Raw genomic sequence first — 57,671 nt, 5'->3', positions numbered from 1 at the left:
TGAGCCTGCTCGTATCTCGTGTGTGGTGCACTTTGGTGACGGCGATGTATCAGACGTCGAGCGCAAAGTTGACCTCGGTGGCAACATTCACGCCAAAGGCATGATGATCATGCAAGCATTTGTGTCTTCCGAACTCGACCTAGATGCCCCACTACCATATTCCGCGTCTATTGTGTTTGAGCAGTCTTATTGTGAAGTCGACGGTGATAGCGCTTCATTAGCAGAGTTATGTTCTTTAGTGAGTGCGCTATCTGGCTATCCAATTGACCAACAAATTGCGGTTACAGGTGCTGTCGACCAATTTGGCCGCGTTCAAGCTGTAGGTGGTTTAAATGAGAAAGTGGAAGGCTTCTATAACGTATGTAAACACCAAGGTTTAACAGGCAAGCAAGGCGTCATTTTGCCTAAAACCAATGTTCAGCACCTGGCATTGAATAAAGAGCTCGTTGAAAGCATCAAAAATGAAGAATTTCACATTTGGTCTGTGACTCACGTAGACGAAGTGATACCACTTCTATTGGGTCAACCTTTCAAAAGTGACACCGAAGATAGTGTGATCGGCAAGATTGCCGAACGTATTGAAAACTTTGAAAAACATGAAATACCAGAGTCATTTGTGACACGGATTAAAAACTGGTTTGTCTAGTCGTGGTCGGACTTGTCTAGCGTACACCTGTTCACTAAGATGGCCTAACGCAAATTTGGAGTAATAAATAATGCAAAACAGACGTGAATCTTATAGCCGTGAAGACCTTCTAGCCTCTAGCCGCGGAGAACTATTTGGCGAGGGCTACCCTCAACTTCCAGCACCAAACATGCTGATGATGGACCGCGTAGCAAAAATGTCCGAAACTGAAGGTGACTTTGGCAAAGGTTTGATCGTTGCTGAACTGGATATTACTCCTGATCTATGGTTCTTCGACTGCCACTTTATAGGTGACCCAGTAATGCCAGGTTGTCTTGGTTTGGATGCTATGTGGCAGCTTGTTGGTTTCTACCTTGGCTGGATTGGTGGTGAAGGCAAAGGTCGTGCACTAGGTGTAGGTGAGCTGAAGTTTACCGGTCAAGTACTACCTACGGCTAAGAAAGTAACCTACGAACTTCACATGAAGCGTGTTGTAAACCGCAAGCTAGTTATGGGCATTGCTGATGGTCGCGTATTGGTAGATGGTAAAGAGATCTACGTAGCGAAAGATCTTAAAGTAGGTCTATTTAAAGACACCTCTGCTTTCTAAGCTATTTTGTAAATAAACGACTTTCCGGAGTCGTTTATTTTTAGCACATAAATTTAGTTATAGTGCACTAGGTGCGCATTATAAAGGCCTCTCTTGAGGCCTTTGTTACTTCAATTTCGCTCCCGACTACTTGAAGAGTCCTGATTGTTTATCATCTCTCGCGTCACGCCAACCGCCAAGCCAATAAGACTTTGCATCCATTTGTTGATAGGGACAGGCTTCCATCGATCGCCCATTCAATCCAGCTTTGTAACCCTGTGATTGAGCTCGTTCTAGACGATCACGCTTTTGTCTCTTCATAGTACGGTCCTCGCTATACAAAATCGGTTTCCCGACTTTCTATCATTAAAGATTTATGGAGCTTTTGTGACTCCTCTTTAATAATTGCTCATTTTTGGCCCGATCTCAAGACACAAAAAATCCCAGTTCCACTATTGTGAAGCTGGGATTTTTGTCACTTGTGACTACTTGTTACGGCGTAACCCAAAGAATCCAAGCATAATCAAAGCCATCCAGCCGAGGCTACCGCCACTACGTTTAACTGGTGGTGCTTCTAGACCACGAGTTTGAATGTCGGCTGATGTTGCATTTGCGATCGGGATCAACTTAACTGCGACGAGCTTCTCTTTCTTTTGGCCGTTGCCACAATAGGAGTTATGACTGGTGGTGTCATAGCCGCCATCACATTTAAGCGCGGTTGCTGCAATCACACCATCATCGTTGATGTCAGCAGCATCGACAATACGGTATTGATTATTTTTCGTATTGTAGCTACCGCCATTGGTTAGATCGTCCAGTAACCATGGTTTGCCCTGGAAAACCGCCAAACGCTCAGCATCCGTTCCGGTAGTGTTATAAGGGTAAATAAAGCCGCGTTGGCGTCGTTTTTTACCAAAATACTCTGTTGATTGCTCAGCATCAACTGCACCAACAATTTCGTTGTAGTTGTTAATTGCACCAGGCTCACCACCTACACCACGAAAGAAGATACCGCTGTTGCCATTAAGTTCGTCAAAATAACGCGCAGATGGTGTAGAGAAACTGCCATTCGCATCATTGTTTAGGCTCACTTGACCCAAGAACATACGGTTTGCCGCCGCACCATTTTCTCGCTTATCACCGCGTCGCTTAGACGCACCCAAGAACACGAGGTTCTTGTTGATGTCAGTCGCGTATGAGTTGCTATAAATAAAGTCATCACCTGACTTGATTCGGGCGTTCTCTACAGTCACTGGAGACCACTGGCGTGATGTGTCGATCGCACTTGGATCAAATGTCGTTGAAGGAACAAATACCGTTGCTTGAAGGAAACTATTTGAGCCATCACCGGTTGTGTTGAGACCAACAAGGAATGGTTTTCCATTGCGCGGGTTATCCGAAGCGCTATCTTGCGCAGCAATAACAGCACCACGAGCACTGCCCTGTGACGCTTTTTTATCGTTGTTGGTTGGTACACCATTTTGCCAATCAGACACGATTGAAGCGCCCGCTACAAAATTGGTTGAGTCCCATACAGCAGTTTTAGTCGCAAAAGCAAAATTCTGGCAATCAGATCGCGATGCCGGATCTTCGATCAAGCAGTTATTCAGGTCACCATTCCAGTTCTTATTATCGTCGTTGTAGTCAAACGGAGCGACCGCAGCACTGCCTACGATGTACTCTTTGCCACCATAATTGAAACTGCTCCAACCCATAGTCCGACCCATTTGGTTGGTAATTCGCTGATCGCTGTTTGGTGACTCAACCAAGAGTGGCAGCAACATTTCCGTAGTATCGCCATTTTGCACAAAACCACGATGACGGTATGCCGTTGCTAAGTTGCCTTTCGCACCATCAGAAGCATTGATACGGTAGTAACCCGAGCTGGTGTTACCAATAGCCATACCTTGATCAGACGTCAGGCTATTGATAACGACGTTTTCTGAGTTGGTATCTGGTGTCGCTACACCGCCCGGTTTATAGTCCGAAGTTGGCGTTACGCCCATTCGCGTAGCAGTAGATGCTTGATCCGGATCAGATGAAGGCGTGGTTTCACTAAAGCCATGAGCATTAGAGAAGTAGTTGTCTTCACCGGCAATATTGTTCCAGCCCGTTTGCGACGAGTTATAAAACGCGTCACGCTCACGTAGTAGACCGCCAACGTCGCTAAAGCTGTACCACATTTTATCAGTCCAACCTGGATCACAGGTTTGATAACCTAATTCAGAACGGCAATAATCGCGGTTACGGTTCCAGTCGGTATAGAAGAATGACGAATCGTAGTTAAATGGGATCTCTTGACGATACGAATGGCCTTCAGAACCATTTCGAGAATCACCATACAAACGATACTCGCTACATGTTGTCCCTTCGGCAAAACACCCCATTGGATTGCTCGCATCAGCCTTTTCTATCGCACTACCATAAAACTCAGTGACCACACTTCCGTTGGCTTCAACAAATACACCGGTAGACTTGATACTTCCAGTAGGATCGACCTCAACCACTTTATATAAAGCAGCATGGCTCGATGTCGCTGCAAGTACACTTGCAGCAATCAATGAAAACTTAAAATTATTACGACTCATCAAAACTAACTTTCCTGTTGCATTGCTTCTAGCTCTTCCCATCGCTCAAAAGCAACGTCTAGCTCCTGCTCTTTTGCAGCTAAACTATCTAAAATGGGTTGTGTCTCTTCTACTGGCTTGGCGAAAAACGTAGGGTCATTCACCATTTCCTGTAGTTGTTCAATCTCTTGCTCCAGTTGCTCTAACAGAGCTGGTAGCGCTTCTAATTCCCTCTGTAGCTTATAGGACAGCTTCTTAGGTTTAGAGTTCACTGCTTGTGTCTTGTTATTTTGTTCAACTGGCTGTTTTTTATTCTCTTTTACTGGCTCGTACGCTTTACGTGCGTCCAACACCTGCTGTCTCTGCTGCTGAGCATCATGATAACCACCAACGAACTCTTCGATAACCCCATTTCCTTCAAAAATCCAGCTAGCGGTCACAGTATTATCAACAAACTGACGGTCATGGCTCACTAAAAGCAGTGTGCCTTGATAATTTCCTAGTAACTCTTCTAATAATTCTAAGGTTTCAATGTCCAAATCGTTGGTTGGTTCATCGAGTACCAGTAGGTTATTAGACTTCAGGAAAATACGAGCCAACAACAAGCGGTTCTTCTCACCACCCGACAGTGCTTTCACTGGGGTTCTCGCGCGTTTTGGTGCAAACAAAAAGTCTTGAAGATAACTTAGCGCATGACGCTCACGTCCGCCAACCATCACTTCCTGTTTACCATCGGCAAGGTTATCAATAACGCTCTTTTCTGGATCTAATGCTTCGCGGTACTGGTCAAAATAAGCGACTTCAAGCTTGGTACCACACTTAAGTTTACCTGATGTAGGTGTAAGCTCATCGAGTAACAGCTTGATCAACGTACTCTTACCACATCCATTAGGACCAATAAGCGCAATACGATCACCACGTTGGATATTGAAAGAAAAGTTATTGATGATGGTTTTGCCTTCAATCTCGTAGTTCAGATTGTCAGCTTCAAACACAATCTTGCCAGAACGCGCGGTGTCGTCGAGCTTGAGGTTCACTTTGCCTTGAACGTCTCTGCGGCCTTTACGTTCGTCTCGAAGTTTTTTCAGCGCACGGACACGACCTTCGTTGCGAGTTCTTCGTGCTTTGATGCCCTGTCTTATCCAAACTTCTTCTTGCGCGAGCTTTTTGTCGAACTCTGCATTTTGCATTTCTTCAACACGTAGCGCCTCTTCTTTTTCGACTAGGTATTTTTCGTAGTCGCCAGGGAAAGAGACAAGTTGGCCTCGATCTAGATCGACAATGCGTGTCGCCATAGAGCGAATAAAAGCGCGGTCGTGAGAAATAAAGATGATAGAACCACGGAAGTCTTTTAAGAACGTCTCCAACCACTCAATGGTTGTCACATCCAAATGGTTGGTTGGCTCATCGAGTAATAAGACATCAGGATCGCACACCAGCGCTCTAGCTAATGCCGCCTTTCGCTGCCAACCACCAGACAAATCGCTAAGTAGCGTAGCACCGTCAAGCTTGAGCGCACCAAGAATGTTCTTAATGCGGTCTTCAAAACGCCATGCGCCGGAAACTTCGAGGTTTTCTTGAACTTTGGCTAAGCGATTAATATGAGATTCACTTGGGTCTTGAGCCACCAGCTCAAGTAAAGCGTGATATTGCTTTAGCTGCTCACCGATCTCTGCCAAGCCTTCAGCGACATAGTCTTCGACCGTTCCAACTTGGTCGCGAGGAGGATCTTGTTCTAGACGAGATACTACAACATCTTGAGTAATTTGCAGTTTGCCATCATCCATAATGATGTCGCCTGCCAATACTTTCATTAACGTTGACTTGCCAGCACCGTTTCGACCAACCAGACACACGCGTTCATTCTCTTGAAGCGCAAAGTCCGTCTTATCTAGAAGCGGATGATCACCAAATGCAAGTTGTCCATTATGGATGGTAAGTAATGCCATTGACTGTTAACCATTGTTGAAGTTGTAAGATATCGAAGGGCCAGTTGATCTCAGATTCATCCACTTTGACTACTGGAATAGTGACGCCGTAACGAGAAAACAGCTCATCGTCGAAAGCAATATCGACAATCTCTACCTGTTCCCCGAGCCCTACTTGTTTGATTAGCTCAAGAGCCATCTCACAGAGATGGCAACCTTCAGTGCTGTATAATGTCAGTTCCTTTGTCATGATCCGTCTTAACTTTTGTGAGAGATAACCCAGCAGTTATGAATATGCTTGTTACGAGCAAAGTCGAGGGGCAAGGTCTTATCAGAAATGTTTTTCGCAGTTAAGCCGATCTCTTCCAACGCTTCCAAATCCATTTTGAAGTGGCGTTTGTTGTTTGAGAATACGATAGTACCTTCTGCACTTAGTAGACGTTTCAAATCACGCATTAAAGTGACATGGTCACGTTGTACGTCGAACGATTGCTCCATACGCTTAGAATTTGAAAACGTAGGAGGATCGATAAAGATAAGGTCGTAAATGCCGTTTGCTTTCGCAAGCCATTGTAAGCAATCTGCTTGAATGTATTGGTGCTGACGACCTACTTGACCATTCAGCTTCATGTTATCTTTCGCCCACTCTAAGTATGTATTAGACATATCAACCGTGGTCGTAGACTTTGCTCCACCAAGCGCAGCATGAACAGTCGCAGAACCTGTGTATGCAAACAGGTTCAAGAAATCTCTGCCTTGCGCCAATTCACCCAGTTTACGACGAGTGATTTTATGATCGAGGAACAGGCCAGTATCTAGGTAGTCATGCAAGTTTACGATCAACTGCGCGCCGTACTCATGAACTTTCATGGTTGACGACTTTTGAGCAAGCTTGTTGTATTGTGAGCTGCCTTTCTTCTTCTCGCGAGTTTTCAAAACAACGTTGTTGGTGTCAACACCAGTTACTTTGATCGAAGCACGGATAATATCTGTCAGGCGACGCTTTGCTGTCTCTTCTGGAATACTCTTCGGCGCCGCGTATTCTTGAATAACCAAAGAATCTTGATAAACATCAACCGCAACGTTGTACTCTGGTAAATCAGCATCGTAAATACGGTAGCAGTCTAATCCTTCTTTCTTAGCCCACTTGCCGATTTTGGCCATGTTTTTTTTCAGACGGTTTGAGAAATCTGGTGCAATCACTTGAAGGTCATTATTGCCAGCAATCTGTTCTGCACTGCGCGCTGAAATCGAGTAATTTTTTTGGTGACACTGTAACGCACCGTTATTCAACTTAAATTGCTTATCAGCACGCATGCGTAAGCAACTTAGTAAGTCATCTGAACTTGAGAAAATCGATGCCTGGCAGCCACCGAACTCGGTTTTAAGCTGATTACCAAATTCAGTATACAGTGCTATCAAACCTGGCTCGGTGCCTAGTCGCTCACCATAAGGTGGGTTACAAACAATCACGCCCTCACCAAACTCTGCTGGCTTAGTCACTTTGCTGGCATCGCCAAGCTCAAAGGTAATCAAGTCTTCAACGCCGGCACGCTTAGCATTCTCTTTTGCTGTGCGAAGGACTCTAGGGTCGTTGTCGAAGCCCCAAAACCTGCTGTCAGTCTTTTTGACACCGCGACGAGCTTGTACATTCGCTTCCGATTTCACTTCTGCCCAAACTTCTGGCTCGAAGTCTTCTAGGGCTTCAAAACACCAAGTCTTACGTTTGACGCCTGGTGCCATATTCGCAGCAAGCATAGCTGTTTCAATCAACAACGTACCCGAACCACACATCGGATCAAGCATGTTCTTACCTTGCTCCCACCCACTTCTAGCAACAATAGCAGCTGCGAGTGTTTCTCGAAGAGGAGCACGACCAGATTCAGTACGATAGCCGCGTTGATGCAAGCCAGAGCCCACCATATCCAGACCAATCAGAGCCTTATCACGATGCAAACGCACATGCACACGTACATCGGCTCCATCTTTACTGATGTTTGGTCTTGGTAAGTTCTTCTTATTAAAGCAATCCACTACCGCGTCTTTCACTTTCATTGCGCCATATTGGCTATTACGGATCTCTCGGTTCGTACCGTTGAAATCAACAATGAATTTCTTCGTGCTGTGGAAGTGGTTAACCCAGTTGATGGACGAAGCAGCCAGATAAAGGTCCATATCATCTTGGCAAGTGAATTCCGACAGTACTTTAACAAAGCGAGAAGCATAGCGGCTCCACAAACAAGCGCGATAAATCTGCTCATTAGTCGCTTTAAATTTCACCCCTGCTTGAACAGGCTTTACAGAAGTTAAGCCCATTTGTTCAAGCTCTTGAGCGAGAAGGTTTTCAAGTCCGTTAGAAGTGACGGCAAGATATTGGTTCATAGTGTTCATCTGGCTGTGAAAAATGGTGTTGATTATACCTGACATTACTGCCTGTCACTAAACAAACCTTCAATAACCCGCGTTCAAAGTGTTTGTTCGCACAAGGTTTAACCGGTGTAAGCGCCTAACAGATACCGGCACCCTACATTAGCTTGTACTTAATTAATTCACCATAAACCAACGGCTTTCGCGATAGTGAATACTTATTCGCGGCACGATTGGTATATACCAAAGCCCATATTTTCGTGTAACTTAGTTACAGAAAGTACCTAAATGGGGAACTCATTAGTTAATTAGCCCCTATTAAGGGAAATAAAAACGTTACTTTTAGTGGTAAAAAAAAGCGAAATATTTGCTCTGCAACAAGATAGATACGGCAAAACATCGCCGCTTGGATGGTTAAAGAGCTCGCTTGAGGAGTAAAACTGAAGGGGACTTGTAGGTTTTTGGTAAATAGCAGACAAAAAAAATCGGCCAACCAGGCCGATAAATTCTACGAGAAATGAAGGAAACACATATTATTGTTGTTTAAAGCTGCCACTGCTTTTTCTTATAAGGCGCGTTAACGCGCTCTAAGTGCCCCGCTCTAACCTACAAGAGCGATAGGCTGGTTTAATGCGATAAACTGCTGTGCACACGTCATACGGTCGTGCATCACTTTAATGCTTTGGCCAAACGTGACTTGCTTGCTGGCTGTCAAACTGAATGACTCTAAGTCGACTAACGCACACAAACTGGCACTCTCTCCCACTTCCAGAACGATGAAGAAACCTTCTGAATTTGAGTTTACCAATCGAACCAGTTCCCCTTCCTCTGGCTGATAAGAGCCATCTTGGTGGTCGAAGAACCAGCTTTTTGGTTGTACGGGTTTATGAAAGCGCTTGGCTGCCACGCAATACAGCGTTAGTTCAGCCTGTCTAGGCTCTGAGAGCTCAAGTACACTAATTTGGTCTTTAAAGGTTTGAAACGCGGATGCGTCATCGACAGTGAAGTTGTTCTGACCCATCGCGCAGTCGACAAGGAGTTTACGGGAAAGATTGGTTTTAAAAACCATATCGTCTCCCAAGTCCAGCATAAGAGAGTTCTCACTCTCGTCCATATACCAGATCCATGTATCGCTGGGTTTAAGCATCGTTCCGTCTCTATATTTAAAGAATAATCAGACTGTTAGGTAAAACGCTTAATTACCTGTTGGTCAGTTGTTACTAATTCTAAAAACGAATAAACAAAAAAAAAAGGGGAAAACTAATTTCCCCTTTCTCGATTAAAATCTAGTCACTTTGGTAGATGAAAGCGTTTATAGATTCTTAACGATGTCTTTAACAAGTTTTGGACCGTGGTAAATAAAGCCAGAGTAAACTTGCACCAGCGAAGCACCGGCCATCAGTTTCTCTTTTGCAGACACGTACGAGTCAATACCACCAACACCAATGATTGGAAGCTTACCATCAAGGTTTTTCGCTAGAAGGCGCACTACTTCTGTACTGCGAGACTGTACTGGACGGCCGCTCAAGCCACCAGCCTCATTGGCGTGCTTCATACCTTCTACGACAGAGCGATCCAATGTTGTATTGGTGGCGATCACACCGTCAATTTGGTTCTTGATCAATGAATCGCAGATTTGGCTAATCTCGTCATCACTTAGATCCGGCGCGATCTTCAGTGCAAGAGGTACATATTTACCATGCTTTTCAGCCAATTCTGACTGTTTTGTTTTCAGCTCAGCAAGGAGTTCATCCAGTGCTTCACCGTATTGCAAACTACGAAGCCCAGGAGTGTTAGGAGATGAGATGTTTACAGCAATGTAGCCCGCGTGCTCGTAAACCTTCTCCATACAGATAATATAGTCTTCAGCACCCTTCTCGATTGGCGTATCTTTATTTTTACCAATGTTGATACCGATGATTCCGTCATATTTTGCTTTCTTAACGTTCTCTACCAGATTATCAACGCCCAAGTTATTGAAACCCATTCGGTTGATAATACCTTCAGCTTCTACCAAGCGGAACAGGCGTGGTTTGTCATTACCTGACTGTGGGCGTGGTGTTACCGTACCAACTTCAACAAAACCAAAGCCCATAGCGCCGAATGCTTCGATACATTCGCCGTTTTTGTCTAAGCCTGCAGCTAGACCCACAGGGTTTTTAAACGTCAAACCCATGCATTCTACTGGTCGATTTGGTAATTGTTGGCGATAAGCGAGATCAAGTGGTGTGCCGGTGAAGCGCTTGAAGTTTTGAATAGCGAGATCGTGAGCCTTTTCGGCATCAAGTTGGAAAAAGCCAGTTCTGGCAAGACGGTAAAGCATTGTGCCTCCGATAGAAAACCCGTGTAAACGGGGCGGTATTATTTACTGATTCGCCTAAACATGCAATCAAGATTTGTCTTTATCGAAAAAAAGCAAACGTTTCGCATAAGATTCAATCAAATTTACGTTACACCGTCACCAAATTTGATGCTTGATACAAAAAAGCGCCCCTAAGAGCGCTTATCTTTTGATATCAGGCAGTTAACCTATAGATTATTTGCACAGTTCAGGTTTAACAAACTGAGTTCGCGCAGTGCTACCGAGAACTTAGCGAACTCGTGTACATTCCCCACTTTGAACTCATTGAGAATATTTTCCCACCGTTGAAGGCTATGTGTATTGGTATCCATCCAGTTATCAAGTGACAGTATCACGTCTTCTGAATCTCCCCCACAACCACATCGCAATACTTGAGCAGTCAACAAACGCTGCTGCCAATCAAGATCTTCACGGAATGCCGCTCTTGCCAATGCTTGCCAGTTATTATCAACTGCTTGGCCGTTGATTTGATTCAAGAACCAATGCAGTGATAATCGATCACCTAAGTGGAAGTAAAGTTTCGACGCTCGTTCAACTTCAAAGCTCGCTTCAGCTGCAATTTCAGCGATATCTACTGCAGAAAGTAAGCTAGATAAACGCGACACATAGTTCGCAAGTTCGCTACCTACCCCTTGCTCAACCCATACTTGCGCTAATTCATGATGCTCTTCAACTTCTTCGGCCACCAAACATTTCTCAAGAGTTTGCTCAACCTTAATAACGTCTTCACGATAACGGGCAACCAACTCTTCTACCGACTGCTTACCCGGACGGTTACGCAGAATCCAGCGAGCCAATCTACGCAGCGTTCTGCGAACAATAAACAACAATTCATACTGTGCTTCAGAGCTCGCGACATTATCTAACTTTCTAATTTGCTCAAAAGTATAAGCAAAGCCGTAGATTTCTCGAGACGCCGCGTACGCATTCGCAATATCGACCACGGTTGCACCTGTTTCTTCTTGCAATCGAGTCACAAAGTTACAGCCCATCTCGTTAACCATCTGATTTGCAAGCATAGTTGAGATAATTTCTGCGCGCAGTGGATGATTTGGCATACTTTCTAAGTAGTTACGGCGTAACTCTGATGGAAAGTACTGAGTCAGTTGTTGTTGATGATATGGGTCATTCGCGATGTCATCTGTCACCAACTCCTCTTTCAGCACCATCTTACCGTAAGCCACCAGCACGGAAAGCTCAGGACGAGTCATACCAATCCCTTGTTTCTCACGCTCTAGCAGATCTTCATCCGATGGAATGTATTCTAGAGCACGATCCAAATGCCCCGCCTTCTCTAGCGTATGGATAAAGCGGATCTGCTCTTTTACCAGAGAGACACCTTGGAATTCTGTCACCGAAATCGATTCAGATTGGCAGTAAGCATCATCCAACACAATCTCGCCAACTTCATCTTCCATAGATTCCAAGATTTGGTTGCGCTGCTTGACCGTTAGATCGCCATTTGAAACAAGACCATTCAAGAAGATCTTAATGTTGACCTCATTATCCGAGCAATCAACACCGCCAACATTATCGACAAAGTCGGTATTTACACGACCACCCGCCAGTGCGTATTCAATACGACCCAGCTGTGTCATACCTAAGTTACCGCCTTCGCCAACAACTTTAGCTCTAAGCTCGCTACCATTGATACGCAGCACATCATTCGCGCGGTCGCCCACATCGGTGTGCGTTTCAGAACTCGCCTTCACATAAGTACCAATACCACCATTCCATAGCAGATCCACTTCCATGCCCAGAATCATCTTAATAAGATCATTAGGTGCAACAGACGCTTTCTTAGTACCAAGCATTTTTTGGATTTCTGGGGTCAATTTGATCGATTTAGCGCGGCGAGCAAAGACACCACCACCTTTAGAGATCAACTTAGGATCGTAGTCTTCCCAACTAGAGCGTGGAAGATCAAACAGTCGCTTGCGCTCATCCCAACTCTTCGCAGAAGACACCGGATTTGGGTCAATAAAGATGTGCATGTGGTTAAAGGCGGCTTTTAGCTTGATATGTTTGGAAAGCAGCATCCCGTTACCAAATACATCCCCTGCCATGTCACCAACACCAATGGCCGTAAAGTCTTCGTTTTGGCAATCGATGCCCATTTCACGGAAATGGCGTTTCACCGACTCCCAACCACCTTTTGCGGTAATACCCATGGCTTTGTGGTCATAGCCATTTGAACCACCGGAAGCAAATGCATCCCCTAGCCAGAAGTTATACTCATCTGATACTGAGTTCGCTAAATCTGAGAAGGTTGCAGTACCTTTGTCGGCAGCAACAACTAAGTATGGGTCGTCCTCATCGTGTCTTACTACACTCTTAGGTGGAACCACTTCCCCTTCAATGATGTTGTCCGACACATCCAATAGTGCTCGAATGAACTGTTTATAGCAGCGCTGGCCTTCAGCAAAGATCTCGTCTCGGCTAGAGAGTTGTGGCTGACGCTTACAAACGAAGCCGCCTTTTGCACCAACTGGAACAATGACAGTGTTTTTAACTTGTTGCGCTTTCACCAAACCAAGAATCTCGGTTCTGAAGTCTTCTTGACGATCTGACCAGCGAAGACCACCACGAGCAACTTTGCCACCACGAAGATGCACACCTTCAATGTCTGGGGCATAAACGAAGATCTCAAACGCTGGCACTGGTGCTGGAATTTCAGGAATTTTCTTGGGCTCTAGTTTGAGCGATAACCATGGCTTATGCTCACCGGCTTTGTCTTTCTGGTAGTAGTTAGTGCGAAGTGTTGCAGAAATCATTTCGACATAACGACGGATAATACGGTCGTCATCCAAGCTATCGACTTTATCGAGCTGCTTATTGATTTTCTCAATCACACGCTGTTGACCTTTCTTACTGCCTTTTAGTGACGGCATGAAACGCTGGGTAAACAGTTCAACAAGATCTTTCGCCAGCTCTGGGTAGTGATTCAGAGTATCTTCAATGTAGTGCTGACTGAATGGGAAGCCAACTTGGCGCATGTAGCGAGCATAAGCACGGAGAATAGAAACTTCTCTACCAGTTAAACCCGAGCCTAGCACAAGTCGGTTAAAGCCATCGCTTTCAAGATCGCCAGACCAAATTGCGGCAAAGGCTTGCTGGAAGCGATCTCTTGCTTCACGAAGATCCACTTCTGCGTCGCTCTTATGAAGCATTGAGAAATCAAGGATCCAATATGTACCGCCGTCAGTTTTAACGATCTCGTATGGCGATTCACCGATCACTCGTAACCCAAGATTCTCCAGCATTGGCATGACATCAGATAGATGGATTGGCTCATCACGGTGGTAAAGTTTAAGGCGCACGGCCTTAGAATTGGCTGACTCTTCTTGAGGGCGGTAGAAAAGCATACCTAATTTGTTGTCTTCATCTAGCGCTTCAAGACGTTCAATGTCTGCCACCGCCGATGTTGGCATCATGTCTTCTTTATATGAACGCGGGAATGCTTTTGAATACACCTTAGAGAGCGGCAACCCTTTACTTTCACCAAAGTTAGCAACGATAGCGTCAGACAAACGGTCATCCCAAGAAGCGGATACCTCCATTAGGTTTCGTTCAATCGCCTTCACATCTACATCCATGTTGTTGTTATCTACCCTAACGATATAGTGGGTTCTTGCCAGTGGACTCTCTGAGAAGTAAGTCGTAAATTCAACCTCTTGCTCAATACCAAAATAGTTTTTCAGGATCCGTTGCGTGTCTTTTCTAAGCTGTGTGTTGTAACGATCTTTACTCACGTAAACCATGCAGCTGAAAAAGCGCCCAAACGGATCTTTACGCACAAACAATCGGATCAAATCACGATCCTGCATTTGCACTACGCCCATACCTATCTCAAGCAGTTCTTCTTCTTTCGCTTGAAGTAGCTCATCACGTGGGTAATTTTCAAGAATGTTTCTCAATGCTTTGTAAGAGTACGAACCATCTCGATAACCGCTTGCCGATAAGATACGTTCTACTTTTTCGCGGATAAGTGGAATAGTTGAAACGCTCTGGTTGTACACGGCAGAGGTATAAAGACCAGTAAATCGATGTTCGCCAATTACCTTGCCGTTAGCGTCGAATTTTTTGATGCCTACATAGTCGGTATAAGCAGGTCTGTGAATGCGGCTTGCTTTGTTACCTTTTGTCAGGATGAGTAGGAACGGCTTTTTCGCTTCTAAGCGCGCCGAATCAGAAAATTCAGAAATCTTCACCGAGCGAACGCGATCTGCTTTCGAGAACAAGCCAAGTCCTGGCTCATCGGTTGGTTTTAATACTGAATCCCCTTCTTCACTAATAAGATCAAATTCTTTGTATCCCATGAATGTGAAGTTGTGATCACCCAGCCACTCTAAGTATGCAATCGTCTCATCAAAACGATCCGCTTCTAATGGCAGCTTGCTTTTGTTTTTTACTAGGTCTTTCGTAATTTGCTTGAGCTTATCTGACATTGACTCCCATTCGTTGACCACCAAACTGGTGTCTTCAAAAATGGCAATCAGTTCATCTTTAAGCGCAGTCATTTCTGATTTTTCACTCAGCCTATCCACCTCGATATGGAAGACTGATTGAAGATGCCCTTTCCCTTCATTGACCGAAGTAATTTGGCCTTGATCATTTCTCTCAAACTGAGTTGGGCCATGCAGCATAATATGACATGTAAGATCGACACGATTGAGTGCCATTTTTACAGAGTCGACTAAGAATGGAGAATCTGGCACTGCAATTTCAACAATAGTATGAGTTGACTGCCAACCGTGACGACTCACCGTCGGGTTGAATACTCGAACAGAAATCTCATCGTATTTTTTCTCGTTGAGATGATGCCAAAGGCTCACAGCGGCACCATACAGGTCTGACTCGTTTCTCTGTAGCAAATCGTCAGGGGAAACGTTACTAAAAATGTGTTTGGCAAGTTTAGTCACTAATGGCTGATTGACGCCTTCTACTTTAGATTCAATCAGTTGATAAACTTTCTCCAGTAGAACCGGAACAACGGGTTCGCGCGTGGTCATAATAACGCTCCACTTTTTTGTTTTTATGAGGGATGTAGGCTTGTCTTTATTGTAAAAGTTTTATTGAGAAAGGGTTAATAAAAAATATGGTATGTGACAGGAAAATGTTTGATTGTGTGACTGATGCACTTATTCATATCACTAGTAATGGCGGAAGTTACAGTGATTCTAACCGTAAAAACTTGTTGTTTTGGTCAGTTGTCAACCTGAAGCGTCCTTTTAGACCTAATTGTGTTAAAAACGGACGAAATCTTGTCGCTGGTAGCTGTAATCTCAATCCTTGATCGGTACAAACCAAAACACTGTATGCATGACCAGTATAGTGTGTAACGTACTGTTGATAGCTAATATTTAGACTGAAATAGTAATGTTTCATGACCTGGAGATAGGTTTGTGATTAAAAAATGATCAATTTATCTAAAGTGAAGAAAATACCCATACCTGTACAAATATACAGGTATGGGTTAAAGATTAAGATTCTAGCGCTTTCGTGACTTTTTCAAACAAGTCTTTAGCTAGGTTATCAAGACCTTTCAACTTCTCGAGCTCTAGCGTTATCAATGCTTGGCGTTCACTATCGTACTTCTTCAGTTTTAGAAGTGGGTCGATTAAGCGCGAGGCCACTTGAGGGTTAGATTCATTCAGTTGCGTTAGAATTTCACCAGCAAACTGATAGCCTTTACCCGATTTATCATGGAAACGGCGTGGGTTCATGTTTAGGAATGAGCCAATTAAGCTGCGAGTGCGGTTAGGATTACTTAAGCTAAATGCTTTATGTGACATACAAGCTTTGACATTTACCAGCGCATCTTTCGACGGATTCGCACCTTGCAAAGCAAACCACTTATCCATAACCAAACCATCGTGGCTCCATTTTTCACTGTAGTCAGACATGATTTCTTCACGGAATGTAAGTGATGCACTGTTTGCAGCGCTCATTGCAGCAATAGTGTCGGTCATGTTGTTCGCCGATTGGTACTGGTCTTTAGCAAGATGTGCGTACTCTGGTACATTCACCAAATATTGAAGACACAGATTACGCAACGAACGCTTACCAATAGCAGCGTGCTCAATAGTGTAATCAGCTTGCGCGAGTGTATGGTAAAGCGCAGACATTTCATCTTGCAGTTCCGATGCTAAAGCAAGTTTGATCCCTTTAAGTACATCACACACTGCATCAACATCTACTGTCTCATACCAACCTGCCACTTCATTGAAGCTCGGTAGCGATAATGCTTCAGCAATAAAGGCTGGCTCAAGTTCACTATTTAGCACTACACCTCTAAAAGCATCTACCACCAATTCTGGAAGTTCAACGTTAGCGCCTTTTTGCACCGCTTCTACATTTGACTTAATGTATTTCGCCAGCAACATTTGACCGGCATCCCACTTAGCAAAGTCATTGCGAGCGTGAATCATCAAGAAAGCCAACTGTTCATCGCTGTACTCAAAGTTCAAGCGCACTGGTGCAGAGAATTCTCGAAGCATTGAAGGAACTGGTTTGCTTGAGATATTTTCGAACACAAAACTTTGCTCAGATTCGGTAATGTTTAGCACATTGCCGCAAAGCTCTCCGTTACGCTGTAACTCGAAAACTTTTCCTTGTTCATCATACAGTTCTACGTCAAATGGAATGTGCAGTGCCTGCTTTTCTGCCTGATCTTGTGTTGCCGGTGTCGTCTGCTTCACGCTTAATGTATAGGTGTATGCAGCTTCATCATATTGTTCAGTAACAGACACCGTTGGTGTACCCGACTGGCTATACCATAAACGGAACTGATTAAGATCGATACCTGATGCATCTTCCATCGCTGCAACAAAGTTTTCACAGGTTGCTGCTGTACCATCATGGCGTTCAAAGTAAAGTTTCATGCCCGCTTGGAACTTATCTTCACCCAACAAGGTATGCATCATTCGAATAACTTCACTGCCCTTTTCGTAAACCGTTAAAGTGTAGAAGTTATTCATTTCAATCACTTTGTCTGGACGAATTGGGTGTGACATTGGACTCGCGTCTTCGGCAAACTGAGGGCCACGAATGATACGTACGTTGTTGATACGATTTACCGAACGTGAACCTAAGTCAGACGAAAACTCTTGATCACGGAATACAGTCAAACCTTCTTTCAGGCTTAGTTGGAACCAGTCACGGCAAGTCACTCGGTTACCAGTCCAGTTGTGAAAATATTCATGACCAATTACTGCTTCGATACCAAGGTAATCGGTATCCGTCGCTGTTTGGTCATTAGCCAAAACAAACTTAGAGTTGAAGACGTTTAGGCCTTTGTTTTCCATCGCACCCATGTTGAAGAAATCGACAGCAACGATCATGTAAATATCAAGATCGTATTCCAGACCAAAACGCTCTTCATCCCATTTCATGGAGTTGATAAGCGAAACCATCGCATGGTTGGCGCGATCTAAGTTGCCTTTATCGACAAAAATCTCTAGTGCTACATCGCGACCAGAGCGCGTGGTGTATTTGTCACGCAATACATCAAAGTCACCCGCAACCAGAGCAAAAAGATAAGATGGCTTCGGATGCGGATCTTCCCATGCCACAAAATGCTTACCATTTTCTAACTGACCTTCCTCGATCTTATTACCGTTGCTTAGCAGGTATGGGAAGCTTTCTTTATCTGCAATCACTTTCGTCGTGTATTTCGCCAGAACATCTGGTCTGTCGAGGAAATAAGTAATACGACGGAAACCTTCTGCTTCACATTGAGTGCAGTACGCGCCGTCTGAAATATACAAACCTTCTAGCGCGGTATTTGTTGAAGGTGAAATGATATTCTCAATCGCGAGTTCAAACTCTTCCGGCAGGTTATGAATCGCTAAGCCGGTATCTGTCTGCGCATAGTCTTGCCAAACTTGTCCGTTGACACTGATTTGTACTAACTCAATACCTTCGCCGTCAAGCGTTAACGTTGTTTCATTTGCCATCTGTTTAACTTGAGAGATAGCTGTAACACGAGTTTGAGTTTCGTGAAGATCGAAAGTAAGGTTTACATCTGTGATAGTGTGCGAAGGTGATTGATAGTCACTTCGGTATTTGGCTTTAGGTGCTGACTCCGTCATCCTTTAGTCCTTGTCTTTATTATTTGTTAGCAGAATATTGAAATATTGCTGAATCGCGTCGATTATACTCCGACAGACAAAGGTTTGCAGACAATGTTTACAAAGCAAGACACAAAAAAAGCGCCAACGTGAGTTGACGCTCAAATGTTTTATAAACTTTTGTTAACGAATACGATTTAACACCGCAAACATATCACCATCTTCAACTTCTAAAGTGAGTTCATCTTGATCTAGTGTATATGTAGCATCGTGTTCACCATCTTGATAAAGAAGTACGATATGATCATCTTCGGTGTAGTAAACACCGCTATGAATGGCTTCGCTACCTTCGCTTGAACTTACACGAAATGTAAACACAAAATCCGGCTGTAGAATTAGATCCATGCGAGCGATATCTTGAGCGTGTTTGTCATCACCCGAGACACTCACCGATGACCAAATTCCAGCAAGCGAGTTAGAGAGCGCTTTGGTAAAGACAACCCCATTAAGGTTGAGCATATTGTGATTACCACTGTAACTGTAGACTTGTGGCTCATCGGAGTTTAAGCCAAGAATGATGGTATCTTCGTTAGCAGTAAACAAACCTTCCCAATGTTCAATACTGTAATCTTGTTTTTGAATATCAATGCTAAACGAATAGTTAGATTGAAGTGTTAGTTTGATGGCCAGAAAGGCATCCGGTGATTCACCTGGACTGGGATTGACTAAATACCAATCTCCAAGCAAAAACGGCTGATCAAATTGTGTTAAGTCATTATTATCTTTGCGTGTTTCCGACAATACTCCAAACGAAAAAACACACAGGATTAGCGTAATCCATCTCATATGTATCCCCCTCACCAGTACTTAAAGCTTAGGAGGCTTAATACGAGATTGCTAAATATTTTGATCTAAATCACGGTTTTTAATTTTAAGTATCAGAATTGAGGCAGCTTTCATGCGGGTGAAAAAAAACGAGCGTTGCCGCTCGTTTCTATTGGTAACCAGCATAAAGCTTACGCTTTACTGTTAACAAGATCGACAGTGATTGCTACCGCCTCATCCAAGTAAGCATCTGGCACTTCGTAGTCTTTTGGAATGTCATCAAGCGTTGCATAAGGTTTTTCACCTGCTGCTTTCTGGCGTTGATTAACGCGCTCCAAACGACGAACGTCTGATTCATCACTTTCTTGTTTACGTGCTGCTTCACTTAAAGACAATGTCTTATCGTCTTTTTCTGCTTTGTACTTGGCAATGTCTTCAGCAATAAAGCCGTATTCCATATCCGTAGCAATGCGTTTTTCGTGAGCAGCCTTTAATGATGCGATTACTTCATCGTTACGTTGTAACTGTGTGTATTTCGCTTTATCAATGCTGTCCCAAGGTAGAGCGTTATCTTCAACACTCTCTCCTGTTTCCGCAGGATCAACCGCCGTCGGGAAAGCTACATCTGGCACTACACCACGGTTTTGAGTACTACCACCGTCGATGCGATAGAACTTCTGGATGGTGTATTGAACATAACCAAGCTCTTTATCGAACAAGTCATAGATATGATTTAGCGAACGATGCTGCTGAACCGTACCTTTACCGAATGAGTTCTCACCCAAAACAATAGCTCGACCGTAATCTTGCAACGCTGCGGCGAAAATCTCAGAGGCTGATGCACTGTAGCGATTGACCAGAACCGTCATTGGACCTTGATAGCTGATTTTGCCATCAGTATCGCTGTTCACATTGACACGACCATAGCTATCGCGAACTTGAACAACTGGACCACTTTCAATGAAAAGACCCGACAGTGCTGTTGCTTCTGTTAACGCGCCGCCTCCGTTGTTTCGAAGATCAACGATGATGCCATCAACGCCTTTTTCTTTGAGCTCAGTAATCAGTTTGTCAGTATCTTTAGAAAGCCCTACGTAAAAGCTAGGGACTTCAATCACACCTATCTTCTTGCCATCTTTCTCAATGATTTCTGACTTAACCGCTCGGTCTTCAAGACGGATCTTGTCACGAACAATCTCTACAACTGACGCCTTAGCATCTTTACCTTCAGGAAGAATTTGCAGTTTAACTTTGGTGCCTTTAGGCCCCTTGATTAGTTGTACAACATCATCCAAACGCCAACCGATAACATCAACAATGTCTTCACCATCTTGTCCGACACCAATGATGCGGTCACCTTCGCCAAGCTGTTTGCTTTTCGATGCAGGACCACCAGCAACCAGAGAGCGGATAACCGTATAGTCGTCCGTCAATTGCAGCACCGCACCAATTCCTTCAAGAGAAAGATTCATCTCTGATTGAAATTGCTCTGCAGAACGTGGTGACAGGTAGCTAGTATGAGGATCCACCTCACGCGCGAAGGCATTCATGTAAATCTGAAACGCATCTTCGTTGTGTGATTGAGTAAGGCGTTTAATCGCATTGTTGTAACGCTTGCCCAATGTCTCTTTGATTTCGTCCCAATCTTTACCAGCAAGTTTGAGGTTCAAAGCATCATATTTGACGCGCTTGCGCCACAACTCATCAAGCTCTGCCTCGTCTTTAGGCCATTCAGCCTCTGAACGATCAAGAGTGATTGCCTCATCAACGTCAAACTTCATCTCTTTGCCTAACAAAGAAAGTGCGTAGACAAAACGGTCATAGCGTTTCTGCATTGAGAGATTGTAAACATCAAACGCAATCTGGTTGTTACCAGCCTTCAATTGATCATCGAGCTTTGATGACCAAGCGTCGAACTTATCAATGTCAGATTGGGTAAAAATGTTGCGATTGTAGTCGAGCATTTCCAAATAACGAGCAAATATCGCCTTTGAAAATTCATCATCTAAAGTGAAATGCTTGTAGTGAGAACGAGTGAATCGAGATGTCACACGTTTACTGGCGGTCTCATGCTGAGCTTCTGGAGCTAAAGTAGGAATTTTTGATTTTTCGTACTTTGCTTCAATGGCTTGAGCCGAAGAAGCTGCTAGCCAAAGGCTAGCAGCGATTAAAGATACTTTTGAACGGCACTTCATGCGTAGGAATATCTCCTTTATGCGCGCAGGTGCTCCGCTTTAACAACCATTTGTAGGCCATTTATTAGCTGAACGCGCACATCTTCCTTATTGATTTCAACAATGGTCGCAGCCATGTTCCCTTTGCCCATGTTTACGTTTACTTGCTTACCGATGATCATCTCATCTGCATTCAAAGCGCGCGTTTCAACTGGCTTACTTACTTTCGCTGTTTTCTTTGCAGTCTGTGGCTTACGTGCACCTTGAGGCTTTTTAGCTTTAGGTTTCGCTTTACCTTCTTCACGAGCTTTTTGAGCTTGTTCTTTACGACGAGCAGCAACTTTTGCCTTGCTTTCTGCTAGCGTCGCTTTTGCGTGCTCTACGTGCTCTTCTTCTAATACACCACAATCGTTACCATCAAGATCAACACGCACTGCTCCAAGTTTAACACCGTGTAGGTAACGCCAAGAAGAAGTGTATTGTCTTAACGCTGCACGTAGCTGAGTCTTGCTTACTTTCTCATCATCTTTTAGACGCTCAGCAAGATCTTGAAAGATACCAATTTTAAGTGGTTTCGCTTCACCTTCTACAGTAAAGCATTTAGGGAAACATTCAGCAATATACGCGATAATTTCTTTGCTGTTCTTCAACTTCTCAGTGTTTTCCATGTGGGTTCCTGGTTAATGCGGTTATCCGCGAAGCATTAAGAAAAATATTCTTGGTATTATAGTGACCTGCAATAGAAAAACCACAGGCAAATGTGATTTTAGCCCACGTTTGTACGGGAATTAAGCACCTTTTGTACGGAATCCATGAACTTGGTTAATCCCTCTTCATCAATTTCGTTGAATCGACCAATACTTGGGCTATCAATGTCCAGTACCCCGGCAATCTCACCATTTATCGAAAACGGAATTACGATCTCAGAATTACTCGCAGCGTCACACGCAATATGACCTTCAAACGCATGAACATCGTATACACGTTGTACCGTATTGGTTGCAGCGGCTGTGCCACAAACGCCTCGGCCTACGGGAATACGCACACAAGCCGGTTTCCCTTGGAATGGACCAAGAACGAGTTCGCCTTGTTTCATCAAATAAAAGCCAGCCCAGTTAAGGTCTTCTAACTCCATGAATAGAAGTGCACTAATATTAGAAAGGTTAGCGATGAAGTCGGTTTCCGATTCGATGAGCGCAACCGCCTGTTTTGTAAGACGCTCATAGTTGTCTAAATTCATGATATTTCCATTAATAGCTTTCAAATTCCAACGATAAACGTACAATGCCAACAAAATAGAAATAGGAACCATTCTCAAAAGCATGCCGAATACCAAAGACACTATTAGCCGTTCCTGGTTGATAACTCAAGTAAAAAATCACAAGCCACGTTTAATTGTTGCTAATCTCATCGCGATTATCGCTACGCTGATTAGCGTCCCTATTCCGCTATTGATGCCCTTAATGGTTGATGAAGTTCTTCTAGACCAACCTGCCAGTGGCCTTGCTATGATGAACACCTTCATGCTCGATAGCTGGCAAACTCCTATCGGTTATATTGCGATGACCTTAGTGCTGGTGGTACTCATGCGCACAGTCAGCCAAGGTTTAAACATTCTGCAGGGACGTCAATTCACCTTAGTGTCTAAGACCATTACCTATCAAATCCGCTGCAAAATGATCGATAAGCTCGGACGAATTAGCATCGCTCAGTACGAAACCCGCGGCAGCGGTGGTATTAACGCCCACCTTATTACCGATATCGAAACAATCGACCAGTTCATCGGCTCCACACTGAGTAAGTTCATTATTAGTTTTCTCACTGTGATCGGCACTGCTATTGTTTTGCTGTGGTTAGACTGGCGTCTGGGCTTGTTTATTTTGTTGGTTAACCCTGTAGTGGTTTACTTCTCAAAGAAACTGGGCGGTATGGTTAAGCATCTTAAAAAGCGAGAAAACCAGGCTTTTGAAAAGTTTCAAAATCGTTTAGTCGAAACACTAGATGGCATCTATCAATTACGCGCAGCTAACCGAGAGCGTGACTTTTTAAATCAATTAAAAGAGCATGCCAATGAAGTAAGATCCAATGCCGACAAATATGCCTGGCAGTCGGAAGCTGCAGGTCGACTCTCTTTCTTGCTGTTCCTGATTGGTTTTGAACTTTTTAGAGCCGTAGCCATGGTGATGGTTCTATTTAGTGATTTGACCATCGGACAGATTTTTGCCGTCTTCGGTTACTTGTGGTTTATGTTGGGGCCTGTTCAAGAGCTGCTGAGCATTCAGTTTTCTTGGTACAGCGCCAAAGCTGCTCTTAACCGCATCAATACCCTGCTCGACCTCGATGAAGAGCCACAAATCGTCAGTAAAATTAATCCATTTGTCGACAACACCCAAGTCGATGTTGCGATTGAAAACGTGGTGTTCTCCTATAACTCAGAAAAGGATGTCCTCAAACGGTTGAGCTTGAGCATACCCGCAGGAAAGAAAGTAGCCTTAGTTGGAGCCAGTGGTGGCGGCAAGTCAACACTCATCCAGTTACTTATTGGCGTGTATAAGCAAAACCAAGGCATTGTCAAGTTCAATGGATTTGACACAAATGACATAGGCTTTGACATTATTCGAGATAAAATTGCTGTTGTTTTACAGCAACCTATACTCTTTAATGACAGCTTAAGGCATAATTTGACTCTTGGAAAAGAGTACGATGACTTCTCCATATGGAATGCGCTGAAAGTAGCGCAGCTTCAAGATGTCACGGATCAGCTTGTTGATGGTCTAGAAACTCAAATTGGCAAAAATGGCATTCGGCTGTCAGGCGGTCAAAGACAGCGCTTGGCAATCGCTCGCATGATTCTAAGCGATCCGCAGTTTGTGATTTTGGATGAAGCGACTTCAGCGCTCGACACAGCAACAGAGGCAGCTCTACATAAAGCGCTTAGTGAGTTTTTAAAAGATCGCACAACGCTTATTGTTGCGCACAGGCTCTCTGCGGTGAAACAAGCAGACCTCATCTATGTACTCGAAGATGGTCAGGTAACACAATCAGGAACCCATATTGAATTGGTCGAAAAAGAAGGTCTGTACCAAACCTTGTACGGTACTGTGCAGTCAGCAAGCTAACGTTACCCATACATCACTAGAAGGACAAAACTAGTGGTGATGAAAAGCTGTGCCCACTCATCACCAGCTTCGCAAGTTAGACTCTGTGAGAACTGTGAACTACCTGTCGACACTATTCCTCTGGAACCTGGACAAACTGCTGATTGTCCTCGCTGCGGTACCACTGTGTATCGCAGCGAACACGCATCACTAAATGGCAATCTAGCGCTGGCTATTACCTGTCTGTTGCTGTTTATTCCCTCATACTACTTCGACTTTATTACTATTCGCTTGGTTGGAGTAAATATAGAGGGCACTTTAATGGAAGGCTTCCACGCTCTCGTTAAAGAAGGCTATCTGGGTCTAGCGCTACTCACCATGTTTTGTCACACCATTGCACCACTTGCGATGTGTTTTTCTATCCTAAGCGCCCACTTTTCACTGAGAAGACGCTGGTTTATGCCGCTGAAGTGGTCGCTATTCATTCTTGACCACAGTCGCCATTGGGTGATGTTGGATGTATTCCTCATTAGTGTGGCGATATCCTGTTTCAAGCTGCAAGACTATTCCGATATCTTCGTTGGCAATGCCCTCTATAGTTTAGTTATCTTGCAGGTCATTACTATTCTGATTATCAATCGTGTCAGCACTCGCCGCTATTGGGAGTTATGGCATCCGGAAAGTCGCTTGGCGATTACCGAAAAACGTATTCATTGTCATAGCTGCCACCTATCGCAGCAAGAAAACACAGCATGTATACGATGCGGTAGTGCGCTCCACCACCGTAAGCCCAATTCGATGCAGAAAACATGGGCACTACTTATCGCAGCAACCATTGCCATACTCCCCGCAAACTTGATCCCCATCTCGATTCTCATCACCAATGGTCAACTATTGGAAGATACGATCTTCTCTGGTGTGGCATCATTAATTAATAATGACATGCTGGGCATCGCCATCATTATATTCGTTGCCAGTATCGTGGTTCCCGTTGCTAAAATTGTGGGACTGGCATACCTCCTTATTTGTATTCAATTCAATATGGTCAAAAATCATCGTCATGCGCTGATGATTTACCGAGCCATCAAGTGGATTGGTAAATGGTCGATGACCGACTTGTTCGTCATCGCCATCATGTTAACGCTAGTGGATCGCGGACAAATCCTAAACTTCACTCCAGGTTTTGGCGCGGTTGCATTCGGAATTGTGGTGGTCTTAACTATGTTAGCCGCCGAATCTATTGACCCACGATTGTTATGGGATAAGCATGCATCCAAAATTCAATCTGAGTCAGACAACACTGTTGAGTAGTAGCATTAATGAGTAATGATAATCAGCCACAGCCCTCTTTTGCGCCAGAGATAAAGAAAACGCGAAGAATATCGCCGCTTTGGATCTTACCTATTTTGACCATTGCCTTAGCAGGCTGGCTTTTGGTAAAAGCAGTGCACGATGCCGGGCAGCGTGTTCAAATCTATTTCTCCGATGCACAAGGCTTGATCGCCGGACGAACCACCATTCGATACCAAGGCCTCGAAGTCGGGATGATCCGAGACATCAATCTATCTGAAGACCTCTCGAACATCTATGTTGATGCAGACATCTACCCAGAAGCCGCAAAACTGCTTGGCGAGAACACTAAGTTTTGGCTGGTAAAACCTTCTGCGTCTTTGTCAGGCATATCTGGTCTCGATGCTCTGGTCTCAGGTAACTACATTGCCATTCACCCGGCAACAGAATCAAGCAGCTCAAAATCCAAATTCATTGCTCTTGAGTCAGTGCCAACAGAGCTTGCGATCAACGATGGTCTTACCGTTACTCTGCGAGCCAAAGATCTAGGTGGCATCTCCGTTGGCTCAAAAATTGTCTACAAAAAAATACCTATTGGCGAAGTCTACAACTTCAAGCTTGATGATGATGCTGAAACGGTCATTATCAAAGCGTCTATTCAAGAAGAGTTTCGTCACATCATTACCAACAAGAGCCGCTTCTGGAACGTGAGCGGCATTGGAGCAAGTGTTGGCTTTCAGGGCGTCGACATTCGCTTAGAAAGCTTAGCCGCAATTTTGGCAGGTGCGATCGCGGTGGACTCTCCTGATGGAGGTGAGCCAGTTAAAGATGGTTCCGATTTTAGACTCTACAAAGACCTCAAAACGGCTGGCCGAGGCATTCCAGTAAAGATCACGCTACCAGACAACAGCAACCTCAAAGGTAATGGCTCTCCAATCATGTACCGCGGGCTTGAAATTGGCCGCATTAATAATTTGTCACTCAATGATGGACGTGATTCGATTATCGCTTCTGCATCAATCGAACCGGCGTTTAGCGATATGCTCAACCAAGGCACCCTCTTCTTACTCGAAGAAGCGAAAGTGTCCCTTACTGGTGTAGAAAACCTGTCTAACTTACTGACCGGCAATTTCCTGACGTTAGTCCCAGGTGAAGGTCCACAAACTCGCGACTTTATTGCCATTCAGCAAGAAGAGCTCGACCAAGTACAAGCAAAATCTATCTCGCTTCGCCTGCTTGCTGATAACTCTTACGGTTTAGAACCAGGAGTTAATGTTCTCTATCGTGGTATCCCTGTTGGCAACTTATCCAGTGTTGAGTTGGTAGATGATCAAGTGGCCATGGATATTGCGATTGATGTGGAATACAAGCATCTCATTCGTTCTCAAAACCGCTTTTTTGTATCGGGTAGCGCAACCGCTGAGCTAACAGAGGCAGGACTTAGCGTAACAGTCCCACCAGCGAAACAGCTACTGACTGGCTCCATTAGTTTTGTCAGCGAAGGACAAAAAACCGAACGTGCAGAGTTCCCACTATTTCAGACCAAAGCACTGGCAGAGCTCGCTAAGCACAATCAATCTGGCTCTATGACAATGAAGCTATTTGCAGCTGAATTGCCACCGATTAAAAAAGGTAGCCCACTGCTGTATCGCAATATGGAAGTCGGTAGTGTCGCTGATTATGAGCTGACCGATGGCGGCGTCTACATCAATGTGTCTATTGATAATAAATACAATCACCTTGTCACCAAACAAACGGTATTTTGGAATCGCTCTGGCGTTGAAGTAGAGGCTTCACTCTCTGGTATTAACGTTAAAGCGGCACCATTGAAAACTCTCATTGATGGTGGCATTGCCTTCGATAGCCTGCCGGGTATAGAAAACAAGACAGGTAAAAACTGGAAGCTCTATTCTGATTTTAACTCTGCGCGTAAATTCGGTCAGTCCATCACCCTATTTACTACTGCTAACGATCAGGCCATCAACAAAGGCATGGCGATTAAGTATCAAGGGGTAAAAGTGGGTGAAGTTATGCTTACTCTTCCTGACTTCGATCGCGATCGTGTTGAGATTGTTGCGCGTATCCTACCGGAGTACGTGAAGCAGCTAACCAATACTGGCGCCTACTATTGGATGGTTAAACCTGAAATTGGCCTCAATGGGGTAAAAAATCTTGGCGCCATTGTGTCGCAATACATTGCTGTTGAGCCGGGTAAAGGTGAACCAAGTAAGCAGTTTGATCTGCACGACTTTGCAAAAGTCGATAATGGCATTCAGTTCGTCTTACAAAGTGAGAACCGAGGCTCTATCAAGCCAGGAACCCCTATCCTCTATCGTGATATTGAAGTCGGCCGCGTAACCATGGTTGAACTGGGCCCATTTGCTGATCGTGTGGTATCTACTATCGAGATTGACCCTAACTACGCGTACCTGGTTCGTGCCAATAGTGTATTTTGGAATGCTTCTGGCCTAAACGTTCAATTTGGCTTGTCTGGTGCAAATATTAAAGCAGGAACGGTGGACAGTTTGCTTCGTGGGGGAATCACTTTCTCAACACCAGAGGGTAACCAACTACAACCACAAGCAAAAGCCGGACAAACCTTCTACCTAAATAAAGAAGGTGATGCCAGTTGGAAGCAATGGCGCACAGCCATTCCTGCGCCTTAGTTCAGAACACTATTTTACTCCTAACGTAGCCCGCATAGCGGGCTATTTTTTTACGTCCTATTTGCTAGAGCGTTTCTCATATCGCTGGTTTCATTCATACCCTGCTATGGTTATAATCCAGCGCAACTAAATACAGTATCAAAAGGCTTCATTTTGCATTCTAACGTCTATCTCCCAGAAGATTTTCTAAATCACGTCGACAGCTTCCTTCCAAAGCATTTATCGATGAGTGATTTCATTGACGCTTGTCGTAGACCACTTAGGAAAAGTATTCGAGTAAACACGCTCAAGACGACCATTGAAGCCTTTCAAAAAATCGCCGAGCAAAAAGAATGGCGCCTACACCCGATCCCTTGGTGCCAAGAAGGATTTTGGATTGAGGCCGACGAGTCTGTTGTACCACTAGGCAATACGGCTGAGCACATGGCCGGGCTGTTTTACATCCAAGAAGCTAGTTCAATGCTACCGCCTAGCGCCCTTTATTCAGACGCTACAGAGAAATTCGAGTCTGTATTAGATATGGCGGCGGCACCTGGCTCTAAAACCACGCAGTTAGCAGCGCTGATGAATAACCAAGGCGTTTTAGTGGCCAATGAATTCGCGGCTAGCCGCGTTAAAGTACTGCATGCCAATATTGAACGTTGTGGCGTGCGCAACGCCGCGCTGAGTAACTACGATGCTCGTGTATTTGGTGGTTGGCTTCCAGAGCAGTTCGACGCTATTTTGCTCGATGCGCCTTGTTCGGGTGAAGGCACGGTTCGAAAAGATCCGGACGCGATGAAAAACTGGAGCTTAGATTCTACTGCAGAGATTGCCGCTACACAGAAAGACCTCATTGAGAGTGCTTTCCATGCGCTAAAAGTCGGCGGTACACTGGTCTATTCAACCTGTGCACTTAGCCCAGAAGAAAATCAAAACGTGGCCGCGCATCTTCTTGAGACATTCGGAGACGCAGTTCAAGCCGAGAGCTTGATCAATCTATTTGAAGGCGCTGACAAGGCAGCAACTCTGGAAGGCTTCCTACACGTTTTCCCTCAGACCTTTGATAGCGAAGGCTTTTTCATTGCTAAGTTTACAAAACACGCTTCTGTCACTTCGCCAGATGTAAAGAAAAAGCTCGGGAAATTCCCTTTTAGTCAACTTACTAACAAGGAAATTAGTGACATTGTCACGCACTTAGATCAAGCATTTTCACTTTCTGTTCCAGAAAGCAGCGTGCTTTGGAAACGCGATAATGACATTTGGTTATTCCCAAAAGCATTAGAGCCAATGCTGGGCGAGTTTCGCTTTTCCCGTATGGGCATCAAAATCGCAGAGCAGCACAAGAAAGGCTACAAATGGCAACATCAAGTGGCCACAGCCCTAGCGACTGCCGACGCTGAAGCTGTGCCTCTGAGTATTGAAGATGCGAGAGAGTGGTTTATGGGGCGTGATGTGCGCCCAGAAGGACTAAGCGGTAAAGGCGAAGTGTTAGTTAGCTACAATGGTTTTATCATTGGTCTTGGTAAATGGGTGGGAAATCGAGTCAAAAATGGATTGCCTAGGGAATTAGTGCGCGACAAAAATCTGTTCTAAGCCAATTGGATAGCGGTTTTAGCTGGTTAAAACCGCTACCAGCATCGCTTTTTTACTGTTCTGTACTACACTTTAAAGGTTATCAAGACACAGGCAGAAAGAGTTTAATGTTTGACAGACTTGCCACAATGCAAGTTTGCAAAAGGCTTACAGGCTCATTGTTACAAGCAGTAGCGTTTGAAACATCGTCCATCTTTACAGTTAGCGTAGGCTCTCCATGAGCCATTCCCCTAGGCCCAAATCAGGATCAGTTTTGGGCCTCTTTTTGGTCTATTGACCTTGCAACAGCTACTAACGCAAAACTTTATTCAGCGTTAAGATAAATTCCGTCTTTTTCGATACGAATCTTACCTTGCTTGTACAGACCGCCAATGCTCTTCTTGAACGTACCTTTACTGGTTTTGAACGCAGCAAAGATCGCTTCTGGTGTTGACTTGTCGCTCAATGGCAAGAAGCCACCTTTCTTCTCAAGCAAGCTCAGAATTTTCTCACTCAAGTCATCCATTTTCGCCACACCAATTTTTTGAAGTGACAGATCGATTTTGCCATCTTCACGGATTTGCTTGATAAAGCCTTTAAGCTTCTTACCCACAAACAGTTTTCCGATGACATCAGATGGGAAAATCATTCCCCAATGCTCACCATTAACGATGGCCTTAAAGCCTAGTTCACTACGCTCTGCAATCAGAAGGTCAACCTGTTCGTTTTGCTTATAGCGTGCTGGCGTCTTATCCAATAATTTGTTGAACTTAGTGGTGCCAACAATGCGTCCCGATGCTTTGTCTGTATAAACGTAAACCAAGATAGTTTGTCCTTCTGACAAACGACCGCGCTGTTCACTAAACGGGATCAACAAATCTTTTTCTTTAATGCCCCAGCTTGCAAATGCACCGACACTGTTAATACCTTCAACTTTCATCAGACCCCATTCGCCCACTTGTGCAATAGGCGTATCCGTTGTTGCAACAACTTGGTTATCTGCATCAAAGTAGATAAACACATCGACCGTGTTACCGACAGCGATGTCCTCTGGAGCATGCTTTTTAGAAAGTAGAATAGAGCCGTAGTCCTCTCCATCCAAGAACCAGCCGAAGTCTGCTTCTTTAATTACTTCCAATTGGTTAATACGACCTATGTTAATCATGTTTATTATCTCTAATGGGGTTGTTGGCGCGATTATACCTAACTCCCTTTAAGATGCTAGTTTACCTTGGTTCTGATATGCTTAGCTCAATCTCAGCACATGGAGAGAGTTGGTTGATCACCGTAGACAAACAAGATGCTATTACGCTAAAAATTGCACATGTAATGGCCAACACGAAAAAGCTAGACTTGGATGTATTCTTATTCATTCCCAATGAGTTAGGAATGAAGTCTCATCTCATCTCTGAGTCTGATTTTTATCATGAATCTATTTCACAAAAACGCGCCTACTACAGTAACGAGACACTACTGCCACTCGTCCACTCAAGGCTGGCTAAACGCGGCCGCTTATCAAACACCCAGTATCGTGTGAGTTTGAGCTTGTTTGCTTACCAGTACGTCATCGCGTTGGATAAAGCGGTAGCAACACTGAAAGAAACCGCACAAGACGAAGTGACCGCGGATGAAGTCGACGAAGTTATTGAACTGGTGCTCGATATTCTAAAGAAGATGCGCCGCTCTGTTCCTTATGAAGAGCACCTAAAGCGCCACTACGCCAATATCGACAATTATCTCTCTTGGTATACAGGACAAAAGCTGCTTGAGTTGGTGGTGTATATTCCGAATAGCAAATCTTACACGCCTTTAAAAGATCGTTTGATTACCATTGTTGAGAAGGAACAAGCACATCGTAACTTAAACAACTACAACTCCGACAAAGTGAAGAACGACCCCACTCGCCTTGCCAATAAGATGCGTTTGTTACGTCGCCTGATCGAGCACCCTATCGTTCTGCAATCGAAATCCACCAGCATGGGAAATAACACTAAACGAATCATCAAAGGCTCCGCAACCGGGCTAGTGATGTTATTTGTTACCTCTGCGGTGATTTTGGCTCGGGACTATCTAGGGGAAATCACCGCCTCGTTTATTTTGGTGCTGTCGGTCATCTATGCCTTGAGAGAAGTGTTTAAGGACGATTTACGCGACATCATGTGGCGCTGGATACAACGCGGCAAACCAAAGTGGCGTCGCCGCTTTATTGACGCTACAACAAAAAAAGAGGTGGGCAAAAAGATTGAATGGCTAGATTACAGCACTTTCGAACAACTGCCAGACCGAATTAAGAGTATTCGCAAGAAACGTTCAGTACAAAGAGAAGAAGAGGTGCTGCACTATCGTTCACATACCGAAATGGCAACATCGCGTTTTACAAGCGGCTATGAGCAAACGCGAGAGATCTTAAACATTAACGTTCGAGCTCTGACCCGATTAATGGATAAATCCAATAACCGGATCTACAAATTACAAGAAGGTCAGGTCGTCAAAGAATCGTTAGAGAAACGCCACCTACTCAATCTAATTGTGAGAGAGAGCAACCAAGGCGAAGAAGCCGTTTACTATCGCTGGAAGATTGTTCTCAATCGTTCAAAAATCGTCGATATTGAACAGATACCCGTTTAACGCGGTTTCCTTGCGAAACATCGCTTTAAGAAGCCTTCGCCTTTAGAGACAACACTAAAGAGAATTCGGCCATAGGTTCGTCACCATGCAAACTTGGACAGGTGGCCACAATTCGAACCGGTTTATTGATTCGCTCGCCTGAGCGAATCGTTTCATCGAGCATCTCATCGATAAGCTTGCCGTCTTTACAGGTGAAAATCACATCGGCTTCAGGACGTCTAAGAAACTTGCCCTCCACTTCCTTAAACGCCAATGACACACGCTTACCACGCTGCTGAGCTTTACTCATCGCCATAAAACCGCCTGCAACGTCCGCCCCGACAGCTAGCACACCAAAATACATACTGTTTAAATGATTCTTAGTGCGACGTTTTAAGGGGATCAGCAACTCTACTTCGTCCTCATCGAGCTTCAGTAACTTAGGGCGACAAAGCCAAATTAGGGGCACCTTGAAGAAACCGAATGTATTGAGATAAAAGTTGGCTTTTTGCATCGCGCTAAACATGTTGAGATCCTTCCGAACAACTAGTCAGACCAGTAAGCCAAAATAATCATCAGTTGTCAAAAAAATGTTAACAAAACAAAAGCCAAGCGAGATAACTCTGTAATAAAAAACGGCTGACCCCATAGAACAAGGAGTCAGCCGCTGAAATATCCTGATAATTAGCCTGTTAAGGTGGCTCTACTCACTAACTGGAAAAACCGTTACCTTAGTTTCATCTTGCAGAAGTTCTGCTAACTGAGGCAAGTCTGACAAATTGTCGACTAAGAGACTCGCTGGTTTGTTAACTTGATGGCACGCGGCTATTGCTTGCTTGACTAAAGCCAACACCGCTTCGTTTTGCGGGTCGTACAGGTGAGCTAACTCATCATGCTGCAAATCAACACCGAGCGTCAGCTGAGTTAAGCTTTCTAGCTTAAGCACTAAGCCGTCAAAGTAATGCAGCAAGCGCTCAGATAGCAGAACCGCTGATGGCGTGTCACACGCAAACAATACTTTCAAGCCATTTAGACCGCGTGGTAGTCCACGTTCTGCCAAGCGATCGATGATCTTAGCTGCATCACTTAATGCACGTACGCAGGGTACAACTATAGACACGTCATGCCCCTGGCTTCGTAATGTTTTGATGACTTCGCACTCAAGGGCAAAACAGGCTTGATATGACTCAGAAGAAAAACGAGAAACACCACGTAAACCAAGCTGTGGGTTGATTTCGTCCGCTTCCACTTTACCGCCTAGTAACGCACTCATTTCGTAACTGGTCGCGTCATTGAGTTCAACGCAAATAGTAGAATGTTCAGTCGTAATTGAAGAAGTGATCGCATCAACAAGAGTGGAAACAAAGAAGTCTTCAGCGGTCTGCTCACCAAGCAGCGCTTGAATGGCTTCTGTTTCTACAGGGTCAAGTTCCGATTCAGCTGCGGAAAAACCCGGGTGAAAAAACACCTTCTCCATAATCAGCTCTGAAATGGATACATATAGAGAAGACGCTGGGGCTTGCTCCACAAAACTGGGCAACACATTGCCGACGTTGAGTCCCGATGGCGTGTTTCTTTGAGGCTGTTCTTTTTGGTAACTCATTGTTGCTCCATGCTCTAATTATTACTGCTTTTGGCAAAATACCGACTCACCACATAGAATACAAGGGATTCTGGCAATTTAATGACTAACCGACATTCGTTCAGTAACTTAACAGGAAAATCGCTCTGTTTTTAGGCAAACATAGCGTTAAAATTTAAGTGATCATGGAAATGATTGAGCTATAGCTATATTAGTGGTTTATTCTACTGGACAATTCCGTTATCTTAACCGCTTCATAATAATTTGCAGGCTGCACCATCATGCCATTAAAGACCGATGAACTAAGAACACAGGCATTAGGTCCAATGCCAACTCCATCAGAATTGAGCGCTAACCACCCAATTACTGATGACGTAGCAGAGCGCATTGCGCATTCTCGCCGTCAAATTGAAAATATTCTTACTGGAGACGATAACCGTCTTCTTTGCATTGTCGGCCCTTGTTCGGTACACGATACCGAAGCGGCTTTAGACTATGCTAAGCGCCTCAGCGCTATCCAAGATCAATACAAAGACGAACTGTTTATCGTAATGCGCACTTACTTTGAGAAGCCGCGCACCGTAGTCGGTTGGAAAGGTTTGATTACCGACCCTAACCTAGACGGTTCTTACGCACTTGAAGCGGGCCTTAACAAAGCACGTGGTTTACTTCTTGATATCAACAAACTCGGCCTTGCGACAGCAACTGAGTTTCTCGATATGATTACCGGCCAATACATTGCTGATCTTATCACGTGGGGCGCGATTGGTGCTCGTACTACAGAGTCACAAATCCACCGTGAAATGGCTTCTGCCCTTTCTTGCCCAGTTGGCTTCAAGAATGGCACAAATGGTAGTGTTAAAATTGCTATCGATGCGATTCGTGCATCGAAAGCTTCACACTACTTTTACTCGCCAGATAAACATGGTCGCATGACGGTATATCGCACCAGCGGCAACCCGTTTGGTCACATAATTCTACGTGGTGGTGATACAGGTCCAAACTTTGACGAAGCGTCTATCGATGCGGCGTGCGAACAACTGGCATCATTTGACTTGCCAGCACGACTTGTTGTCGACTTTAGCCACGCTAACTGTCAAAAACAGCACCGCAAACAGATCAATGTTGCTCAAGAAGTGGCGCGCCAAATTATTGCAGGCTCTCAAAAAGTGTCGGGCATTATGGCAGAGAGCTTTATCGAGGAAGGTAATCAAGGTATGGAAGATATCCATAACCTCACTTACGGCAAGTCCATCACCGACCCATGCTTGAGCTGGAGCGACACGGTTCATATGCTCGATATTCTTGCTGACGCCGTTAAACAACGCAACGAAAAGGAAAGTTAACATGCCATCTTTTGATATCGTTTCTGAAATCGATACCGTAGAGCTGCGCAACGCCGTAGACAATGCGAACCGTGAGATCTCTACTCGATTTGATTTTCGCAATGTTGAAGCAACATTCGCTTTAAATGATGAGACCGTCAAACTCTCTTGTGAGGGTGACTTTCAACTTAAGCAAATGCGTGACATTTTACGTGGCAACCTAACGAAACGTGGTGTTGATGTAAACGCAATGGAATCCCAAACTGCAGAACAATCTGGCAAGCTATGGAACCAGACCGTGTTGTTCAAACAAGGCATCGAGACTCCAATTGCGAAGAAAATCGTCAAGCTTGTTAAGGATTCAAAAATCAAAGTACAAGTGTCAATCCAGGGTGACAAAGTTCGAGTAACGGGTAAAAAACGCGACGACTTACAAGCTACTATGCAACTGGTTAAGAACGGCGAGCTTGGCCAACCGTTTCAGTTCAATAACTTCAGAGACTAAGTGAACTCTTTCCGCTTAATCTGTATAAAATAAAAGGGCGTATCGCCCTTTTATTTTACCTTCGCCAACTCAATCACTTCATCTCCTTCTTTTAGCAACTTATAAGAAGACGAGTGCGGCTCTACAAACACTACAATACGTTGTTTGTCCGCTTTTCTTGTCATAATGTCGGAAGAGACCTGAGTAACATCATCGAACGCAATTCGCTCTGCATCTCGCCTTACTAAGTCTACAAAGCCAAACGGACACTGCTTGTCATAAAATACAATTTCCGCTTCCTGCATAATTCGCATCGCTTTGATCGGTAGCAGTTCGGGATCTTCACCAAATTCAATCCAAGTGCAAGAATCAGTAAATTCGGCATCAGCGTGAATTAGCGATTGATAGGCTTTTTCAAGCTCTTGATTATCTTTACAGTTGATAACAAGCGGCTGCTTGAAAAATAGCTCCCAAAACTTTCTTCTCTCATCTACCGTCGCAAAATGGCGCTTGATATCACTTCGTTTACTGGCGGCAAAATCCGCTAACTGAGCAGTATTCATTGGTAAAACGGCTTCTAACTTTTCTCTTATACCTCGGATCAAGACCGGTGAAGAGCCACCACTGGAGATGGCAATTTGGACTCTTCCGCGGTTAATAATCGATGGTGTTATAAAGTCACAGTAAGGTGTGTCGTCCACTACATTGACTAAAATACCGGCATTTTTCGCATCTTTATGCACTCTATGATTCAGCTCAGGGTTGTCTGTCGTTGCCCATACTTGAACAAACTCATCCCGCATCAACTCTTGTTCATAAAAACGTGGGATCCAAACACACTTTCCACTCTCGCTCAGCTCCCTAAGATAAGGTTCAACTTTAGGTGAGACAACCGTAACACTAGCTCCGGCTCGAACAAGAGTTTCGACTTTTCGACAAGCGACTTCACCGCCCCCAACAACCAAGACGGGCCTTTCTAGTAAGTCCATAAACAGTGGAAAGTAACGCATAATTTTCCTTTTCTAAACGATATAACTATTCATTCATGATCACCAAAATGGTGCAAAATTGTCACCGAGATATTGATCACAAAACTATTTCCAACCAAATTTAATGCATTTTATAGATGAAAATACAAACAACTAACAAAATGGTATTTATTTTATTTTGTTTTAACGAAACTTTAACACACCACTCTCTAATTCACTTTTTTAGTGATTAGTTGCACTATTTACAAAGTCATCACACTTAGCCATTCTAACAATTGTTTGGCGTTGAGTGACTACTCAAAAAACCATTTAAATTAATAATTTGAGTATTCACAGTTCATTATCTACGCTTTAAACGGCTGTGACAACTTGCACCAATTCGGTTCAAAAACAACAGCCTCTACCGAAACACAACAATAATTAGCACATGGTATTCAGGCTGGACCTGACTTACACGGAAATAACAGGAAGGATACACAATGGCAAAGAAACTCACTCTTATTGCTTCTTTAGTGGCGGCTTCTGCTGCGATGATGAGTACTTCAGCAATGGCTGCAGACTCAACTCTGGACAAAGTCACTAAAGCTGGCGTTTTAACTTGTGGCGTTAGTACTGGTCTTCCAGGCTTCTCTAACCCTAACTCAAAAGGTGAGTGGGAAGGTATTGACGTAGAATACTGTCAAGCGTTAGCTGCAGCAGTACTGGGCGACAAATCCAAAGTTAAATACGTTCCATTAACAGCAAAAGAACGCTTTACAGCTCTCCAATCAGGTGAAATTGACGTTTTGTCTCGTAACACAACTTGGACTCTACACCGTGACTCAGCTTTAGGTCTGAACTTCGTTGGTGTTAACTACTACGATGGTCAGGGCTTTATGGTCAAAAAAGAACTTGGCCTAACAAGTGCTAAAGAACTGGATGGAGCATCTGTATGTGTTCAATCTGGTACAACAACGGAGCTTAACCTAGCCGATTACTTCCGTAACAACGGTATGGAGTATAAGCCAGTTGTATTCGATACGGCAGCACAAACTTCAAAAGGTTTCGACTCAGGTCGCTGTGACGTTCTTACCACAGACCAATCTGGTCTTTACGCGCTTCGTCTAAACCTTGCAGATCCAAGCTCAGCGGAAGTACTACCAGAAATCATCTCTAAAGAGCCTCTAGGCCCTGTAGTACGTCAAGGTGATGACCAGTGGTTCAACATCGCTAAGTGGACTTTAGCTGCAATGGTGAACGCTGAAGAATACGGCATTACTTCAAAGAATGCTGACGAAATGCTTAAATCTACCGATCCAAACATCAAGCGTATCCTTGGTGTAGACGGTCCTAAAGGTAAAGGTCTAGGCATTGCTGACGATTGGGGTTACCAAGTTATCAAACAAGTAGGTAACTACGGTGAAAGCTTTGAGCGTACAGTAGGTGAAGGCTCTCCTCTGCAAATCTCTCGTGGCGTAAACGCGCTATGGAATGCTGGCGGCTTCATGTACGCGCCACCAATTCGCTAATCGCGTTTTCATGCTCCAATAAGGGCGGTTTTACCGCCCTTTTTCAAAGGATTTGAGGTTAAAGCTGTATGAAACCTACTACGACTCAAGTCGCAGCGCAGGATAAACCTGCGAAAAGCGCAAATCTACTATACAACCCCACCTTTCGCTCCGTTGTATTCCAGGTCTTAGCCGTACTCGCTCTGGTATTTTTCTTCTACACCATCGTTACCAATGCACTGGATAACCTTGCTGCTCGTGGCATCGCTACAGGCTTTGATTTCTTAAGCCAAGAAGCAGGGTTTGGTATTGGTCTGACGCTGATTGAGTACGACGAAACGTTCTCTTACGGGCGCACCTTCTACGTGGGACTTTTAAACACGGCTCTGGTTTCTGTACTGGGCATTGTGTTTGCAACCATTCTCGGTTTTGTCATGGGTATCGCGAGATTGTCATCAAACTGGCTCGTTAGCCGTTTTGCTGCAGTCTATATCGAGATTTTCCGTAACATACCTCTTTTGCTGCAAATTTTCTTTTGGTATTTCGCGGTACTTCAAGCTCTGCCTTCTGCTCGTCAAAGTATGAGTTTAGGCGAAGCGATCTTCTTGAACGTTCGCGGTCTTTACTTCCCTGCCCCAGTATTTGGTGAAGGCAGTGGCGTTGTGATCGGAGCGTTTATTATTGGTATTGTTGCGACAATTATTATCAATATTTGGGCGAACAACCGCCAAAAGCTCACCGGTCAACAAACCCCTATGGGTCGAATTGCCCTTGGTCTTATCGTTGGTATTCCAACGGTTGTGTTTTTTATTATGGGTATGCCTATCACGGCTGAGTACCCAGTATTGAAAGGCTTCAACTTCCGCGGTGGTATTAGCATTATCCCAGAACTTGCAGCATTAACCTTGGCGCTGAGTATTTATACCGCCTCGTTTATCGCTGAAATTGTCCGTTCCGGTATTAATGCAGTTAACCATGGTCAAACTGAAGCTGCGATGTCACTTGGGCTGCCACGTTCAAGAACGCTTAAGCTTGTCGTTATCCCTCAAGCTATGCGTATCATCATTCCACCACTCACCAGCCAATATTTGAATCTGACGAAAAACTCGTCGCTTGCTATGGCAATCGGTTATCCCGATTTGGTTTCGGTATTCGCCGGTACCACGCTTAACCAGGTGGGTCAGGCTATCGAAGTTATTGCAATGACGATGGGTGTCTACCTAGCTCTAAGCTTGCTCACGTCTGCACTGATGAACGTTTACAACAAGAAAGTTGCTTTGGTGGAGAGATAATATGAGTCAGCATCAATTTCAACCCGATCTCCCGCCACCAGCAAACACTGTAGGTGTTGTAGGTTGGCTTCGTAAAAACTTATTTAATAGTCCAGCTAACTCAGTATTGACGGTCGTTTTAGGATACTTTGCTCTATCACTACTTTGGTATGTGTTCGACTGGGCAATTCTTAAAGCCGACTGGGTGGGCACAACGCGTGATGCTTGTTCTCGTGAAGGGGCATGTTGGGTATTTATTAGCGTGCGCTGGGAACAGTTCATGTATGGTTTCTATCCGCAGGCTGAACTGTGGAGGCCACGTCTATTTTACGCAACGTTAGCGATATTCGTTGCCCTACTCGCCTACGAACGCACACCTAAGCGCCTTTGGATTTGGTTGTTCTTTGTCAACATCTATCCATTCATTGCTGCTGCACTGCTTTATGGTGGCGTGTTTGGACTAGAAGTCGTTGATACGCACCGTTGGGGTGGTCTACTCGTTACGCTTATTATCGCTTTGGTGGGTATTATCGTATCGCTGCCAATTGGTGTTGCGCTGGCCTTGGGTCGCCGCTCTGAAATGCCAATTATTCGAAGCATATGTACAGTCTACATTGAGGTATGGCGTGGTGTACCGCTTATCACTGTGTTATTTATGGCATCGGTTATGCTACCACTCTTCTTTTCTGAAGGTGTAGAGACAGATAAGCTAATTCGTGCACTCATCGGTGTGGTAATGTTTAGTGCCGCCTACATGGCCGAGGTAATTCGTGGTGGTCTACAAGCGATTCCTAAAGGGCAATACGAAGCCGCAGATGCACTCGGGTTAAGTTATTGGAAAAAGATGGGACTGATTGTGCTGCCTCAAGCGCTGAAAATCACTATTCCATCGATCGTAAACACCTTTATTGGTCTCTTTAAAGATACCAGTCTGGTACTCATCATCGGCATGTTCGATGTACTTGGTATCGGACAAGCTGCGAACACCGACCCTGAGTGGTTAGGTTTTGCTACGGAAAGTTATGTATTTGTCGCGTTAGTGTTCTGGGTGTTCTGTTTTGGCATGTCGAGATACTCGATATGGCTTGAGAACAAACTGCATACCGGTCACAAACGATAAACGGAAATTCGAGGACGTATTATGACGCAACAAGAAGACTACATGATCCAACTAAAGGACATGAATAAGTGGTACGGCGAGTTTCACGTACTAAAAAACATCAATTTAGACGTTAAAAAAGGCGAAAAAATCGTTATCTGTGGCCCATCTGGCTCAGGTAAATCAACTATGATTCGCTGTATCAACCGTCTAGAAGAGCACCAAGCTGGTCACATTTACGTTTCTGGCACTGAGCTCACTGAAGATCTGAAAAACATTGAAGCAGTTCGTCGCGAAGTAGGTATGTGTTTTCAACACTTTAACCTCTTCCCTCACCTAACAGTGCTAGAGAACTGTACTTTAGCTCCAATTTGGGTGAAAAAAATGCCTAAAGAGGAAGCTGAAGCGATTGCAATGAAGTATCTTGAGCGCGTTAAGATCCCAGATCAAGCGGACAAGTATCCGGGTCAGCTTTCAGGTGGCCAGCAGCAACGTGTGGCTATCGCACGTTCTCTATGCATGAACCCTCAGGTAATGCTGTTTGATGAACCCACTTCTGCACTCGACCCAGAAATGGTTCGTGAAGTACTGGATGTAATGGTGGAATTGGCAGAAGAAGGCATGACTATGTTGTGTGTAACGCATGAGATGGGCTTTGCGAAAGAAGTCGCGGATCGCGTTATCTTTATGGATGCTGGGGAAATTATCGAAGAAAACAACCCCGTTGATTTCTTTGAAAACCCTCAATCAGATCGCACGCAGAACTTCCTTAGTCAGATTCTGCACCACTAATCAGCACCAATGTAAAAAAGGCGACCAATGTGTCGCCTTTTTCTTTGTAGGTTATTGATGTACACTGGAAATATTGTGTTACATCTTATTATATCCTTAAGCAGTTATTTTTATTATGATTTTGTTCACTGACTTTTGCTGCGGGACTTGATCTTTTGAACAATCAACCCCATAAATAGTCATATAAACATAAGTCAATCATCTATGAGGAAGATTATGAACGATCCTATGGTATCTCGCAGTTCTGCTCAAGCGAGTGTACTGCAAACAAACAAAGTATTGCGAAATACTTACGCGCTGCTCTCTATGACGCTACTTTGGTCTGCGGTCGTTGCAGCATTCTCTATGGCAATGAACCTACCTCGTCCAGGTCTAATCCTAATGTTGGTTGGTTTCTACGGTCTACTATTCTTGACTGAGAAGAACCGTAACAACAGCATGGGTCTAGTATTCACGTTCTTGTTCACTGGTTTCCTCGGTTATACGACAGGCCCTATCCTAAATGCCTACGTTGGCGCTGGTATGGGTGATGTTATCGTTACAGCACTGGGTGGTACTGCTCTAGCGTTCTTAGGCGCTTCTGCTTACGCACTAACGACTAAGCGTGATTTGTCGTTCCTAGGCGGTGTACTAATGGCTGGTTTTGTTGTTCTTCTGATCGGTATGGTCGCGAACATCTTCCTACAAATGCCAATGATTCACCTAGCAATGAGCGGCATGTTTGTTCTGTTCTCTACTGGCGTAATTTTGCTGACAACTCAGCAAATCGTACGTGGTGGTGAAACAAACTACATCTCTGCAACGGTTAGCTTGTATGTATCTATCTACAACCTATTTATCAGCCTATTGTCTATCCTGGGCATTATGAACAACGATTAATCCTAGTTCGTAAGTTACATAGATTGTATGAAGCCCGAGACAATGTCTCGGGCTTTTTGTTTGCCTATGAACGCTAGAAAATCAAAACGGAATAGAAAACCTAAACATCACACAGCACTTGATAAACAAGATAAACCTAAGCTAACCTTGCGTCGATGATCCTCAACTAGATTGCAAATCATGTTTGAATACAACGGAAAAACCATCGATACCGATGCAGAAGGCTACCTACTCAATCATCAAGATTGGGAGCAAGGTATGATCACTATTTTGGCAGAGCAAGAAGGCATTGAAGTGACAGACGCTCACTTAGAAGTGGTTCTATTTGTTCGCGAGTTCTATGAAGAGTTTAATACCTCTCCAGCAGTAAGAATGTTGGTCAAAGCCATGGAAAAAGCACATGGCCCGGAAAAAGGTAACAGTAAATACCTATTTAAACTGTTCAAGAAAGGCCCAGCAAAACAAGCAACCAAACTTGCCGGCCTTCCTAAACCGGCAAAATGCTTGTAATCAAGCCTTCTATTTAATGACATAGCAGCGCTATGACTACATGATGACAAAGCCAGTGTAGGTTTTTGTTTGCTCACAAGGCTCTCTGGTTACCGAGTCTACGCTCGCCGTCCTAGGGCCTTTTAACAGCCACTCACACAGCGCCTCAACCTTCGATTCGTCTCCGCAAGCCACCACCTCTACCGAACCATCGTGGAGATTTTTAGCATAACCGGTTAGCCCTAGTTTTAATCCTTCATGGCAGGTGTGATAACGAAAACCGACACCTTGAACCATGCCGGTGACAATCAACTTCTGACAATACTGCGTCATAATTACTCTCCTAGATCCATCGCGTGCTATGCTGATTTTAGTTCAGAATGAGGTATTGACGTTTTAACTCATCAAGCCAATTTGCATTTATTTGAAACTTCACACAAAATACCCCACCTTTTCTTCGTTTCAACATCGTAAGGCATACCATGGCATCAGCTATCCACCTTGTAAAAGGCCGTGAAAAATCACTCCGACGCAAACACCCTTGGGTTTTCTCCAGAGGCATCTCTAGTGTCGATGGCACTCCAGAACTTGGCGAGACAGTTGACGTGTATGCGCACAACGGTGAGTGGTTGGCAAAAGCCGCCTACTCTCCAAACTCTCAAATTCGTGCGCGTGTATGGAGCTTCACCAAGCAAAACATCGATGTGGACTTCTTCATTGAGCGTATCCAGCAAGCACAATTGCTGCGCGAAGACATCATTGAGCGTGACGGTCTTACAGGCTATCGCTTAATTGCCGCTGAATCTGATGGTTTGCCAGGTGTAACCATTGACCGTTATGGCGACTTTCTCGTTTGCCAATTACTCAGTGCTGGTGCAGAACACCAGAAAGAAACTCTCGTTAAAGCGTTGAACCACTGCTTCCCGAATTGCTCTATCTATGAGCGCTCTGATGTATCGGTGAGAAAGAAAGAAGGCTTGGAAGAGCGCACTGGCGTACTATTTGGTCAATCACCAGATGAACCGGTTGTTATTGAAGAGAACGGCGTGAAAATTAGTGTCGACATCATCAACGGTCATAAAACTGGCTTCTATCTTGACCAACGTGACAGTCGCTTTCAAACACAGAAGTATGTGAAGAACAAAGAAGTACTCAACTGCTTTAGCTACACAGGTGGATTCGGCCTTTACGCACTTAAAGGTGGCGCTAAACGAGTTATCAACGCCGATGTATCTCAATTGGCACTGGATACAGCAAAACACAACGCTGAACTCAATGGCTTTACTGAAAAGAAAAAAGCCGTATTCCTAAATGCTGATGTGTTCAAACTATTGCGCGAGTATCGTGACCAAGGCACCAAGTTTGATGTTGTCATTATGGATCCGCCAAAGTTTGCCGAGTCAAAAGCGCAGCTCAATGGTGCTTGCCGCGGTTACAAAGACATTAACATGCTCGCGATGCAAATCCTTAAACCTGGCGGAACATTACTCACCTATTCTTGCTCAGGCCTTATGGATGGTAATCTGTTCCAAAAAATCATTGCTGATGCAGCACTAGATGCAAATCGCTCAGTGAAGTTTGTTGAACGCTTTGAGCAAGCAGCAGATCACCCAATCGACACCGCTTATCCAGAAGGTTTCTACCTTAAGGGCTTCGCTTGTAAAGTGCTATAGCAGCCAAACGCTAGATTCAACTCTATTTCTCTCCCAGCCAACCTAACTTAGGTTGGCTTTTTTGTTTCTGCTGTCTCAAAAACAAGAAACCTTTTCATTGTTTTAATTGCATTAGCCAATTTCTTTACTATTTTCAATAATATGTACGGGTAGATCACTGTTGATGCGATGAAATAGGCGCCAGTCTTACATTAGATACATAATCTAGACAAATCGACATTGAAAAGCACCTAGCTCTCGCTATAGTTAGTACTACAGTGGGTAACATTTTGACTTGGCTGAATTTATTCCCAAACTACTGAGTGAAGCAAAGATGCGAACACTTCCAAACATACTTGAGCTCGATGAATTCATGCTAAAGCTCCTCACAGGCAAAGGATCAAGGAGAAAGACTTTGAATAAGCTTACCACGACCGCAGCAGCTTGTTTTATGGCTCTTAGCCTCCCTGTTAGTAGCCAAACTCTTGAGCAGGCCGTTGCTTACACGCTCAAAACCAACCCAGATATTAAAGCTGCGTACAATGAGTATGTCAGTAAGCGATACGATGCAGATGCCGCGGTTGGTGCCTACCGTCCAAAAGTCGATTTAGACGGTGGTATTGGTTACGAGAAAACAGATTTTGACAGAGAAAACTCCATCCCTCGAAACGAAAGTCTCACAAGAAAGGAAGTTGGAATCTCTCTTACTCAGCTCATCTGGGACGGTAACGAAACACTAAACGACATTGACCGTACTGCGGCAGAAGCCGAATCAGTACGCTATCAACTCCTCGCTGATGCCTCAGATATCGCGTTAGAAGTCGCTCAAATCTATTTGGATTCAACCAAAGCTTACGAAGTGCTTGCACTGTCTGAAGCGAATTTGGACGTTCACAAAAAGATTTACTCAGATATTAAGAAGCGCGTTGATTCCGGTATTGGTTCTACGGCTGATCTATCTCAGGTTGAAGCTCGTATCGCGAAGGCTCACGGTAATCTGCTAGCCGCTCAAAACAACCTTTTTGATACTCACACTCAGTTTAAACGCCTTGTAGGACAAGCGCCTCTGGGGCTTAAATACCCAAGAGCCGATGAGGTAGCTATTCCACTTTCAGTCGAAAATGCTCTAAAAACGGCAATGGAGAGACACCCTGTTATCAAGATTTCTCAGGTAGATGTAGACTCAGCGCGTTTCCAATACCAACAAACCAAAGGGGTTAACTACCCTACTTTCTATATCGATGCTGGCCACAACTGGCGCGATGATGCTGGCGGCAACATAGGTACCGATAACGAAACCCGAGCCATGCTGCGTATGCGCTACAACTTGTATAACGGTGGTTCGGATTCAGACCGCAGTGAATCGGCAGCATACCAGCTTAACAAGGCAAAAGACTTCAGAGACAGAACCTATCGTATGGTTGAAGAAGGACTGCGACTGTCTTGGACGGGACTCGAGTTTACCGTTCAGCAACGTGAATTTTTATCCGACCACGTGGATTCAGCATCTGACACCGTGGTTGCCTATCAAAAGCAATACAAGATCGGTAAGCGTACTCTACTTGATGTGCTGAACACCGAGAACGAGTTATTTGAAGCTCGAAAAGGCTATTTAGATGCCAAATACGCTGAGCAATTCGCGCGCTACCGAGTCATGAACGCAACAGGTGCCCTGCTTGATGCGCTGCGCGTCGATACGCCGTCGGAATGGAATGAGAAAGTGGAGTATTAATCATGAAACTACAGAGAAAACTGCTCATCTGTGGGCTAATGGTATTGCCACTTACCGCTGTGGCCTCCAACGAAGAAAACGATAAGTACGAATATATTCCAACACCAGTTGCAGATCAGAAAGCAGATTTAATTGATGACGACGGAGACGGCGTTATCAATGCAAGAGATCTATGTATCACTACGCCGCAGGGCGCAGCACTCGATAACGACGGCTGTGAAGAGTACATCGACGTTTCAAACACACTGGCATTGCGTATCTTGTTTGATAACAACTCAACCTACATCAAGCCGGTGTTCCAAGATCAAATCAGTGAGATGGCGGACTTCCTAAAAGAGTACCCAGAAACCAGCATTGAAATTCAAGGTTTCGCGAGTATCGTCGGCAATACTGACAAGAATATGCTGCTTTCACAAAACCGCGCCGATGTCGTAAGGCAGGCCATAATAAGCAATGGTATCGACCCAAGCAGACTCACTATCGTTGGTTTTGGCGATACGCAACCTGAAGAATTAGGCGACAGTGAATTTGCTCATGCAATGAATCGTAAAGTCGTCGCTTCAGTGGTCGGCTACAAGGGTGAGGTCAAAATTGAATGGACGATATTCACCAAAATCGGCAAGTAGCCTAGTTCTCCATCAATCAGACATAAAGCGCTCTTCTAGAGCGCTTTTTTATTGCCAATTCATTTAGATATTAATGATCTCATGCTAGTCTTGTAAGCAGTTCTTACTATGAGTAGATAACAATGAGCAAATTAACGTCTGATATCGAACAAAACCTAAAGCTGTTTATTGAAGAAACAAGCAAAACCCAACTTGTATGGGGTCTTCGCAACGAAGATGGTTGGTTGGCGTGTGATTCGACCGAGTTCGAAAACAGTGAAGTAATGCCTTTCTGGTCGTCAGAGGAAGACGCAAAAACTCACAACGTTGAAGAGTGGGCGGATTTTGAAGTACTGCACATCCCCCTTGATATCTTCGTTGAAGATTGGCTACTGACATTGGACGAAGACGGCGTATTGATCGGCACGAACTGGAACGCTCAGCTAGACGGTAAGGAAATGGAGCCTTCAGAGGTTGCTAAGCTATATCTAAAACTTAACTAATCAGTCCACTGTCGTTTTGAATAAACGTAGTAGATAATAAAGAGGCGCATCATGCGCCTCTTTTTAGTTTGATTTCTCTTTAAGTGATTGCATCACCGCTTGCTGATTATCGAGATAATGGTTTAGGCCATTTGCTCGCAGCTCACATGATGGGCAATCACCACAACCATCACCAACGATGCCGTTATAACAGGTCAGCGTCTCGTTACGAACAAGCTCTAGCGCATCATATTTGTCTGCCAGTGCCCATGTTTCGGCTTTATCTAGCCACATTAGTGGTGTAACGATATCCAGCTCTCTATCCATACCCTGCACCAAAGCACTGTTCATTGCCTTAATAAAGTCATTGCGACAATCTGGGTAGCCAGAGAAGTCGGTTTCACACACACCCGTGATAACCGCTGAAGCGCCAATTTGATAAGCGTAAATACCAGCTAAGGTTAGAAAAAGAATATTACGACCCGGAACAAACGAGTTTGGTAAGCCATTTTCTTGCAGTTCATGAGAGACAGGAATGTCATCACGTGTCAGTGAGCTGATGGCCAGTTCATTGAGAAGACCTACATCCATCACTTTGTGTGCTTTTACGCCAAGCTTTTCTGTCAAAGCTTGTGCGACTTCGATTTCTAGCTTGTGTCTCTGACCGTAATCAAACGTGATTGCGTGTACTTCATCATACTCTTTTAATGCTTGCACCAAACACGTGGTCGAGTCTTGGCCACCACTAAAAACTACTACTGCCTTCTTCATTACCGTCTCCATATTTGGTGTTATGCAATATTTAAGTATTTATGCGTTTGTACCGACAAACGCCAGTTACGCGCGATACACGTGCTCATACAAAGCTCTGTCGCGCGTGGCTTTTGGCTAATTGGCTGCAGCGCAATCACCACATCCGGTTTTAACGCCACACCGTCAAGCAACGCATCAAGCTGTTCAATGTTGTTATCCGTCGCCACAGGATGTTTAATTTCATTCGCTCGCTCTAGCGCTGAGGTAAGCACTTCGCGTTTGCCTTTCATGGCGATCTTAGGTGACACTGTCACCCAGGTATTCTCAGTGACTCTCACTTCTGACGTGCCGCTGGTTTCGATTTGGCAACGAGCATCGATAGCCTCAAACGCCTCACAAAGGGGCGTTAAGTCATATTCGCAAGGCTCACCACCAGTAATGACAATATGCTTCGCTGTAAAGCCCTGGGCTTGATACATAGCAACGACCTCATCTGCGCTGACATCACTCCAAGTAGGGCTATCACCTTGCTTAGTGATGATTTCGCCGAACGCGCGCTCATCTTCTTGCTTTGCTTCCCAGGTCTGCTTGGTATCACACCACGCACAACCCACATTACAGATCTGTAGACGAATGAATACCGCAGGAACGCCAGTGAACACGCCCTCTCCTTGAATGGTTTCAAACATCTCATTGATCTTGAATTGTTTACCGCTCATTAAATTTTGCCATTTATGTAAGATGAGCAGACCTTAAAGGATGCGCGCTAGAAATTCAACATTAACCGGACGACAAAATCACTGGCAGTCTGCGGCTAATTTCCCTATTCTGATGCGGTTTTGTTTTATTTCTTTTTTAGGTAAGTCACGTGTACAAACTCATCGCTATCGATATGGATGGAACCCTACTCACATCCGACAAAAACATCACCCCTCGTACCAAACAAGCCATCGCTGCTGCTAAAGCCAAAGGCGTTACGGTCGTTCTTGCTTCTGGCCGACCACTTAACGGTATGAAGGATGCACTTGTAGAATTAGGTTTAACAGAGCAAGACGACTTTGTTATTCACTTTAACGGCACCTACGTTGAAAAGGTCAAAAGTGGTGAAAAGCTTCACGAGCAGCCACTAACAGGCAAAGATGCTAAGCGTATTGCACGTCTTGCAAACGAACTAGGGCTACACTGTCACGCGTTCAGCACGCAGATCGGATTGATTACCACAGAAGCTAACCCATACACCGACCACGAAGCAGAAATCAATAAGCTCGACTTCACTGTTTATGACTTTGAACGCTTAGAAGATGACCATGAAATCATCAAAGCGATGATTGTTGGCGAGCCGAGCAAACTCACTAAAGGCATTGCCAAGATTGACGCGTCGTATCACGATGATTACACCATCGTTCAAAGCGCCCCATTCTTCTTAGAGTTCTTAAACCCACTCAGCAACAAAGGTGAAGGGGTTAAAGTCGTTGCCGATCACCTGGGCATTCCTTATGAGCAAACGATGTGCTTTGGTGATGCCGAAAACGACCATCACATGATCAAGTTTGCTGGTAAAGGTGTCGCGATGGCGAATGCGATGGAAGCGACCAAAGCGATTGCCGATTACATCACAGACAGCAATGATGATGACGGCGTAGCAAAAGCGATTGAGAAATTTGTGCTATAGTTTTTCGTAATATCGCTGCACTCAGTGCTAACTCGCTGTTTTAAGGAAAGAACATGACCATCCGCCTACTACTAAACGGTAAAAAAGCTGCTCAAGAAGACATTCGAGAAGCCGTCTATCAACTTCGAGAACAAGGGCACCAACTTGAGGTTCGCGTGACGTGGGAAGGCGGAGATATTGAAAGGTTAGTACAAGAAGCCGGTGCTAATGGTGTCACACGCCTCATCGCAGGCGGTGGTGACGGCACCATCAATGAAGTGGTCGATGCCCTGCTCAAACAAAAACTTTCTCACATCGAGTTAGCTGTCCTACCACTCGGTACGGCTAATGACTTTGCTACAGCCTGCGAAATTCCAACTCTCTCCCCTTATGATGCTCTGCATTTAGCACTGACCGGCCAAGCCACGTTTATCGACGCGGCATCGGCTAATGAAAGACACTTTATCAATATCGCCACGGCCGGATTTGGCGCTCAAGTCACCGCTAATACACCCGTAGCTTTGAAGAACTTCTTAGGTGGCGGTGCTTATACCCTTGCAGGCCTTGTTCAAGCGATTAATTTTCAACCTTTTAGCGGCAGAGTATTGTATGACGGCAAGGAAGTAGACAGTCATGTTGTCGTCGGCGCTGTATGCAACGGCAGAATGGCTGGCGGCGGTCAACCTTTGTCACCCAACGCTATGCTCAATGATGGGCTGCTTGACGTAGTGTCATTGGAAGAGTTTACGCCAGGCGATATTCCCGCAGTGGTCGATGAGCTGCTCCAACAACCCGAGTTTAGTGGCACGTTTGTAAAGCGAAACCAAGTGAAAACATTGGAGTGGATTTCTGATTCAGTGATGCCAGTAAATCTCGATGGCGAACCGCTAACATCAAAGCACATCAAGTTCAGTGTCCTGCCAAACGCCATCAAGCTAGTGCTTCCGGCTCACAGCCCTGTCGTTTAACCTTGATTATCTTAACCAAGCAAACGAGGATCCGGCTCAAAGTTGAGCTTAACGACGTTAAGTTTCTCTAAGTCAAAATCAGGATGAGCGAGATTTAGCAGGCAATTGAACTCTCGCGGTACGATAGTCGAAGGGATTTTAAGAAAAAGACTTATGTCACTGCCTATCCATTCATCACCAATTTGTGCGGTCGACGCCGGTACCGGATCTTCTTGCCAATCATCCGGCAAATAGCTTTGGTCAAGTTCGATGATCGCATTATCGTCCACATCAATACGATACAACTCATAGTCATTGAGCAGCTCAGAATCGTTGAGATGCACCAGCACTTCTAAAATGGCCAATGACTCGGACGTTGCGAGATACACACATCGCATGCCTGCCGAGTTCCATCGCCCACCATAGCGCCGCGCCCCCTCACCATCAAAGACTTGCTCTATGCTTGTGGCGAATTTTCTCTTTACAATTCGATACAACTGCATTAATTGAAAACGCCATGCTCGAGGCGGCCAATTACGCTTAGTACTTCTTCGGTTTCAGCACTGGTTTTCAACATGTCGCTCGGCGCGATGTACCCTAATGCCTTCACTGGGTTGTGCATCCACTGAAACGCTTTGATTTTATTGTTCTCAAACAAACGCAGTGACGCATTGTAGACTTCGGCATATCGGTAAAGCCTGTCACTTTCATCTGAAGAGAATTTACCATCCTTCGCTCGGCGGCTCAGTGTTGCGCTTTTGATGTTGGTGATACGAGCGAGCTCTTTTTTCTCTATCCCCGTCGCTGTCGCGAGCTTTTGGTAGGTTGCAAAGTCGAAGCCTGCTTCAATCGCTTCATAGAGTTTGCGCCCTCTTGGAGGCACGCCAATCTGCGACCAAAAGCTAGCCTTTGAACGAGAAGGAACGAATTTAGTTGAAGCACTCATTTAAACCACCACTTGATATACTCTTAACGTATCAAATGATAGATCACTTTCGCTTTGACGACAACTCCCACCTAAAAACAGAAAAGGCGACCCACTGGGTCGCCTTACTTAAAACGATGGTAATTACTTAATGTTCAAGAATGCTGCGCCGCGAACGCCGCCTGAATCGCCGTGTTTCGCTTTCACAATCTTAGGGCATTTAGCCACAGACATTAAATATTTTGGCACGCGCTTAGGCATTTCTTCGTAAATCAAATCGAAGTTAGACAGACCACCACCAAGTGTCACGACATGTGGATCATTTCCGGTGAAGATGTTCGCAAAGCAGATAGCTAACAGTTCCATGAACATGTCGACAAATTCAGTCGCCTCTGCATCACCAGCTTCACGCGCTTTAATAATATCAATCGCTTTCTTGCTCTCGCCATAATAATTAGCATAAAGAAGCTCAAAGCCACGACCTGACAGGTAATTGTCCAAGCAACCTTTTTTACCGCAACCGCAATCCAGAAGAGGTGCTTTTTCTCCTAGATGGAACCATGCATCAATAGGCAAGCGCATATGGCCTAACTCACCAGCAACGTTGTTACGACCTGAGAATACTTTTCCTTCGTAAATCAAACCGCCACCAAAACCAGTACCCAGGATCAACCCCATCACTGAAGGCGAATCTTTAAGTTCATCATCCCAAGCTTCAGAAAGCGCAAAACAGTTTGCGTCATTTTCTAACTTCACTTCACGACCAATTTTTTGTTGTAGGTCGTGACGTAACGGTTTACCTTTCGCACAGCCGATATTTACTGTCAGTACGGTACCGTCGTCCGCATCTTCCATACCAGGAAGACCGAGACCCACTTTCCCTTCTGTACCCAACTCTGCGTCGTATTTCGCAACTAAACCCGCTAACGTATCGACCAATACTTGATAATCATCAACTGGTGTTGGAACGCGCTCAGTGGCTACACGTTCTAGTTTTTCGTTGAAAGCACCAAACTCAATTTTTGTGCCGCCGACGTCAAAGCCGTAATACATGAAAACTCTCCTTGAAACCTCAATCTGAGGCGAAAAAAATAGAATAACTGATGGCATTATCCATATCCCTACCCCCTCAAACCGTGATGCAGCCCCAATTTATACCTTTGCTTGCACCGCTTGGCTAACAAGTCGTCACCTAAATGGACACTATTAGAGCAACGTCTCGTTTTTTATTAGAGCTATGAAATTATTTAACTCTGGACGAGTGAGATCAGGAGAGAAGCGAGTCTTACTTAACATGTAGCTTTCACGAAAAGCAGCAAACCAAAGAGCGAGTGTATTGGCGGTTTTCTCTTCGCCAAATTGCTCAAATACTAAACTGGCCACTTCTGCGGTCGCTAGGTGGTCTTCATTCTCAGACTTGCGCATTACGTAATTCGACACGGCTTCTGGTTTGATAGAACAAACTGGGAACCTGTCCAAATACGGCGATTTGCGAAACATTCTTCGTGCTTCTCGCCAACTGCCGTCCAAAAAGATAAACAGTGGCTTTTTACCTTCAGATAAAGTCGTATTTAACTCAGATTGCGCACCCATTTCTAGAACACGCGTTTTATCATCTACATAATCTTCTGGAAAGATTATAATCGGCTGTAAGGTCTCATCATTTAACACCGCCAACATGTCTGCATTTGGCTCAGTACGATGCCAAGGAAACGCATAGCCTTGCTCAACCGTATCAAGTATTAAACGCCCAGTATTGCTTGGTTTTAAGATCTCTGCATCAGAGACCAACAGCATGACCGCAATATCAAGGTTCGGTACGGGTTGGTGTTCGCAGATACAGTATTGCTTGGCGATTTGGCAGGTTTTACAACGTTCAACTTTTGCTCCGCGGGCGTTGAATGGTTTGGTGGCTGCGGCAAGTCGCTCGTCATACATGGCGTGGAAGGCGTGGCGTCTCATAATCATGGTACTTTGACAAAAGGTGGCGGGATTCTACTCTGCCAACGTGCGTTAGTAAAAGGAAACTCAATAGCAATGGAAAACAGTGACACTATTCGCCTAGCGATCTTTCTTTCTGTATTAGTGCTCTGCGCTGTCTGGGAGTGGGCAGTCCCAAGAAAGGCGCGAACGCGCAGCCGTTTATTACGTTGGAGTAACAATCTCGCGCTCGTAGGGTTTAACTCTTTAACCTTAGCGGTTGCCATGCCCCTTTTAGCGATTGAAGCATCTTTGCGCGCGGCTCAACTTCAAGTGGGGCTTTTCAACCACCTTGCCTTGCCCTTATGGCTGGTAGTACCAATCAGCGTCATCTTGCTTGATGGCGTTATCTACTTTCAGCATGTCGTGTTCCATCGACTGCCCATACTTTGGCGATTACACCGCATGCATCACGCGGATAGAGATATAGACGTCACCACCGGTGCTCGCTTCCACCCCATTGAAATTGTGCTATCGATGTGGATCAAAATTGGCGTAGTGATGGCGCTTGGGATCCCACCTGTTGCAGCATTGGTGTTTGAGATTGTTCTTAATGCGAGCGCGATGTTTAATCACAGCAATGCCAAGCTGCCTGCACCCGTAGACAAAGCTCTAAGAAAAATCGTGGTGACTCCGGATTTTCATCGCGTTCATCACTCGGTAATACCCAAGGAGACACACTCCAACTTTGGTTTCTTTTTGTCGGTATGGGATCGCTGGTTTGGCACCTATCGCGCTCAGCCAGAGCTTGGACACGATAAGGTGGAGATAGGCATTCCAGAATTTGCGGCTAAAAACGAGCAGAGGCTGGATAAGTTACTTACCCAGCCTTTTAGGAACGATCGCGAGTCTAATTAGGTTAAACCGCTATTCGTTTAAACTGCTGTTCGTTCAAACGGATAGACGATTGAGCTCGTACTTGTGAAGCATTGCTTGCTGGTGGCCTGCGATATCAGCCACCTGCTCAGCACTTTCAACCATAGACTCAAGCTGCATATTTGAATGCTCACCTTGGTCGGTGACATGAACAATGGCGCGCCCTACTTCTGCTGTCGCTCGCTCTTGCTCTTCGGTTGCCACAGATACTTGCTCCGCTCGTTCTCGAATATGATTCACAGACAGCGCAATATCTGAGAACGACGTTTTGACTCGCTCACTAGAATCTAGGGCGTGATTCATTTCAGCTCGAGACTCGATAACAGATTGTCTCGAATCTTGGGCGGCGTCCATCAGCTCAGCCATCATTTGGCGAATATTGGTGGTTTGCTCTGAGGTATCGCTCGCGAGCTTGCGTACTTCATCCGCAACAACGGCAAAGCCGCGTCCCATTTCACCCGCTCGCGCCGCTTCAATGGCAGCGTTGAGCGCTAACAAGTTGGTGTTGTCTGCAATACCACTGATCATATCGACCATTTCTTGGATTTGCTTTACTTTACCATCCAACTCATTCATCGAGGTTTCATTGTTGCCGAGTGTCGTTTCAAGGGTATGCAAACGTTGCTGATTCTCCTCGACCGCTTTTAGCCCCAGAGAAGCAAACTCTTCTGCCTGCTGCGAATCAGAAAATGAGGACGTCGTCACGGTCGCGATTTCTTTGATTGACGCTTCCAACTGAGTCACTGTAGCAACCATGCTATCGAGAGATTCGTTTTGCGCTAGCAAACTGCTTCGCGTCGATTCTGCTGCGCCATGACTGATTTCTGCGGTTTGGTACAAGGTTTCACAGTTACGGGTAACCACTTCGATTGAGTCATGGGTCGACTCAATAACCTGATTCAACTTTCTGGCAATATCACGCATTTCCGAGGGACCTGAAAGCTCTACGACGCCCGTTAAGTCGTGCTCAACCAAACGTTTTAGCTGCCTAGTAATACTCTTAAGTGCGCGATTAACCCAGCGGCGCAGTCCAAAGAACAATCCAAAAACAACCATCACTAACACGGCTGTGGTAATGATTAGAGTGTAAATATTGGTTTGAATGGTGCTGTTTACCACGGATTGACTCTCATCAATGAGCCCTTCCGCTGTTGTCGAAATGGCTGACAAGATCTGCGTGGTCTCATTTGCCAGCACAGCGGCTTTGGCGAGTTCTTCACGCTGTATAGTCGCAATCTCCAACCGTTCAATGATCTGACGAACCACACCGCTTTGCTTAAACCCTGCTTTCACCATGTCATAGGGCGCAGTAAAACTTGGAAACTCGCTGATTTCTGGATGCCACTCTTCAAACTGATCGTAGGCTAAATTGATGCTTGCATAGCGATTGCGCATCTGACGATATTCGCCATTAGCCTTTTTCAGATCGGTCTGCATCATCAGCATCAAGAATGCGCTCTCTAGAGAACTAGCAGCCGTCACCACTCGTGTAGCGGCATCGGCCGAAGACGGATTGTTTTGTGTAAACAGCAAGCTGATGCGATTCATTTCTTGACCAAGCGTACTGATGGCATATCGAAAGCCGGCCACTTCTTTATCGATATCTGCACTCATGGCCAGTATTTGCGATTGGTATGCCAGAATCGCTTGAGTGCTTCTTTGAAGTTCAACAATTTTCTGCCCAAGGAGCTCTCGTTGCTCCTGTGTAACGGCATTGCCCAACTCCGAGGCAATGGCGTATAGGTTTTCAACCTTTTGATTACTTTGCTCGACAAGCTGCGTGATGCGTTGGCGGATCTGCTCTAACTCTTCTGTCGACTCAAGCTGTGTACCATAGTTAAGCAGTTTTACTTGTTCCAGTACATCTTGCGTCAATGCGGCATTATTAAGAGACAGTGGAAGGGCTTTTTCTGATAAATTGTCAAACTGTTGCTTAACTTGATTAAGGCCATTGGTGCTCAGTACACTCGCGCCGACAAAAATTAGAATAATTGTTAAGAAGATAGCACTCAAAGAGTGAATCAAAGAGATGGCACGTTTTCCCTTGTCTGGGGTTTTCATAAACAATCCGTCGAGTTGATCCATTAAACGGTAACCAAATAAGTAATAGGTTCGTACTATTTAATAACTTGGTATAGAATTATCAGGATATTAGTAATCCTTAGTGACATTTTTATTACGTTTAGATGTAAGCAGTGTGACAGATGAAATTTGTTAAATCATTGATTTTATACGGTATGGTAGTTTTCGTATCGGCGTGCTCTAATCAGCCAGAGCGAGCGGAACATACAAGGCAACACTACAATACCCCAGATAATGCGCCCTTCCTCGCTGAATATAAAAAATGGCAAGGTGTTCCATATCGTTTGGGCGGCACCAATTATTCCGGCGTTGACTGCTCAGCATTTGTTCAAGCGGTCTATCAAGACGCCTATTCTCTCTCATTACCACGGACTACAGCGCAGCAAGTCAAAGTAGGTGAAAAAATCGCCTACAAGAGTGCGCAAAGTGGAGATTTAGTCTTTTTTAAAACTGGTAGAAAAACCCGTCACGTAGGAATATATTTAGGTGGCAATACGTTTATGCATGCTTCGACATCAAAAGGGGTAGTGCTTTCTCGCTTAGATAACCCATACTGGGCATCGACGTTTTGGCACTTTAGAAGTGTTCAATAACGTTTCTCTCTGTAATTCGATACAGAGAGAAACGCCTAGATTAATCGTATTTTGCCACCGCAGTGTCAAATAGATTTTTTACTAGTGCGATATATTCCTCAAGAAAAGCGACTTGTTCATTGGTCGCCTTTTTGTTCCAAACGCCCGCTAACACTTCTTCCAGATCCTGGATAACTAAATCCACTTCCTTAAGAAGTTTAAAGCGTACACTGGCATGAAGCTCTGGGTTTTGTTCGAAGACCGCCATAATATTTGAGGCAACCATATCCGTT

At 44.7% G+C, this 57,671-nt stretch carries 50 protein-coding genes (2 of these 50 only partly in view); 23 read left to right on the top strand and 27 right to left on the bottom strand.

All coding sequences use genetic code 11. The features are described from left to right. Together L4C42_RS03080 and fabA are read left to right on the top strand one after the other, a co-directional pair. Positions 1-646: the 3' end of a S16 family serine protease gene (locus L4C42_RS03080; RefSeq protein WP_353496162.1), read on the top strand. 992 nt of this gene lie to the left of the window's left edge; 646 of the gene's 1,638 nt are visible here — the last part of the coding sequence; its start codon lies off the left edge, out of view; it ends in the stop codon at positions 644-646. A 70-nt stretch (positions 647-716) separates the two neighbouring features. Further along, positions 717-1,235: a bifunctional 3-hydroxydecanoyl-ACP dehydratase/trans-2-decenoyl-ACP isomerase gene (gene fabA, locus L4C42_RS03075; RefSeq protein ID WP_338164378.1), complete on the top strand. Its 519-nt coding sequence runs from the start codon at positions 717-719 to the stop codon at positions 1,233-1,235. A gap of 126 nt (positions 1,236-1,361) precedes the next feature. Here the strand turns inward: fabA and rmf are convergent, their stop codons facing one another. The 14 genes from rmf to L4C42_RS03005 form a co-directional block, all read right to left on the bottom strand. Continuing rightward, entirely contained in the window at positions 1,362-1,535 is a 174-nt protein-coding gene (gene rmf / locus L4C42_RS03070) for a ribosome modulation factor (RefSeq protein ID WP_042475718.1), read from the bottom strand. A gap of 164 nt (positions 1,536-1,699) precedes the next feature. After that, positions 1,700-3,802: a DUF3466 family protein gene (locus tag L4C42_RS03065; RefSeq protein WP_353496161.1), complete on the bottom strand. Its 2,103-nt coding sequence runs from the start codon at positions 3,800-3,802 to the stop codon at positions 1,700-1,702. A 5-nt stretch (positions 3,803-3,807) separates the two neighbouring features. Beyond that, on the bottom strand, positions 3,808-5,730 hold the full coding sequence (locus L4C42_RS03060) for an ABC transporter ATP-binding protein (RefSeq protein WP_353496160.1): 1,923 nt from the start codon (positions 5,728-5,730) through the stop codon (positions 3,808-3,810). Continuing rightward, the gene (locus L4C42_RS03055; protein WP_112479954.1) at positions 5,708-5,959 is read right to left on the bottom strand and encodes a glutaredoxin family protein; all 252 of its coding nucleotides are present in this window, start codon (positions 5,957-5,959) and stop codon (positions 5,708-5,710) included. Before L4C42_RS03055 ends, L4C42_RS03060 begins: the two co-directional genes overlap by 23 nt. An 8-nt stretch (positions 5,960-5,967) precedes the next feature. Beyond that, complete coding sequence (gene rlmKL / locus L4C42_RS03050; RefSeq protein ID WP_353498693.1) at positions 5,968-8,091, bottom strand: bifunctional 23S rRNA (guanine(2069)-N(7))-methyltransferase RlmK/23S rRNA (guanine(2445)-N(2))-methyltransferase RlmL; 2,124 nt, start codon at positions 8,089-8,091, stop codon at positions 5,968-5,970. A 586-nt stretch (positions 8,092-8,677) separates the two neighbouring features. After that, entirely contained in the window at positions 8,678-9,223 is a 546-nt protein-coding gene (locus tag L4C42_RS03045; protein ID WP_353496159.1) for a cell division protein ZapC, read from the bottom strand. 165 nt (positions 9,224-9,388) lie between these two features. Continuing rightward, positions 9,389-10,399, bottom strand: coding sequence for a quinone-dependent dihydroorotate dehydrogenase (gene pyrD / locus L4C42_RS03040; protein ID WP_418642230.1), 1,011 nt, complete (start codon positions 10,397-10,399; stop codon positions 9,389-9,391). A 206-nt stretch (positions 10,400-10,605) separates the two neighbouring features. Continuing rightward, positions 10,606-15,450, bottom strand: coding sequence for an NAD-glutamate dehydrogenase (locus L4C42_RS03035; RefSeq protein ID WP_353496157.1), 4,845 nt, complete (start codon positions 15,448-15,450; stop codon positions 10,606-10,608). A gap of 157 nt (positions 15,451-15,607) precedes the next feature. Beyond that, a complete protein-coding gene (locus L4C42_RS03030; RefSeq protein ID WP_429759274.1) occupies positions 15,608-15,826 on the bottom strand; it encodes a DUF2835 domain-containing protein in 219 nt (72 codons plus the stop codon). Positions 15,827-15,921: 95 nt separating this feature from the next. Further along, positions 15,922-18,531 (bottom strand): aminopeptidase N, encoded by a 2,610-nt coding sequence (gene pepN, locus L4C42_RS03025; RefSeq protein ID WP_353496155.1) that lies wholly within the window; start codon positions 18,529-18,531, stop codon positions 15,922-15,924. 162 nt (positions 18,532-18,693) lie between these two features. Then, positions 18,694-19,356 carry a hypothetical protein gene (locus tag L4C42_RS03020; RefSeq protein WP_353496154.1) on the bottom strand — a complete coding sequence of 221 codons (663 nt, stop codon included), beginning with the start codon at positions 19,354-19,356 and terminating at the stop codon, positions 18,694-18,696. A gap of 170 nt (positions 19,357-19,526) precedes the next feature. After that, a complete protein-coding gene (gene prc, locus L4C42_RS03015) occupies positions 19,527-21,530 on the bottom strand; it encodes a carboxy terminal-processing peptidase (RefSeq protein ID WP_353496153.1) in 2,004 nt (667 codons plus the stop codon). A gap of 17 nt (positions 21,531-21,547) precedes the next feature. Continuing rightward, complete coding sequence (gene proQ / locus L4C42_RS03010) at positions 21,548-22,177, bottom strand: RNA chaperone ProQ (protein WP_429759271.1); 630 nt, start codon at positions 22,175-22,177, stop codon at positions 21,548-21,550. Between the two features lie 98 nt (positions 22,178-22,275). After that, positions 22,276-22,749 carry a GAF domain-containing protein gene (locus L4C42_RS03005; RefSeq protein ID WP_429759269.1) on the bottom strand — a complete coding sequence of 158 codons (474 nt, stop codon included), beginning with the start codon at positions 22,747-22,749 and terminating at the stop codon, positions 22,276-22,278. An 82-nt stretch (positions 22,750-22,831) separates the two neighbouring features. On the opposite strand from L4C42_RS03005, the gene L4C42_RS03000 reads away from it, so the two are divergent. From L4C42_RS03000 to rsmF, 4 genes are all read left to right on the top strand, one after another. After that, positions 22,832-24,628: an ABC transporter ATP-binding protein gene (locus tag L4C42_RS03000; RefSeq protein ID WP_429759267.1), complete on the top strand. Its 1,797-nt coding sequence runs from the start codon at positions 22,832-22,834 to the stop codon at positions 24,626-24,628. Between the two features lie 39 nt (positions 24,629-24,667). After that, positions 24,668-25,918 carry a PqiA/YebS family transporter subunit gene (locus L4C42_RS02995; protein WP_418642280.1) on the top strand — a complete coding sequence of 417 codons (1,251 nt, stop codon included), beginning with the start codon at positions 24,668-24,670 and terminating at the stop codon, positions 25,916-25,918. A gap of 8 nt (positions 25,919-25,926) precedes the next feature. Next, positions 25,927-28,563: an MlaD family protein gene (locus tag L4C42_RS02990; RefSeq protein ID WP_429759265.1), complete on the top strand. Its 2,637-nt coding sequence runs from the start codon at positions 25,927-25,929 to the stop codon at positions 28,561-28,563. 153 nt (positions 28,564-28,716) lie between these two features. After that, positions 28,717-30,138, top strand: coding sequence for a 16S rRNA (cytosine(1407)-C(5))-methyltransferase RsmF (gene rsmF / locus L4C42_RS02985; RefSeq protein ID WP_429759263.1), 1,422 nt, complete (start codon positions 28,717-28,719; stop codon positions 30,136-30,138). A gap of 304 nt (positions 30,139-30,442) precedes the next feature. Here rsmF and L4C42_RS02980 read toward each other — a convergent pair whose 3' ends face one another. Next, positions 30,443-31,282 (bottom strand): CvfB family protein, encoded by an 840-nt coding sequence (locus L4C42_RS02980; RefSeq protein ID WP_353496148.1) that lies wholly within the window; start codon positions 31,280-31,282, stop codon positions 30,443-30,445. Positions 31,283-31,395: 113 nt separating this feature from the next. On the opposite strand from L4C42_RS02980, the gene L4C42_RS02975 reads away from it, so the two are divergent. Next, complete coding sequence (locus L4C42_RS02975; RefSeq protein ID WP_353498691.1) at positions 31,396-32,745, top strand: hypothetical protein; 1,350 nt, start codon at positions 31,396-31,398, stop codon at positions 32,743-32,745. Positions 32,746-32,770: 25 nt separating this feature from the next. Here the strand turns inward: L4C42_RS02975 and L4C42_RS02970 are convergent, their stop codons facing one another. Next, entirely contained in the window at positions 32,771-33,250 is a 480-nt protein-coding gene (locus tag L4C42_RS02970) for a PaaI family thioesterase (RefSeq protein ID WP_353496147.1), read from the bottom strand. A gap of 177 nt (positions 33,251-33,427) precedes the next feature. Next, positions 33,428-34,327 (bottom strand): putative PEP-binding protein, encoded by a 900-nt coding sequence (locus tag L4C42_RS02965; protein ID WP_353496146.1) that lies wholly within the window; start codon positions 34,325-34,327, stop codon positions 33,428-33,430. Positions 34,328-34,587: 260 nt separating this feature from the next. Between L4C42_RS02965 and L4C42_RS02960 the strand changes: the two genes are divergently transcribed. Together L4C42_RS02960 and L4C42_RS02955 are read left to right on the top strand one after the other, a co-directional pair. Further along, on the top strand, positions 34,588-35,652 hold the full coding sequence (locus tag L4C42_RS02960) for a 3-deoxy-7-phosphoheptulonate synthase (protein WP_353496145.1): 1,065 nt from the start codon (positions 34,588-34,590) through the stop codon (positions 35,650-35,652). Position 35,653: 1 nt separating this feature from the next. Continuing rightward, positions 35,654-36,136: a YajQ family cyclic di-GMP-binding protein gene (locus tag L4C42_RS02955; protein WP_353496144.1), complete on the top strand. Its 483-nt coding sequence runs from the start codon at positions 35,654-35,656 to the stop codon at positions 36,134-36,136. 50 nt (positions 36,137-36,186) lie between these two features. Here the strand turns inward: L4C42_RS02955 and L4C42_RS02950 are convergent, their stop codons facing one another. After that, complete coding sequence (locus L4C42_RS02950) at positions 36,187-37,125, bottom strand: siroheme synthase (protein WP_353496143.1); 939 nt, start codon at positions 37,123-37,125, stop codon at positions 36,187-36,189. A gap of 458 nt (positions 37,126-37,583) precedes the next feature. Here L4C42_RS02950 and L4C42_RS02945 point away from each other — a divergent pair, with 458 nt between their 5' ends. From L4C42_RS02945 to L4C42_RS02920, 6 genes are all read left to right on the top strand, one after another. Continuing rightward, positions 37,584-38,612: an amino acid ABC transporter substrate-binding protein gene (locus L4C42_RS02945; RefSeq protein ID WP_429759259.1), complete on the top strand. Its 1,029-nt coding sequence runs from the start codon at positions 37,584-37,586 to the stop codon at positions 38,610-38,612. A gap of 68 nt (positions 38,613-38,680) precedes the next feature. Further along, a complete protein-coding gene (locus L4C42_RS02940; RefSeq protein WP_429759257.1) occupies positions 38,681-39,883 on the top strand; it encodes an amino acid ABC transporter permease in 1,203 nt (400 codons plus the stop codon). A gap of 1 nt (position 39,884) precedes the next feature. Then, positions 39,885-40,982, top strand: coding sequence for an amino acid ABC transporter permease (locus tag L4C42_RS02935; RefSeq protein ID WP_353496140.1), 1,098 nt, complete (start codon positions 39,885-39,887; stop codon positions 40,980-40,982). A 21-nt stretch (positions 40,983-41,003) separates the two neighbouring features. After that, positions 41,004-41,753, top strand: a complete 750-nt coding sequence (locus L4C42_RS02930) for an amino acid ABC transporter ATP-binding protein (protein WP_042498733.1) — start codon at positions 41,004-41,006, stop codon at positions 41,751-41,753. A 216-nt stretch (positions 41,754-41,969) separates the two neighbouring features. Then, positions 41,970-42,632: a Bax inhibitor-1/YccA family protein gene (locus tag L4C42_RS02925; RefSeq protein ID WP_112461762.1), complete on the top strand. Its 663-nt coding sequence runs from the start codon at positions 41,970-41,972 to the stop codon at positions 42,630-42,632. 180 nt (positions 42,633-42,812) lie between these two features. Then, a complete protein-coding gene (locus L4C42_RS02920; protein WP_338164353.1) occupies positions 42,813-43,142 on the top strand; it encodes a TusE/DsrC/DsvC family sulfur relay protein in 330 nt (109 codons plus the stop codon). Between the two features lie 36 nt (positions 43,143-43,178). On the opposite strand, the gene yccX is transcribed toward L4C42_RS02920, so the two are convergent. Next, positions 43,179-43,454 (bottom strand): acylphosphatase, encoded by a 276-nt coding sequence (gene yccX / locus L4C42_RS02915; protein ID WP_353496139.1) that lies wholly within the window; start codon positions 43,452-43,454, stop codon positions 43,179-43,181. Positions 43,455-43,603: 149 nt separating this feature from the next. On the opposite strand from yccX, the gene L4C42_RS02910 reads away from it, so the two are divergent. The 4 genes from L4C42_RS02910 to L4C42_RS02895 all read left to right on the top strand — a co-directional run bounded on the left by L4C42_RS02910 (position 43,604) and on the right by L4C42_RS02895 (position 47,613). Further along, positions 43,604-44,794, top strand: a complete 1,191-nt coding sequence (locus L4C42_RS02910; RefSeq protein ID WP_353496138.1) for a class I SAM-dependent methyltransferase — start codon at positions 43,604-43,606, stop codon at positions 44,792-44,794. 430 nt (positions 44,795-45,224) lie between these two features. Further along, the gene (locus L4C42_RS02905; protein WP_353498690.1) at positions 45,225-46,505 is read left to right on the top strand and encodes a TolC family outer membrane protein; all 1,281 of its coding nucleotides are present in this window, start codon (positions 45,225-45,227) and stop codon (positions 46,503-46,505) included. A 2-nt stretch (positions 46,506-46,507) separates the two neighbouring features. After that, on the top strand, positions 46,508-47,131 hold the full coding sequence (locus tag L4C42_RS02900) for an OmpA family protein (protein WP_353496137.1): 624 nt from the start codon (positions 46,508-46,510) through the stop codon (positions 47,129-47,131). Between the two features lie 122 nt (positions 47,132-47,253). Beyond that, a complete protein-coding gene (locus L4C42_RS02895) occupies positions 47,254-47,613 on the top strand; it encodes a DUF2750 domain-containing protein (protein ID WP_353496136.1) in 360 nt (119 codons plus the stop codon). 63 nt (positions 47,614-47,676) lie between these two features. Here the strand turns inward: L4C42_RS02895 and queC are convergent, their stop codons facing one another. Together queC and queE are read right to left on the bottom strand one after the other, a co-directional pair. Next, positions 47,677-48,363, bottom strand: a complete 687-nt coding sequence (gene queC / locus L4C42_RS02890; RefSeq protein ID WP_353496135.1) for a 7-cyano-7-deazaguanine synthase QueC — start codon at positions 48,361-48,363, stop codon at positions 47,677-47,679. A gap of 20 nt (positions 48,364-48,383) precedes the next feature. After that, positions 48,384-49,064 carry a 7-carboxy-7-deazaguanine synthase QueE gene (gene queE, locus L4C42_RS02885; RefSeq protein ID WP_353496134.1) on the bottom strand — a complete coding sequence of 227 codons (681 nt, stop codon included), beginning with the start codon at positions 49,062-49,064 and terminating at the stop codon, positions 48,384-48,386. 149 nt (positions 49,065-49,213) lie between these two features. Here queE and yidA point away from each other — a divergent pair, with 149 nt between their 5' ends. Beyond that, the gene (gene yidA, locus L4C42_RS02880; protein ID WP_353496133.1) at positions 49,214-50,017 is read left to right on the top strand and encodes a sugar-phosphatase; all 804 of its coding nucleotides are present in this window, start codon (positions 49,214-49,216) and stop codon (positions 50,015-50,017) included. A 53-nt stretch (positions 50,018-50,070) separates the two neighbouring features. Then, the gene (gene yegS, locus L4C42_RS02875; protein ID WP_353496132.1) at positions 50,071-50,964 is read left to right on the top strand and encodes a lipid kinase YegS; all 894 of its coding nucleotides are present in this window, start codon (positions 50,071-50,073) and stop codon (positions 50,962-50,964) included. Between the two features lie 11 nt (positions 50,965-50,975). On the opposite strand, the gene L4C42_RS02870 is transcribed toward yegS, so the two are convergent. The 4 genes from L4C42_RS02870 to L4C42_RS02855 all read right to left on the bottom strand — a co-directional run bounded on the left by L4C42_RS02870 (position 50,976) and on the right by L4C42_RS02855 (position 53,836). Next, positions 50,976-51,446, bottom strand: a complete 471-nt coding sequence (locus L4C42_RS02870; RefSeq protein WP_429759253.1) for an RES family NAD+ phosphorylase — start codon at positions 51,444-51,446, stop codon at positions 50,976-50,978. Beyond that, positions 51,446-51,889, bottom strand: coding sequence for an Xre family toxin-antitoxin system antitoxin (locus L4C42_RS02865; RefSeq protein WP_353496130.1), 444 nt, complete (start codon positions 51,887-51,889; stop codon positions 51,446-51,448). Before L4C42_RS02865 ends, L4C42_RS02870 begins: the two co-directional genes overlap by 1 nt. Positions 51,890-52,012: 123 nt before the next feature. Beyond that, the gene (gene nagK / locus L4C42_RS02860) at positions 52,013-52,921 is read right to left on the bottom strand and encodes an N-acetylglucosamine kinase (RefSeq protein ID WP_353496129.1); all 909 of its coding nucleotides are present in this window, start codon (positions 52,919-52,921) and stop codon (positions 52,013-52,015) included. Between the two features lie 153 nt (positions 52,922-53,074). Beyond that, on the bottom strand, positions 53,075-53,836 hold the full coding sequence (locus tag L4C42_RS02855) for a tRNA-uridine aminocarboxypropyltransferase (RefSeq protein WP_353496128.1): 762 nt from the start codon (positions 53,834-53,836) through the stop codon (positions 53,075-53,077). A gap of 69 nt (positions 53,837-53,905) precedes the next feature. Here L4C42_RS02855 and L4C42_RS02850 point away from each other — a divergent pair, with 69 nt between their 5' ends. Beyond that, positions 53,906-54,706, top strand: coding sequence for a sterol desaturase family protein (locus L4C42_RS02850; RefSeq protein ID WP_429759250.1), 801 nt, complete (start codon positions 53,906-53,908; stop codon positions 54,704-54,706). A gap of 33 nt (positions 54,707-54,739) precedes the next feature. On the opposite strand, the gene L4C42_RS02845 is transcribed toward L4C42_RS02850, so the two are convergent. Beyond that, positions 54,740-56,785 (bottom strand): methyl-accepting chemotaxis protein, encoded by a 2,046-nt coding sequence (locus L4C42_RS02845; protein WP_353496126.1) that lies wholly within the window; start codon positions 56,783-56,785, stop codon positions 54,740-54,742. A gap of 143 nt (positions 56,786-56,928) precedes the next feature. Here L4C42_RS02845 and L4C42_RS02840 point away from each other — a divergent pair, with 143 nt between their 5' ends. Then, complete coding sequence (locus L4C42_RS02840; protein ID WP_353496125.1) at positions 56,929-57,399, top strand: C40 family peptidase; 471 nt, start codon at positions 56,929-56,931, stop codon at positions 57,397-57,399. A 40-nt stretch (positions 57,400-57,439) separates the two neighbouring features. Here the strand turns inward: L4C42_RS02840 and L4C42_RS02835 are convergent, their stop codons facing one another. Next, positions 57,440-57,671, bottom strand: partial view of a DUF3802 family protein gene (locus tag L4C42_RS02835; protein ID WP_042498691.1) — the 3' portion only. Its footprint extends 113 nt past the window's final position; the window shows 232 of its 345 coding nt (coding positions 114-345); the start codon falls outside the window, past its right edge; the stop codon is at positions 57,440-57,442.

The organism is Vibrio wakamikoensis (assembly GCF_050337275.1).
Classification (GTDB): Bacteria; Pseudomonadota; Gammaproteobacteria; order Enterobacterales; family Vibrionaceae; genus Vibrio; species Vibrio chaetopteri.
The sequence above is the reverse complement of the archived record's forward strand: the minus strand, read 5'-3'. Positions and strand labels throughout refer to the sequence as shown.

Bases quoted from the DNA above. Each gene is read 5' to 3' on its own strand.
- queC (WP_353496135.1), bottom strand. From the start codon at position 48,363: ATGAAGAAGGCAGTAGTAGTTTTTAGTGGTGGCCAAGACTCGACCACG.
- L4C42_RS03000 (WP_429759267.1), top strand. From the start codon at position 22,832: ATGCCGAATACCAAAGACACTATTAGCCGTTCCTGGTTGATAACTCAA.
- L4C42_RS02940 (WP_429759257.1), top strand. From the start codon at position 38,681: ATGAAACCTACTACGACTCAAGTCGCAGCGCAGGATAAACCTGCGAAA.
- L4C42_RS02930 (WP_042498733.1), top strand. From the start codon at position 41,004: ATGACGCAACAAGAAGACTACATGATCCAACTAAAGGACATGAATAAG.
- L4C42_RS02870 (WP_429759253.1), bottom strand. From the start codon at position 51,446: ATGCAGTTGTATCGAATTGTAAAGAGAAAATTCGCCACAAGCATAGAG.
- L4C42_RS03045 (WP_353496159.1), bottom strand. From the start codon at position 9,223: ATGCTTAAACCCAGCGATACATGGATCTGGTATATGGACGAGAGTGAG.
- L4C42_RS02960 (WP_353496145.1), top strand. From the start codon at position 34,588: ATGCCATTAAAGACCGATGAACTAAGAACACAGGCATTAGGTCCAATG.
- L4C42_RS02995 (WP_418642280.1), top strand. From the start codon at position 24,668: ATGAAAAGCTGTGCCCACTCATCACCAGCTTCGCAAGTTAGACTCTGT.
- queE (WP_353496134.1), bottom strand. From the start codon at position 49,064: ATGAGCGGTAAACAATTCAAGATCAATGAGATGTTTGAAACCATTCAA.
- L4C42_RS02990 (WP_429759265.1), top strand. From the start codon at position 25,927: ATGAGTAATGATAATCAGCCACAGCCCTCTTTTGCGCCAGAGATAAAG.
- L4C42_RS02935 (WP_353496140.1), top strand. From the start codon at position 39,885: ATGAGTCAGCATCAATTTCAACCCGATCTCCCGCCACCAGCAAACACT.
- L4C42_RS02945 (WP_429759259.1), top strand. From the start codon at position 37,584: ATGGCAAAGAAACTCACTCTTATTGCTTCTTTAGTGGCGGCTTCTGCT.
- L4C42_RS03035 (WP_353496157.1), bottom strand. From the start codon at position 15,450: ATGACCACGCGCGAACCCGTTGTTCCGGTTCTACTGGAGAAAGTTTAT.
- L4C42_RS03065 (WP_353496161.1), bottom strand. From the start codon at position 3,802: ATGAGTCGTAATAATTTTAAGTTTTCATTGATTGCTGCAAGTGTACTT.
- L4C42_RS02925 (WP_112461762.1), top strand. From the start codon at position 41,970: ATGAACGATCCTATGGTATCTCGCAGTTCTGCTCAAGCGAGTGTACTG.
- yccX (WP_353496139.1), bottom strand. From the start codon at position 43,454: ATGACGCAGTATTGTCAGAAGTTGATTGTCACCGGCATGGTTCAAGGT.
- L4C42_RS02970 (WP_353496147.1), bottom strand. From the start codon at position 33,250: ATGTTTAGCGCGATGCAAAAAGCCAACTTTTATCTCAATACATTCGGT.
- pyrD (WP_418642230.1), bottom strand. From the start codon at position 10,399: ATGCTTTACCGTCTTGCCAGAACTGGCTTTTTCCAACTTGATGCCGAA.
- rmf (WP_042475718.1), bottom strand. From the start codon at position 1,535: ATGAAGAGACAAAAGCGTGATCGTCTAGAACGAGCTCAATCACAGGGT.
- L4C42_RS03060 (WP_353496160.1), bottom strand. From the start codon at position 5,730: ATGGCATTACTTACCATCCATAATGGACAACTTGCATTTGGTGATCAT.
- L4C42_RS02910 (WP_353496138.1), top strand. From the start codon at position 43,604: ATGGCATCAGCTATCCACCTTGTAAAAGGCCGTGAAAAATCACTCCGA.
- proQ (WP_429759271.1), bottom strand. From the start codon at position 22,177: ATGGAAAACACTGAGAAGTTGAAGAACAGCAAAGAAATTATCGCGTAT.
- yegS (WP_353496132.1), top strand. From the start codon at position 50,071: ATGACCATCCGCCTACTACTAAACGGTAAAAAAGCTGCTCAAGAAGAC.
- pepN (WP_353496155.1), bottom strand. From the start codon at position 18,531: ATGACGGAGTCAGCACCTAAAGCCAAATACCGAAGTGACTATCAATCA.
- L4C42_RS02855 (WP_353496128.1), bottom strand. From the start codon at position 53,836: ATGATTATGAGACGCCACGCCTTCCACGCCATGTATGACGAGCGACTT.
- L4C42_RS02850 (WP_429759250.1), top strand. From the start codon at position 53,906: ATGGAAAACAGTGACACTATTCGCCTAGCGATCTTTCTTTCTGTATTA.
- prc (WP_353496153.1), bottom strand. From the start codon at position 21,530: ATGAAGTGCCGTTCAAAAGTATCTTTAATCGCTGCTAGCCTTTGGCTA.
- L4C42_RS02965 (WP_353496146.1), bottom strand. From the start codon at position 34,327: ATGAGTTACCAAAAAGAACAGCCTCAAAGAAACACGCCATCGGGACTC.
- L4C42_RS02900 (WP_353496137.1), top strand. From the start codon at position 46,508: ATGAAACTACAGAGAAAACTGCTCATCTGTGGGCTAATGGTATTGCCA.
- rlmKL (WP_353498693.1), bottom strand. From the start codon at position 8,091: ATGAACCAATATCTTGCCGTCACTTCTAACGGACTTGAAAACCTTCTC.
- L4C42_RS02920 (WP_338164353.1), top strand. From the start codon at position 42,813: ATGTTTGAATACAACGGAAAAACCATCGATACCGATGCAGAAGGCTAC.
- L4C42_RS02865 (WP_353496130.1), bottom strand. From the start codon at position 51,889: ATGAGTGCTTCAACTAAATTCGTTCCTTCTCGTTCAAAGGCTAGCTTT.
- L4C42_RS03005 (WP_429759269.1), bottom strand. From the start codon at position 22,749: ATGAATTTAGACAACTATGAGCGTCTTACAAAACAGGCGGTTGCGCTC.
- fabA (WP_338164378.1), top strand. From the start codon at position 717: ATGCAAAACAGACGTGAATCTTATAGCCGTGAAGACCTTCTAGCCTCT.
- L4C42_RS02840 (WP_353496125.1), top strand. From the start codon at position 56,929: ATGAAATTTGTTAAATCATTGATTTTATACGGTATGGTAGTTTTCGTA.
- L4C42_RS02980 (WP_353496148.1), bottom strand. From the start codon at position 31,282: ATGATTAACATAGGTCGTATTAACCAATTGGAAGTAATTAAAGAAGCA.
- L4C42_RS02845 (WP_353496126.1), bottom strand. From the start codon at position 56,785: ATGAAAACCCCAGACAAGGGAAAACGTGCCATCTCTTTGATTCACTCT.
- L4C42_RS02905 (WP_353498690.1), top strand. From the start codon at position 45,225: ATGGCTCTTAGCCTCCCTGTTAGTAGCCAAACTCTTGAGCAGGCCGTT.
- nagK (WP_353496129.1), bottom strand. From the start codon at position 52,921: ATGTATTACGGCTTTGACGTCGGCGGCACAAAAATTGAGTTTGGTGCT.
- L4C42_RS03055 (WP_112479954.1), bottom strand. From the start codon at position 5,959: ATGACAAAGGAACTGACATTATACAGCACTGAAGGTTGCCATCTCTGT.
- L4C42_RS02950 (WP_353496143.1), bottom strand. From the start codon at position 37,125: ATGCGTTACTTTCCACTGTTTATGGACTTACTAGAAAGGCCCGTCTTG.
- L4C42_RS03030 (WP_429759274.1), bottom strand. From the start codon at position 15,826: ATGAAACATTACTATTTCAGTCTAAATATTAGCTATCAACAGTACGTT.
- L4C42_RS02955 (WP_353496144.1), top strand. From the start codon at position 35,654: ATGCCATCTTTTGATATCGTTTCTGAAATCGATACCGTAGAGCTGCGC.
- L4C42_RS02895 (WP_353496136.1), top strand. From the start codon at position 47,254: ATGAGCAAATTAACGTCTGATATCGAACAAAACCTAAAGCTGTTTATT.
- L4C42_RS03020 (WP_353496154.1), bottom strand. From the start codon at position 19,356: ATGAGATGGATTACGCTAATCCTGTGTGTTTTTTCGTTTGGAGTATTG.